We start from the raw sequence: 49,737 nt of genomic DNA, 5'->3' as shown, positions 1-49,737 counted from the left end.
AGTAGGCCTCAACGGCTGAAAATTTAAACTGCTCGTCGTACTTCATAAGACCCCTTGAAGTGGAGTCTCACTTCAAGGGGTCACATCACTCCGCGGGAACGACGGTTTTTGGGCCGACGTAAAGCGTCTGCGCCATCAAGGCGCCGGCATCCCCACCAGCTGGATATTCCCCATGAACGGCGCGCCGCCATTGAAGGTGGCGATGAAGGTAATCTCGTCGGCGTCGATCACGCCATTGTCGTCCTCCGCTCGGTAGTAGAGCAGGGCGGCGCTGCCGCTGTGCCCGGCGTGCCTGGCCAGGATCAGGAGGTCGTCGCCGAGCGCCAGCTGGCTGACGTCGAGCGCGCCGTTGAGCGTGCCCAGCGTCTGCTGCAGCAGCGATGGCGCGCTCGAGACCGCCGCCGCGGGGCCGTTCAGCGTCACCTCCACCGCTTCCACGCCGGCGCCGATCATTAGTTGTCCACCGCTGCCGACCATCCAGCTCAGGCCATTGCCGTTGTCGTCGACCGCGTCGCGCAAGTCGCCGGCGAGCCCGATAAAGTCCTTGGCTGGATTGAAATCCAGGATCAGGTCTTCGGCGCCGGCATCGATGCCGGCGTAGACGATCGTTAGCCCCCCACCCTTGCTCAGAACGACGTCGTGGCCGCTTCCCGTGGCGAGGCTTGCCGTGCCGGAGGCGTGGCCGAAAATGGCCCACGGGTCCGCGGCGGTCAGGGTCGTGTTGCCGGACATCGTGCGCATGGCGACGACCGCGAAACCGTCGTTGTCGAAGCCGTTGTTATGGCCGCCTGCAAAAAAGACCTGGCCGGTCGCGAGGTAGCCCGCCGTGGTATCGAAGGTGTCGTTGGTCCAGAACATCGAGTACAGGTTCGAGGCGAGCTGCCCGTTGAGCGAGAGGACATTGTCGCGCAGGCCGAATCCGGGCACGGCAACATGGCCAGGGTCGGTCGGCAGCGGGGCGAATTCCCGGTAGTTCAACAAGGAGAAGCCGTTGGGGTTGGCCAGGCCGGTCTCGCTGCCGGGGGTGTGCGTGACCGGGTCGGGCAAGGATTCGAAGGTCGCGGTGATGACGTCCCCGAGCAGCGATGAATACGAGATCGACTTCACCAGCGACATTGCGGGCGTCGGCGCGGCCAGGGTCAGGGTCCCGGCGGCGCGGTCGATGGTGAAATTGGTCCGGCTGCCGACGTCGCGCAGGATCGTGCTGCCCACCACGCCGTTGGTACTCCACTGCAGCATGAAGTCGTCGTCCGCGGCGCTATCGCCCTGCACGAAGCGCCCGCCGTTCGCCGAGCCGCGCACCAGCGCATATTCATTCTCATCCAGGCCGCTCAGATAGGTGTCGCGCGATACCGGCGCCCCGCCGAACGGGCGGCCGAGGTCGATGACGTCGCCAACGCCGAAATGGTCGACCTTGTCGATGTGGGCGATCGTGTCGCCGTCCTGGAACCGGGGCCGGCCGGCGTCGAACTCGTCGACGCCGTAGACCAGGCGGTCGACGTCGTTGTCCGCGCCCAGGTCGATGGTGTCGCCGCCGCGCCCGCCATACACGACGTCGGCCCCGGCGCCGGCCCGGATCGTGTCGTTGCCGTCGCCGCCGAACAGCCTGTCGGCGCCGGCGGTGCCGTCGATGACGTCGTCGCCGCCATGGCCCCAGACGTACTGGCCGGCCAGGTCCTGGCCGACGCCCGAGCCGATCGCGACCACGATGCCGTTCGGATCGCTGCCGACGTTCCCGCTCGGCGAGCGCACGAGCACGGTGCCCGTCACGCCGCCCTCGGACAGCGGTCCGATCACGGTGTCGACCGGGTCTGCGCCGTTGCCCTCATGGACCAGGAAGGGGATGCCGTCCGCATCCTCGATCAGCACGTCGCCGGGCTTGGTGGCGGTGACGCGCAAGCCATCCACGCCGGCCGAGATCGAGACGGTGGTCTGGACGCCGTCGACGATCACCACGCCGGCCGGATCGATGCCATCGAGGCTGGCGGCGGGCAGGGACAGGCCGTCGGCATCGACGATGCCGCCAACCAGCGCGCCGCTGGCGGCCAGCGCCAGGTCGCCGATGCTCTCGCCCGCCTGCACCACGTAGCGGAAGACGAGGGTATTGCTGCCGTTGCCACCCTGGTAGCTGGCGCTGCCGAAGTTGTTCAGCGCCAGATTGGTGCCGGGGATGGCGCTCACGGTCTTGTCGAACACCAGGTTGAAGGTGATCGCTTCCCCGATGGCCAGGTGGCCGTCGTTCGTGCCGTAGGTGACGGCGGTCAGGGTGGGTGGTTCGGGTTCAGGCTCAGGTTCAGGCTCCGGTTCCGGTTCCGGCTCCGGGGCCGGAGGAAGCGGTGGCTCCGCGGGCGGGAAGGCGAGCCTGACCAGGCTGGCCAGGCCGCCGGTCTTGACCATGTCGATCAGCGCCTGCAGGCCGAAGCCGGGCGGTAGTTCGTCCAGCAATTCGGCCATGCCGCCTTCGCGCAGCAGCTTGAGCATGGCGGCCGGCTCGTCGGCCGCCGCCTGGGCGACGGCGCCCAAGGCTTCGGCCATCAGCGCGGGGTTGGCCGCGCCGCGGCCGCCGTCGAACAGCGCGAGCACGGGATGCTTCGGCGCCAGCGCCTCCATCACCGCCGGATGGTCGCTGACCACGTCGGCGAAGGCCAGCGCCGACGCCACCAGCGCGGCCAGGTCGTCCGCGTCGGCGCCCGGGGTGACGGCGCGCAGCATCACCCGTCCGGCCTCGATCGCGGCGAAACCCTGGTAATCGCTGCCGGTGGCCTCGACCCGCGCCGTGAACAGCGTCGCAGCCTCCAGGCGCAGCGTGGCCAGGGCCAGGTCGCTGCCCTGGGCGCCTTGCAGGATGGCGATCGAGACGTCGGCCAGCGAAGCGTGCCCCTGGCCGACGACGTCGATCCAGTACTGCAGCCATCCGCATCCGGCGCCCGGCTGAACATGGCCTGGTAGATGTCGGCGATGCGCGCGGCGAGCGGCGCCTCGCCGAAGCGGACCAGGGCTTCCTCGGAGCGTGCGAAGGCGGCGGTGACGTCGGCCAGCCGCCCGCCCGCGGCCTCGACCTGCTGCGACCAGAACGCAAGGCCGGCTGGATCGGCGGGGCGGCCATAGAAGGCCAGGTAGAAGGACTGGACGATCGCATCATGCGTGCTGGCGGCGGACGTGTTCATCGTTAGCTCGGGTCGGAAGTGGAGGGGAGTGCTATTCGGCAATATTGGCGCCATGCAATGCGCATTGTCGATAGATTGACCGCGGTCAGGCAAGCAAATTTTTTCAACCTGTTCGCTTGTATCGATTGGTTTCAACGCATTGTGTGAAAAATTGTTTCTCGCGTGCCGTGCGCAGGGTTATCAAGACGATAATAGGTCATCGATCGATTAAAAACGGAGAGAGGTCTATCATGTACAAGTCGAAAGCCATCCTTGCCGTCCTGCTCGCAGCCACTGCGATCGGCGCCGGCGCCCAGACCACCGGCACCACCCAGGGCCAGCCGGCCACCGGCGCGACCTATCGGCCATCGCTCGATGGCCAGCAGACCTCGACCCCGGCGCCGACGATCGACATGCGTCCCATGACCGAGGCTGAGAAATCGACCGGGCGCCAGGAACCGTCGCGCCTGAAGGACATCGATCCAGCCACCCACCCGGCGCCGCAGAACGTGCGTCCGCAGCCGTCGCCGATGCCGCGTCCGCAGGACAGCCAGGCGGTGCCGCCGAGCGCGCGCATCACGCCGACACCGATGCCGACCACTGCGCCGGCCCCGGTCGGCCCGAGCTCGCGTCCGGTCAGCGCCTGCACCGGCGCCACCTGCACCGACGCCAGCGGCGCCACCACGGCCGGCCAGGTCGGCAATGCCAGCGTCAACAGCGAAGGCCGCCTGTGCAACCGCACCGGCAACACGATGCAGTGCTTCTGAAAGCCTGAGCGGCGACATGGTGGTTTCTCATAAAAGTTCGCTACAATGCAGATTGACGTTAACGTAAACGTTAATAAGCAGCACCAGAACTTTTATAAAGGGACATCACCATGCACATCCAGAACAACGTCTTCATCGTCACCGGCGGCGCCTCGGGCCTGGGGGCGGCCACCGCGCACATGCTGGCGGAGGGCGGCGCGAAAGTCGTGATCGCCGACGTCCAGGAAGAGGCCGGCCGCGCGCTGGCGGCTGAACTTGGCGGCCAGTTCGTCCGCTGCGACGTCACCCAGGAAGCGGACGGCAAGGCCGCCGTCGATGCCGCCGTGGCGCTGGGCACCCTGCGCGGCCTGGTCAACTGCGCCGGCGTGGCGCCGGCCGTCAAGACCGTCGGCAAGGACGGCCCGCACCCGCTGGACGTGTTCCAGCGCGCCGTGAACATCAACCTGGTCGGCACCTTCAATATGGCGCGCCTGGCGGCCGAGGCCATGGGCAAGACCGAAGAAGCCGAACACGGCGAGCGCGGCATCATCATCAACACCGCTTCGGTCGCGGCCTACGACGGCCAGATGGGCCAAGCCGCTTATGGGTCATCCAAAGCGGCCGTGGCCGGCCTGACCCTGCCGATGGCGCGCGACCTGGCGCGCAGCGGCATCCGCGTGATGACCATTGCGCCGGGCATCTTCGAGACCCCGATGCTGATGAATATGCCGCAGGAAGTGCGCGATTCGCTGGGCAAGATGGTGCCGTTCCCGCCGCGCTTGGGCATGCCGAAGGAGTATGCCCACCTGGCCAAGGCCATCATCGAGAACGTGATGCTCAATGGCGAGACGATCCGCCTGGACGGCGCGATCCGCATGCAGCCGAAGTAAGAGAAATTCTTGTCCTGAAAGCAAGCCGGCGTGACATGAGGTAGCATGTCCCCGATGTCGGGCGCGTTGCCGCTGTCGTGCGGCGGCGCGCCCGTTTGCTTTTGGGAGAATCGTTTGAAACAACTCAGCACTTTTGCAGCCGCCCTGACTCTGGCCGGAGTCCTTACCCATCCCGTCCTGGCCCAGGATTCACTGCAGGCCGCGCCCGAAGCGGCCAGCGGCTTCCAGGAAAAAACCGGCTGGCCGGCGCAGAAATACATGGTGGCCGCGGCCAATCCGCTGGCGGTGGACGCCGGCTACCAGATCCTGCGCCGCGGCGGCAGCGCGATCGACGCGGCGATCGCCACCCAACTGGTGCTGACCATGGTCGAACCGCAATCGTCGGGCATCGGCGGCGGCGCCTTCATGGTCCACTACGACGGCAAGACTACCCAGGCCTTCGACGGCCGCGAGACCGCGCCGTCCAGGGCCGACGAACACCTGTTCGAACGCCCGGACGGCACGCCGCTGTCGCGCACCGAAGGCGTGGTCGGCGGCCGCTCGGTCGGCGCGCCGGGCGTGCTGCGCATGCTCGAACTGGCGCACCGCCAGCATGGCAAGCTGCCCTGGAAGGCGCTGTTCGAGCCGGCGATCCGGCTGTCGGAGCAGGGCTTCGCGGTCAGCCCGCGTATGCACAAGATGCTGGCCGGCGAGACCCACCTGCGCAAGGATCCGGTGGCAGTCGCCTATTTTTACGACAAGGCGGGGGAGCCCTGGCCGGTCGGTCATGTGCTGAAGAACCCGGCGCTGGCCAGGACGCTGCGCGAGATCGCCGACGGCGGCGCCGACGTGTTCTATACCGGCCGCATCGCGCGCGATATCGCGGAAAAAGTCGCTCGGCACCCGACCAATCCCGGCCTGTTGACGGCGAAGGACATCGCCGACTACCGGCCCAAGGTGCGCACGCCCGTGTGCAGCGACTATCGGCAATACACCGTGTGCGGCATGCCGCCGCCGTCGTCGGGCGGCATCGCCGTGGCCCAGATGCTGGGCATGTTCGAAACGTTTGACATGAAGGCGCTGACGCCGAAGGATGGCGTGCCCGGCTTTGACGCCGTGCACGTGTTCTCCGAAGTGGGACGCCTGGCCTACGCTGACCGCAACCGCTACGCGGCCGACGCCGACTTCGTGCCGTTGCCCGGCCGCGGCATCCCGAGCCTGATCGACAAAGGCTACCTGAAACAGCGCGCCGGCCTGGTCGGCGCCCGCTCGATGGGCGAGGCCAAGGCCGGCACGCCGCCGGGCATGGAAGTGGCCTGGGGCACGGACAATGCGATCGAGACGCCGTCGACCTCGCACCTGTCGGTGGTCGACGCCGAGGGCCGCGGCCTGGCGATGACGACCACCATCGAAGACGCCTTCGGTTCGCGCCAGATGGTCGATGGTTTCATGCTCAACAACCAGCTGACCGATTTTTCGTTCAGCGCGCGTGACGCCGACGGCCCGGTGGCGAACCGGGTCGAGGCCAATAAACGGCCGCGCAGCGCCATGTCGCCGACCATCGTGTTCGAGAAGGATAGCGGCAAGCTGGTGCTCACCGTCGGCTCGCCGGGCGGCCCGGCCATCATCAACTACGTGGCCAAGGTGCTGGTCGGGACCCTGGACTGGGGCCTGAACGTGCAGCAGGCGATCGCGCTGCCCAATTTCGGCAGCCGCAACGGTCCCACCGAGCTGGAACGCGGGCGCTTCCCGCAAGCCACGCAAGACCTGCTGCGCGCGCGCGGCCATGCGATCCGGGTAAGCGACCAGACCTCGGGCCTGCACGGCATCGAGCGGATCCAGGTGCACGGGGTGCCGATGTGGTTCGGCGGCGCCGACCCGCGCCGCGAAGGTATTGCCAAAGGAGACTGAAGTGGGACAGGGAAGCGACAAATCAAGACAATTTGTCGCGATTTCAGTCCCATATTTGCCTCAAGACAATCAGAGTTTGCTACCCTGTCGCCGTGGATAGCAAACAGAAAACCGGATCGCTCCTGACGGGAGCGGGAAGGCGCGTCGCCGATGCGCGCGCCGGGATTCGTACCTCATGACCATGCTGCGCCGGTTCTTCTTCGTCGTCCTGTCGGTATTCTTTTTGCTGCTCATGCTGGCGGCATCGGCGCCGCTGCGCGCGGCCGCGCCCGAGCCGACCCTGCGCTTCGAGCACCTGTCGGTGCAGCAGGGCCTGGCCCAGGAATCGGTCCTGTCGATCGTCCAGGACCGCGATGGCTTCATGTGGTTCGGCACCCAGTCCGGCCTGTCGCGCTATGACGGCAACCGCTTCGTGCACTACCGCAGCGAGGTCGGCAACCCGCGCAGCCTGTCCAGCAACTGGGTGCGGGTGCTGCACCTGGACCGCCACGGCCGCATGTGGCTGGGCACCGACGGCGGCCTGAATCGCTACGATCCGGCCACCCGCAGCTTTACCCTGTACGCGCCGCACGAGCCGACCCGGCGCGGCACCGGCAACCGCCAGATCAAGGCCATGATCGGCGACGGCCAGGACGGGCTGTGGATCGGCACCGCCGACGGCCTGCAGCACTTCGATCTCGACACCGGCAAGTTCACGGTCTGGCACCACGTGCCGAACGATGCGCGCACCCTGCGCGACGACGGCATCCAGGCGCTGGCGCTCGACGCCGACAAGCGGCTGTGGATCGGCACCGCGGCGGGCCTGGACAGCCTGGCCCCCGACCGCCGGACGGTCGAACACCATCCCTCGACGCTGGACGTACCGCATGATCCGAATTCCCGGCCGGTGCACGCGCTGCTGGTCGACGCCGGCCAGCGGCTCTGGATCGGCCGCTACGGCGGGCTGGAGCGGCGCGACCTGCGCGGTCCGGAGGCGGGGAAGCTGCGCCGCTTCGGGCCCGCCGACGGCATCGGAGAATCGTGGATCACCACGCTGTACCAGGATCCCGATGCCACGGTCTGGGCCGGCACCCACGACGACGGCCTGCTGCGCTGGCGCGCCGGGGCCGAGCGCTTCGACGCCTTCCGCAACGTCGTGACCGACCGCCACAGCCTGGTCGACAACTACGTCTCGGCCCTGTACCGCGACCGGGTCGGCACCTTCTGGGCCGGCACCTGGTATGGCGGCGTCTCGCGCGTGGACCTGGGCAGCGGCGGCTTCGCGCGCCTCAATGCGCGGCCCGGCGTGGCCGACTCGTTGGCCGACAACAAGGTGCGCGCGCTGCTGGAAGACGGGCAGCGGCTGTGGGTCGGCTCGGCCACCGCCTTGCACCACTTCGATCCGCGTACCGGCAAGGCCGAGGTATTCCGGCACCGCAAGGACGACCCCAACAGCCTGATCGACGCGCCGGCGGCGGCCATCGTGCGCGACGGCGCCGGCCTGCTGTGGATCGGCAGCCGCTCCGGCATCACCTCCTTCGATCCGGCCACGCGCCGCTTCCAGCGCCAGGTGCTGCCGGGCGACGCCGACGCCAACAACGTGCGCTCGATGCTGCTCGACCGCGCCGGCGCCATCTGGATCACGACCCGCGGCGGCATGCACCGGCTCGACCCGGTCACGCGCGCCGTCACAAGCTACCGCCACGATCCATCGAAGTTCACCAGCCTGTCGGACGACATCGCGCGGCCGATGCTCGAAGACCGGCACGGCCGCTTCTGGGTCGGCACCTTCGCCGGCCTCGACCTGCTCGACCGCGCCAGCGGCAGGTTCCGCCACTTCAGGCACGACCCCTACGACCCCAACAGCATCAGCCACGACGAGGTGCACCACCTGATGGAAGACAGCCGCGGCGACATCTGGATCGGCACCGCGGTAGGCCTGAACCGGATGGTGACGGGACGCGACGGCGCGCTCAGCTTCACCCGCTACACCACGCAAGACGGCCTGGTCGACGATTCGGTGGCGGCGATCGTGGAAGACCAGGATGGCCGCATCTGGGCCAGCACCTCGAGCGGCATCTCGAGCTTCGACCCGGCCAGCGGGCGCTGGCGCAGCTACACGGCGGCCGACGGCATCACCGAGGGCGCCTTCTTCGACGCCTCGGTGCTGCGCACCGCCGATGGGACCCTGTATTTCGGCGGCTTCAACGGCATCACCGCCTTCGACCCGCGCGCGATCCGCGACAACCGCATCGCGCCGCGCCCGGTGATCACCGGCCTGCAGATCTACAACCGGCCCGTCGAGCAGGCCTACCCCGGCCTGTTGCCGGGACCGATCGAGAACGCCAGCGCCGTGACCCTGCCGGCCGACGCCGCCGTGCTGACCCTCGAATTCGCCGCGCTGCACTTCGCCGCGCCCGAGCGCAACAAGTTCGCCTACCGGCTCGACGGCTTCGACAAGGGCTGGGTAAGCGCCGGCGCCGACCAGCGCTTCGCCACCTATACCAACCTCGATCCCGGCACCTATGTGTTCCGGGTGCGCGCGGCCAACAAGGACGACGTCTGGAGCGAGGACGTGGCCGCGTTGGCCCTGACCATCGATCCGCCGCCGTGGGGCACGCCGTGGGCCCGGATCGGCATGATCCTGGCGGTGTGCAGCGCCATCTACGTGGGCCTGCGCGTGCGCCTGTCGAGCCTGCGCCGCCACAAGGAGCGGCTGGAGCACCAGGTGAGCGCGCGCACCGAGCAGGTGGAGCAGCAGAACCGCATGCTCGAGCAGCAGACGCAGGAATTGCGCGAGCAGGAGCGGCGCGGGCGCCACCAGAGCAACGAACTGGCGCGCGCCTACCGCGCGCTGCAGGAGAACGAGGAAGTCCTGCGCCAGGCCAAGGAGCGCGCCGAGGACGCGACGCGCCAGAAGTCCGAGTTCCTGGCCAATATGAGCCACGAGATGCGCACCCCGCTGGCCGGCGTGATCGGCATGCTGGGCTTCGCGCTGCGCGACGCGGCGCTCAGGGACAACACGCGCGAGCAGATCCTGCGCGGCCAGGCCAATGCCGAGGCGCTGCTGGCGATCATCAACGACCTGCTCGATTTCTCGAAGATCGAGGCCGGCAAGCTGACCGTCGAGCGCATCGACTTCGACCTGCACGAGAAGATGCGCAACGTGGCCAGCCTGTTCCAGGAGCAGGCCGCGGGCCACAGCCTGGATTTCTCGGTCCAGGTCGACGACGACGTGCCGCGCTTTTTGGTGGGCGACCCGACCCGCGTGCGCCAGGTGCTGGTGAACCTGATCGGGAACGCCTTCAAGTTCACCCGGTCGGGCAGCGTGACGGTGCAGGTGGAGTGCCGGCCGGACGACCAGGACCGCCCGCCGGGCATGCACATGATCCGCTTCACGGTGCGCGACACCGGCATCGGCATCCCGGCCGATGCGCTGCCGCGCCTGTTCCAGAAGTTCGAGCAGGCCGACACCACCACCACGCGCCGCTACGGCGGCACCGGCCTGGGTCTGGCGATCTGCCGCCAGCTGGTGGAGCTGATGGGGGGCACGATCGGCGTCAACAGCCAGGAAGGCAAGGGCAGCGTGTTCAGCGTGCTGCTGCCGCTGCCGGACGGCGTCGAGCCGGCCCGCGTGGAACTCGCGCCGCGCGCGCCGCACAGCCATCGCCTGCGGATACTGTGCGCCGAGGACTTCCCCACCAACCAGATCATCGCGCGCCTGATGGTCGAGGAGATGGGCCACGAGATCGACATCGTCGACAATGGCCTGGAGGCGGTGACTGCCTGCGCCCGCCGGCGCTACGACCTGGTGCTGATGGATGGCCGCATGCCCGAGATGGACGGCGCCAGCGCCACCCGCCTGATCCGCACCGGCGGCCCGCAGGACGCGCCGGTGATCGATCCGCATGTGATGATCGTGGCGCTCACCGCCAACGCCACCGACGAGGACCGCACGCGCTACCTGGCCTGCGGCATGGACGCCTTCCTGACCAAGCCAATCGACGAGGCGGCGCTGCACGCCCAGCTGGCGCGCGCGATCGAGCGCCAGCTGCAGCGCGGCGTGGCGCTCGACCCGATGCCGGCGCAGGGCGCGCTCGACAGCCGTGCGCAGGCGATGGCGGCGCTGGACGCGATGTTCGAGGTGACCTTCGACGAACCGGCGGCCGCGCGCAAGGTAGAAGCGGCGGCGCCTGCGGGACAGGCAACGTCTGCACATGGCGAGGCGCTGGCGGTGCGCCTGCGCGCCGCCTTCTGCGCCGACCTGCCGCGCCGCCGCCGCGAGCTGGCGGCCGCGGTCGCGGCGGACGACCTGGACGCGGCCGGGCGCATCCTGCACGGCCTGCGCGGCAGCGCCGGCCACCTGGCGGAGCCAGGCCTGGAGATGCTGTGCGGCGAACTGGAAGCGGCGGCCGATGCCGGCGACCATGCGCGCCTGCGCGCCGGCCTGCCGCAGCTGCATGCGCTGCTCGATGCCTTCGCGCCGCGTTGATACCTATAATGCATGTCTTGACCGATCAGGCGGAGAGCGAATGAAGGTGCTGGTAGTGGACGACGACATCGTGGCGCGCATGATGCTGATGCATCTGGTCGACAGCTGCGGCAACCATGCGATCCTGGAAGCGGAAGACGGCGCCGACGCCTGGCGCCAGCTGGAGGCCGGCCTGCGGCCCGACATCGTGTTCTGCGACCTGCGCATGCCGCACCTGTCCGGCCTCGAGCTGCTGCAGCGGCTGCGCGCGGATGCCGCGACGGCCGCGCTGCCCTTCGTGCTGGTCTCGGCCGCGTCCGACGGCGCGACGCTCGACGAAGCGGCGGCCCTGGGCGCCAGCGGCTACATCGTCAAGCCGTTCCGCCAGGAAGACGTGCGCGGCCAGTTCGAACGCCTGTTTCCTGCAAAGGGCGAAGAAGTACCCCCTGACGAAGCGCCGCACGAGGTCGCGCGCCGGCTCGGCATCGATGGGGCGCGCCTGCGCCTGTATCTCGACGGACTGGCGCGCCAGTTGCAGGCGGCCATGCACGAGCCGCCACCCGGCGACGAGGGCATGGGGGCGCGCCTGAACCGCCTGCGCGAAGGATGCAAGACGCTGGGCCTGTACGGCGCCGCCGCGGCGCTGGCGAAAGCGGCCGCAGCCCCGCAGTCAGCACCGCAGGAAGTGGCGCTGGCGCTGGCCAGCGCCAGCGCCGCGGTGGCGCGCCAGGCCGAGCGCGCGGCGCGTGGCTGAGCGGGTAGGTGCATACCTTGCGAGCGGGCGCAAGCCGGCCTCACGAATCCGCTTGCCGATGGATTGCTTTAGATTTAAAGTATTCCTGGATTGTTGCTTGAGCGCTTATTCTCGTCGCCTTGTTTCACGCAGCCGGGACTCTTCATGAACGACGCCACCTTCGCAACCCTGTCCCCGTCCGGCCACACGGATGGCTTTGCCCGCGCCAGCCTGCCGCCGCCGCACGCTTGGCCCGAATTCCGCTTCGACCTGCCCGAACTGCATTACCCGCAGCGCCTGAACTGCGTCGCCGAACTGCTCGACGGCGCCGTCAGGCGCGGCTGGGGCGGGCGCACGGCGCTGATCGGCGCGCGCGAGCGGTTGAGTTATGCCGAGCTCCTGGCGCGGGTCGACCGCATCGCCCACGTGCTGCGCCACGACCTGGGCCTGGCCACCGGCAACCGGGTGCTGGTGCGCGGCGCCAACTGCCCGACGATGGCAGCCTGCATCCTGGGCGTGATCAAGGCCGGCTGCATCGCGGTGCCGACCATGCCGCTGCTGCGCGCGCGCGAACTGGGCGCCATCGCCGACAAGGCGCGCATCAACGCGGTGCTGTGCGCGGGCGGCCTGGTGGGCGAGGTCGAGGCGCTGGGCCTGGCTGTGCCGGTGCTGGTATTCGACGCCCCGGTCGCCGATTGTCTCGAACAACGCATGGCGCGCCACGACGCGCCGTTCGCGGCGGCCGACACGGCGGCCGACGACGTCTGCCTGATCAGCTTCACCTCCGGCACCACCGGCGTGCCGAAAGGGACCATGCACTTCCAGCGCGACGTGCTGGCGATCTGCGACTGCTTCCCGCGCCACGTCCTGCACGCGCAGGCCGACGACGTCTTCATCGGCACGCCGCCGCTGGCCTTCACCTTCGGCCTGGGCGGGCTGCTGCTGTTCCCGCTGCGGGTGGGGGCGGCCGGGGTGCTGATCGAGAAGCTCACGCCCGAAGCCCTGCTGGGCGCGATCGCGGAACACCGCGCCACGGTGTGCTTCACGGCGCCTACCTTCTACCGGCAGATGGCGGCCCAGGCAGGACGGTTCAGGCTCGATAGCCTGCGCGCCAGCGTGTCGGCCGGCGAGGCGCTGCCGGTGGCGACGCGCGAGGCCTGGCAGGCGGCGACCGGGCTGGTCATGATCGACGGCATCGGCGCGACCGAGCTGCTGCACATCTTCATCTCGAGCGCGGGCGGCGACGTCCGGCCAGGCGCCACCGGCAAGCCGGTACCGGGCTACCAGGCCTGCATCCTCGATGCTCAGGGCCGGCGCGTGGGGCCGGGCGTGATCGGCCGGCTGGCGGTGAAGGGGCCAACCGGCTGCCGCTACCTGGCCGACGAGCGCCAGCACGACTATGTCCAGGATGGCTGGAACCTGACTGGCGACGCCTACGAGATGGACGACGACGGCTATTTCTATTACCGCTCGCGCACCGACGACATGATCATCTCGGCCGGCTACAACATCGCCGGCGCCGAGGTGGAAGAAGCGCTGCTGCACCATCCGGCGGTGGCCGAATGCGCGGTGGTGGGACGCAGTGATCCCGAACGCGGGCAGGTGGTCGAGGCCCACGTCGTGTTGCGTAGCAGCCACGTGGGCACCGAGGAATTGGCACACGAGCTGCAGGAATTCGTGAAGGGCCAGATCGCTCCGTATAAATACCCGCGCGCAATTCTATTCAAGGAACAACTGCCGCGCACCGAAACCGGTAAACTGCAGCGGTTTAAATTACGCACTGAAGCGGTTTGAGGAGTTGCATGGATGACGACAGGCGCAAAGAGGTTGCCGACGATGGTACGGCCGACCTGGACCTGGAAAGCCGCCTGACGGACGAACATCACCAGTCGCTGCGGCTGTGGCTGCGCATGCTGTCGTGCACGACGCGGATCGAGAACGAGATCCGCAGCCGCCTGCGCACCACCTTCGGGATCACCTTGCCGCGCTTTGATTTGATGGCGCAGCTGGAGCGCCATCCGGACGGCCTGCGCATGGGCGAGCTGTCCCGGCGCATGATGGTCACCGGTGGCAATATCACCGGGATTACCGACCAGCTGGAGCGCGAGGAGCTGGTGATGCGGGTGCAGGATGCGAAGGACAGGCGGGCGTCGGCGGTCAAGCTGACGGAGGCGGGACGAAAGGCCTTTGCCGAGATGGCGGCGGTGCATGAGCGCTGGATCGAGGAGATGCTGGCGGATATGCCGGGAGAGGACAAGGCTCAGATGATTGCCTTGTTGTCGACCATGAAGCGCAAGCTGCGGGTGGAGGACAGCGACTAGCGCTCTTGCATTACGGAACTGACAGGCCGTCCCGGCGCTGGTACAATTCGCGTCGCGTGTCGCCATCGTACAATGGATAGTACAAGCCCCTCCTAAGGGTTAGATGCAGGTTCGATTCCTGCTGGCGATACCATCCTTCCTTCCAGCAGTTTCCCCAGAATATGTGAGAATTGACGTCGGGCGCGCGTCCAGTCGGTACAATGTGCGCCTTATTCAATCAACTCATGCTTTTGCCCGGCAGCGGGCCGCATACCGATCATGGCAGTCATCTCCCTATCTTCCGCACAACTGGCCTTCGGCCATGTCCCGCTGCTCGACCACGCAGACTTTTCGCTGGAATCCGGCGAACGCGTCGGTCTCATCGGCCGTAACGGCACCGGCAAATCCTCGCTACTGAAGATCATCTCGGGCCGCTCGAAACTCGACGACGGCCTCCTGGTCATGCAACAGGGCGTGAGCATCGCCTATGTGGAACAGGAACCGGTATTCGACCCGCAGATGACCGTGTTCGACGTGGTCGCGCTCGGCATGGGCGACCAGCAGGCGATGCTGACCGAATATGAAGAACTCACCGGCAAATTTGGCCAGGGCGACGACGATGCGCTGATGGAGCGCATGCACGTGCTGCAGACCAAACTGGACGCCACCGACGGCTGGAACCTGGCGAACAAGGTCGAGACCACGCTGGGTCGCCTGAACCTGTCCGGCGACGCGAAGATGGGCACCCTGTCCGGCGGTATGCAAAAGCGCGTGGCGCTGGCTGTGGCCCTGGTGTCGGCGCCGGACGTGCTGCTGCTCGATGAACCGACCAACCACCTGGACTTTACCTCGATCAAGTGGCTGGAGAGCTTGCTGCGCGAATTCCGCGGCTCGATCCTGTTCATCACCCACGACCGTAGCTTCCTGGACAACGTCGCCACCCGTATCATCGAACTCGACCGCGGCAAGCTGCTCTCGTTCCCGGGCAATTTCACGACGTACCAGGAACGCAAGCGCGAGCTGCTGGCCAACGAGGAAGTCGAGAACGCCAAGTTCGATAAATTCCTGGCGCAAGAAGAAGTGTGGATCCGCAAGGGCGTGCAGGCACGCCGCACCCGCGACGAAGGCCGCGTGCGGCGCCTGGAAGCGCTGCGCCTGCAGCGCTCCGCGCGCCGCGACCAGCAGGGCCAGATCAAGCTCGACGTCGCCACCGGCGAACGCTCGGGCAAGATCGTCGCCGACCTGGAAGGCGTGTCGAAGCGCTACGGCGACAAGGTCATCGTCGACGGGTTTACCGGCACCCTCATGCGCGGCGACAAGGTCGGCCTGATCGGGCCGAACGGCGCCGGCAAGACGACCCTGCTCAAGATCATCCTGGGTGAGGAATCGGCCGACAGCGGCAGCGTGCGTCTGGGCACCAAGCTGAACGTCGCCTATTTCGACCAGATGCGCACCCAGCTCAACGAAGAGGCGAGCCTGGCCGACACCATCGCGCCCGGCAGCGACTGGGTCGAGATCAATGGCCAGCGCAAGCACGTGATGACCTACCTGAACGACTTCCTGTTCTCGCCGGAGCGCGCGCGTTCGCCGGTCAAGTCGCTCTCGGGCGGCGAGCGCAACCGTCTGCTGCTGGCTCGTCTGTTCGCCAAGCCGGCCAACTGCCTGGTGCTCGATGAACCGACCAACGACCTCGACATCGACACCCTCGAACTGCTGGAGGAATTGCTGGAGGAATACACCGGCACCGTCTTCCTCGTCAGCCACGACCGTACCTTCCTGGACAATGTCGTGACCCAGGTCATCGTGGCCGAGGGAGGCGGCAAGTGGCGCGAATTCGTCGGCGGCTATACTGACTGGGAGCGCGTCAAGGCAGCGGCCCCGGCGTTCCAGGCGCCGGCGCCGGGCGTGGCCAAGGCCAGCGCCGCCAAGGTGGAAGAAGCGCCGGCCCCGGGCGCGGCCAAGAAGGTCAAGCTCAGCTACAAGGAACAGCGCGAGCTCGAAGAATTGCCGCAGCTGATCGCTTCGCTCGAAGACGAACAGTCCGCGATCACCCAGCAATTGAACGCGCCGGACTTCTACAAGACGAATCCGGCTGACGCCAAGCGCATCAATGCGCGCTTTGCCGAAATCGAAGACCTGCTGCTCGACGCGCTCGACCGTTGGGAACGTATCGAGGCGCGCGCCAGGGGCGAGTAAGCGGGGCTCAAGAACGAAGGGACGGCATCGATGAGCGAACACGACGATTCACATGCCGCCCCTCCACCGGCTGCGCTCGCGGCCGGCGAGCCCTTCCTCAACCGCGCCGCCTGGGTGCGGATCCTGCCTTTCGGCACCTATATTTTCTTCATCGTCCTTGGCGACGTGCTCGAGCGCTTCGGATACAGCCGCGCCGAGCTGCGCTGGCTGTATCCGGTCCAGGTCGGCGCCGTGCTGGCGCTCCTGGCCGCCTTCTGGCGCGCTTATGACGAGCTGCACCGCTTCGCGCTGTCGCCCAGGCAGGTGCTGGTCGCCAGCGCCGCCGGCATCGTGGTGCTGGTCTTGTGGGTCAATCTCGATGCTCCCTGGATGACGATCGGCAGCGCGCCCGGCTACGACCCGCGCACGCATGGCCAGATCGACTGGCTGCTGGTGGCGATCCGCATCGCCGGCGCCGCCCTGATCGTCCCCGTGATGGAAGAACTGTTCTGGCGCTCTTTCTTGATGCGATGGGTCGAGCAGTCCGATTTCATGTCGCTTGATCCCGCGCGTATCGGCTTCAGGGCTTTCGTGATTCCATGCCTGTTGTTCGGATTCGAACACCATCTTTGGCTGGCGGGCATCATGGCCGGCGTCGCCTATGGAATGTTGTATATGCGGCACCGCAAGCTGTGGTCGCCGATACTGGCTCACGCTATCACCAATGGATTGCTGGGAGTCTGGGTGGTGCATACCGGAGGCTGGCAGTTCTGGTAATTCCTTCGGCGCAGCATCTACCGGGAAGCTTAGGACATGCCTTTCAACCCTGCATCGCATCGGCTTCGAACCGTGGCGGCCCTGGCGACGGTGTTATGTTCTTTCCCCGCAGTGTCCGCGCCGAACGACGGGCGGCAAGAAGACGGCTTGCGGCTGCTTGGCGGCATCGGCTGGGCCTATGACGACAATATTCTGCGTGTCGCCGACGACGAGCAGCCGTTCGACGGCCAACGCAGCGATTCCTATCGCACGCTCGATGCCGGCATCGTGCTCGACAAGACCATCAGCCGCCAGCGCATCGCCGCCACTGCCAAGGTGTCGAAGGTCAAGTTCGACCATTTCGACCAGCTCGACTACGACGGCCGCGACCTGCAGGCGAGCTGGTTCTGGCAGGCCGGCAAGGGGTATGAGGGCCGTGTCGAAGCGCTGTACATCAAGACGCTGGCGCCATACACCGACTTCGACAGCGATGAGCGCAATCTGCGCGAACAGCGGCGCCAGTTGCTCGATGCCGGCTGGAAGCTGCATCCGAGCTGGAAGCTGCGCGTCGGCGCCGCGCGCGACAAGTACACCTACGCGCTGGAGGCCCAGCGCTACAACGACCGCACCGAAAAGACCTATGAGGCCGAGCTCCAGTACCGGCCGAAAAGCGGCAGCACGGTGGGCCTGGTCGCGCGCCGTGTGAAGGGCACGTATCCCTACCGGCGACCCTACAACAGCAGTGTGCTTACCGACGATTTCACCCAGGACGAGCTCAAGGCGCGAGTCGACTGGCTCGCCAGCGGATCGACGACGCTGCAGGCCCTGGTCGGCTATGCGCGGCGCGACCAGCCTTCGTACGGCGAAGGGCGCACCAGCGGCGTCAATGGCCGTGTCACCTGGCTGTACAAGCCGCAAGGCAAGATCAGCTACGGCGCCTCGCTGTGGCGCGAGTTCGCGCCGATCGAAAGCGTGCGCGTCAGCACGACCCTGAACAAGGGGGCGAGCCTGCAAGCCACCTGGCTGGCGACCGACCGCGTCCGGGTGGACGCCCGCGCGTCCTACGAAAAGCGCGACTACATGGCGCGCGAAGAATTTGCGGGCCTGGATGACCTGAACGACGCGATCCGCAGCGCCAGCCTGCGGGCGCTGTGGCAGGTCCGGCCCAAGGTGCAAGTGACTGCCGGCTATGCCTACGAGTCGCGCTCGGGGTCGCAGGCACTCGGCACCGGCAAGTTCGACGCCAATATGGTGCAGCTCAGTGCCAATGTGCTGTTCTGATCACGGATGTGGCGGCGCATGACGGTCAACGACATTCCCATCATTTCGTTCTTCCAGCGCGTGCTCGATCCGCTGATCGTGATGGGCAGCCTGTACCTGGCGACATTGGCCTTTGGCGAGCCGTTCTCCGGCTATTGCCTGGTGCTGATGATCCTGGCCTTCTTCATTTCTTCGGCCGTCTACCAGCAAATCGATCCCTACCGTACCTGGCGCAGCGGCCGCATGCTGGCCTATGCGCGCGACACGGTGTTCGGCTGGTGCCTGACGCTGGCCGTGCTGTACTTCGTCGGTTCGGCCAGCGGCATGAAATACTATTACGACGAGCGGGTGTTGCTGGCCTGGGCGGTGGCGACGCCGCTGACGATCCTGGCCAGCCATATCGCGGTGCGCTTCGCCACCGGGGGCCGCAAGCACCACGCGCGTGAACTGCGCTCGATCGTGGTGGTCGGCGCCAACGAGGCCGGCATCAAGTTCGCCGGTGTGTGCGAGCGCCATCCGAACCTGTTCATGCAGGTGCAGGGCTACTTCGACGACCGTGCCGATGGGCGCCAGCCGCCCGGCCTGCGCCATCCGATGCTGGGCAGGATGGCCGAGGTTGCTGCTTATGTGCGGCGCAAGAACATCAAGATGATCTTCATCAGCCAGCCGGTCTCGGCCCAGCCGCGCATCCGCCAGCTGGTCGACGAACTGAAGGACACCACCGCCTCGGTCTATTTCTTGCCCGACGTCTATGTGTTCGACCTGATGCAGGCGCGTTTCGATACCGTGGGCGGCATGCCGGTGATCGCGATCAGCGAGACGCCCTTCATGGGCTTTAACAGTGTGCTCAAGCGCGGCACCGACGTCGCGGTCAGCGCGCTGGCGCTGCTGCTGCTGGCGCCGCTGATGCTGCTGATCGCCCTTGCCGTCAAGCTCGGTTCACCCGGCCCGGTGCTGTTCAAGCAGCGCCGCTACGGGCTGTATGGCGAAGAGATCTATATCTATAAATTCCGCTCGATGACGGTGTTGGACGACGGGCCGACCATCGTCCAGGCCAGGGCCGACGATCGCCGCATCACGCGCATCGGCCACTTCCTGCGCCGCACGTCGCTTGACGAATTGCCGCAGTTTATCAATGCGCTGCAAGGACGCATGAGCGTGGTCGGGCCGCGTCCGCATGCGGTCGCGCACAACGAGGAATACCGCAAGCTCATCAAGGGTTACATGCTGCGCCACAAGGTCAAGCCGGGCATCACCGGCTGGGCCCAGGTGAACGGCTTGCGCGGCGAGACGGCCACCCTCGACAAGATGGAAGCGCGCATCCGCTACGACCTCGATTACCTGCGCAACTGGTCGCTGTGGCTCGATTTGTGGATCATCCTCAAGACCGTCAAGGTCGTCCTCACGCGCGAGAACGCGCACTGAATCTGTCCGTTCGCCGCGCGCGAAAAATGAACCGTCGGGCTTCGCGGGCATCGAATGGCAGGGTGGCAGGTATTCCAGCCGCGCCTTCAAGCCAATCAATTTTGTCTTAGAAACGGATGAGCGCTAATCGACGCGCTCTTTGATCTGGACGATTGCCGACACGCTTGCGCGGCCATCCGGGCTGGGTAGAATCGTTAACTGGAATGCAAGAGCAATGGCCGATTTCTTCGCTGCAATAGGGGCATCGGCATTGATCACGGGAGGCACTGTGCACGACAAGCCACGCATCTACGTTGCCGGCCACCGCGGCCTGGTCGGCTCGGCCATCGTGCGCACCCTGCGCGCCGCAGACCAGGCCGAGATCGTCACCCGCGGCCACGATGAGCTCGAGCTCACCGACCAGGTGCGGGTACGCGAATTCTTCCGCAGCGAAAGCATCGACCAGGTCTACCTGGCCGCGGCCAGGGTCGGCGGCATCCACGCCAACAACAGCTATCCGGCCGAGTTCATCTACGACAACCTGATGGTGCAGGCGAATGTCGTGCACGAGGCCTGGCGCGCGGGCGTGCGCAAGCTGCTGTTCCTGGGCTCGTCCTGCATCTATCCGCGCCTGGCGGCGCAGCCGATCCGCGAAGAATACCTGATGAACGGCATGCTCGAGCCGACCAATGAACCCTATGCCATGGCAAAAATTGCAGGCATCAAGCTGTGCGAAAGCTATAACCGCCAGTACGGCACCGACTATCGCAGTGTGATGCCTACCAATCTGTACGGTCCCGGCGACAACTACCACCCTGAGAACAGCCACGTCATTCCCGCCCTGCTGCGCCGCTTCCATGAGGCAAAGACGAGCGCCGCCCCCGAGGTCGTGATCTGGGGCAGCGGCAAGCCGATGCGCGAATTCCTCTACGTCGACGACATGGCGGCCGCCAGCGTCCACGTGATGGAACTGGCGCCCGGGGCGTATGCGGCCGCTACCGACCCCATGCATTCGCACATCAACGTCGGCACCGGCCAGGACGTGACTATCGCCGAGCTGGCGCGCCTGGTGGGCCAGACCGTGGGCTACGGGGGCGATATCGTCTTCGACGCCAGCAAGCCCGACGGCACGCCGCGCAAGCTGCTCGACGTTTCCAAGCTGGCGGCGCTGGGCTGGCGCGCCAGTACGCCGCTGGCCGAAGGCTTGCAGCGCGCCTATCTCGCCTATCTCGATCAGCTCTCCTGCGAAGCCGGGCTGGACGCCCGATGTGAAATGCACAACAGAACAGATGGCGCAAGCGGTCCAGAATGGCAGATTTCAACCCGGACCGCGCATGCCTGAGGGGCAATGCCGTCCACGCCGGAGAACACCATGCAGAGCTCGTACCGGAACGCCACAGAATTGCCACCTCCATTCGCATCGCGCTCGAGCCCAATGCGGGCCGTGTGTGCGGCCCTGGTCCTGGCCAGCGTCGCACTGGCGGGTTGCAACCGGGACAAGCCGGTGCCCGAGACCAAGCCTGGCCAGGCCCTGGCCAGCGTGAATGGCGAAGAGATCACGGTATTGCAGCTCAATGAAGAATTGCAGCGTGCCGGCGTCCCGGCTGCCCAGCAGCAAACCGCCAGCAAGCAGTTGCTGCAAGCGCTGATCGACCGCGAACTGCTCGAAACCGAAGCGGCCAAGGAAAAGATCGACCGCGATCCCAAGGTGATGCAGGCGATCGAGCGCGCGCGCTCGCTGATCGTCGCCCAGGCCTATATGCAAAAGCGCGTCGGCGATGTCGGCCGTCCGACCGAGGCCGAGATCGAGGACTATTTCAACAAGCATCCCCAGTTCTTCGCCAACCGCCGCCAGTTCGCCATGAACCAGCTCGTGTTTCCGGCGGCCAGCGTGACGCCCGAGCTGCGCGCCGCCGCCGACAAGGCCCGCTCGCTCGAGGACGTGGCGGCCTATCTCGACACCAGGAAGGTCGCCTATGGCCGCGCCCAGGTCACGCGCAGTACCGCCGACCTCAAGCCCGAGCTGGCCGCGAAGCTGCTGTCGATGCCGAAGGGCCAGCTGTTCATGGTGCAGGAAGGGCAGCGCGCGCTCCTGACCTCGATCGACGAAGTGCGCGACGCGCCGGTGTCGCTGGCGATCGCCGCGCCGCAGATCGCGCAATACCTGGCCAGCCGCAAGAACAAGGAACTGGCCCAGGCCGAGATCCAGCGCCTGCGCGCCACCGCCAGGATCGACTACCTGAACAAGGACCTGGCGCCCGACGCCGCCACGCCCGGCGCGCTCCCGGCCGCGGCGCCGGCCTCGCTGGCGGGTGCCGGACTGGAAACGGGATCGACCGCGGGCGACGGCAATGGCGACAACGGCATCGGCCCGGTGGCCGACACCGTGGACCAAGATGCGCGCGCCGACAAGGCGGCGCTCGATCGCGGGGTGGCCGGCCTCAAGTAGCGCATCTTCAAGGATTTTCCAACGACATGCCTGGAGACTGACGATGAAACGCTGGATCAAGTGGATGACGGGGGCCGCCTTCGTGCTGGGCATGGGCGTGGCCGGTGCGGCCGAGGTGTTGCTGGGCGCCGGCGACGTGGTCAAGCTGTCCGTGTACGGCAGCCCCGACCTGTCAATCGAGACCCGTGTCAGCGAGAGCGGCCACATCACGTTCCCGCTGCTGGGCCAGGTGGAGGTCGGCGGCCTGTCGGTGGCCGCGGCCGAGAAGAAGATCGCCGGCCAGCTCGAGAAGGGCGGCTACATCAAGCGGGCCCAGGTGAACATGCTGGTGACCACGCTGGCCAGCCAGCAGGTGTCGGTGCTGGGCCAGGTGAACCGGCCGGGCCGCTATCCTGTCGAAGGCAGGCGCAAGGTGCTCGACATGCTGGCGCTGGCCGGCGGCATCCATGGCGATGGCGGCGACATGATCAGCCTGGTGCGCACGCGCGACGGCGAGACGACGCGCGAGACCATCGATGTGGTCGACATGGTGCGCAAGGGCGAGCTCGACAGGGACTACGAGGTCGCCGGCGGCGACATCATCTTCGTGGAGCGGGCGCCGCGCGCCTACGTCACCGGCGAGGTCAGCCGTCCGGGGCCGTTCCGCCTGGAGCGCGGCATGACGGTCCAGCAGGCGATTTCAGCTGGTGGTGGCCTGAGCCCGCGCGGCAGCGACAACGGCATCAAGGTCACGCGCCGCGACCCTAGCGGCAAGCCGGTCACGCTGGACGCCCAGGCCGGCGATGCAGTCCAGGTCGACGACGTGATCGTGGTGCGCGAGAGCTGGTTTTAACGGCGCGTAAGGCAAGCGCCGGTCCCGCATGCAAAGGTGAGCCATGAGCGTGCATCAATTTCTGCTGATCTTGCTGGCCCGTAAGAAGATCGTGCTGGGAACGCTCCTGGTCACGGTGCTGCTCGCCCTCGGCTGGAGCCTGGTGCAACAAAAGACCTACGAAGCCACGGCATCGGTGCTGCTCAACTACAAGGGCGTCGATCCGCTCACCGGCCTGACCATGCCGGGGCAATTGATGCCGGGGTATATGGCAACGCAGATGGACATCATCGGCAGCAAGAACGTGGCGCTGCGCGTCGTCGACACGCTGCGGCTGGCGTCCAGCCCGGCCGTCGTTCAGCAATTCCAGCAAGCGAACGAGGGAAAGGGGACGGTGCGCGACTGGCTGGCCGACCTGCTGCTCCAGAAGCTCGAGATCATGCCCTCGCGCGAATCGAGCGTGGTCGAGATCAGCTTCAGCGGCGCCGACCCCGTGTTCGCGGCTGCGGTCGCGAACGCCTTCGCCGAGGAGTACCGGCGGGCCGGCGTGCAGCTCAAGACCGAGCCGGCCAAGAACGCCTCGCTGTACTTCAACGAGCAGACCAGGCAGTTGCGCGACAACCTCGAGGCGGCCCAGGCCCGCCTGTCAAAGTACCAGCAAGAAAAAGGCATCGTCAGCCTCGACAACAACCGGGTCGATGTCGAGCTGTCGCGGCTAAACGACCTGGCCGCCCAGCTGGTCGTGGCCCAGGCCGCGGCCATGGAAGCGGGCTCGCGCGAAACGGCGGCCGGGACGGGCGGCGCGGCCGTCGATTCGCCTGACGTCGCCAACAATGCGCTGATCCAGAACCTGCGCATGAACCTGGCCAGCGCCGAGGCCAGGCTGGCCGAGGCCGGTGCGCGTTTCGGGCGCAACCATCCGCAGTTCCAGGCTGCGGCTGCCGAAGCCGGCAAACTGCGTGCCGAGCTCGGTAGTGCGCTGGGCACCGTCACCCGCAGCGTCGGCGCCAACGCCGAGGTCTACCGCCAGCGCGAAGCCCAGCTGCGCAGCGAGCTGGCGGCGCAGAAGGAACGCGTGCTGGAGCTGAACCGCACCCGCGACGAGCTCGGTCCCTTGCTGAAAGACCTCGAAGGCGCGCAGCGCGCCTTCGATGCGGCCAGCCAGCGCTATTCGCAGACGCGGATCGAGGCCCTGTCCGAGCAATCGGACGTCTCCGTGCTCAACCCGGCCGTGGCTCCCACGACCCCGAGCGGCCCGCGCATCCTGCTCAATACGCTGGCTGCGATCGTGCTCGGCACCGTCCTGGGCGTCGGTCTGGCGCTGCTGCTCGAACTGCTGGCGCGGCCGGTACGGTCCAGCAGCGACCTGCACGATATGCTGGGCATTCCGGTGCTCGGCACCATCGCCTGGCGGGCGCCGCCCGCGAGGGCGGGCCGCATCCGCAGGCTGATGGCCCCAGGCGGGCAGCCGCGCCTGAGTTGAACTGACTTGAACTGAACTGAGCTGAGCTGCGCCGAGGACTCGCCATGAACTCATCCGTGCTATCCGCCCTGCACAGCGACCCTGGCCGCGACGCCAGCATGGGAGCGTTGCTGGTCGATGCGGGCAAGCTCAGCGTCGATGACGCCGAGCGCGTGCTGCGCACCCATCAAGACCTGGGCATCCGCTTCGGTGAAGCGGCGCTGCGCCTCGGCCTGGTGAGCGAGGACGACATACAGCAGGCCTTGGCGCGGCAGTTCGCCTATCCCTATGTGCAGAAAGGGCAGGCCAGGCTCTCGCCCAGGCTGGTCGCCGCCTACGAACCGTTCTCGCCCCAGGTCGAAGCCCTGCGCGCGATCCGCAGCCAGCTGGTGCTGCGCTGGTTCGCGCGCGGTCGGCGCGCGCTGGCGATCGCTGGCGCCAACCAGGACGATGGCGCCAGCCTGTTTGCGGCCAATCTGGCGCTGGTGTTTTCCCAGCTCGGCGAGCAGACCCTGCTGGTGGACGCCAACCTGCGCGCGCCGCGCCAGCATGAACTGTTCGGGCTCAGGCCGCGCCAGGGCCTGTCCGACCTGCTGGCGGGGCGGGCCGACCTGGACGCCATATTGCGCGTGCCGTCCTTTGCCGACCTGTCGGTGTTGCCGGCCGGGACCTTGCCGCCGAATCCGCAAGAACTGCTGGCGCGGCCCGCTTTCCGTACGCTGTCGGCGCAACTGGAAAGCCGTCACGACGTCGTGTTGGTCGACTTGCCGCCCTTTACCGCCGGCGCCGATGCCCTGGCGGTGGCGGGCCGTACCGGCGGCGTGCTGCTGGTGGCCTGCAAGCACCGCACCCGCATCGCCGACGTGGCGCGCATGGCCGGGCAGATGGCCGATGCGGGCGCCGAAGTGGTCGGTTCGGTGGTGATGGAGTTCTAGCATGGCGACCGGGCGCGAGATGGACTTGCAACACGGCCTGCGCCAGGCCTTGCCCGAATGGTGGCCGGTCATGCTGGGCCTGGCCCTGTTGTTCGGACCGACCTTCCACGACCTGTTCACCGGCGCCTGGATCGGCGAAGAGCAGGGCCATGGACCGATCATCTTCTTACTGTCCCTGTGGCTGGTCTGGCGCAAGTGGCCCGAGGTGATGGCTGCGAGCACGCCAGCGCGGCCGCACCCGACCGGCTGGGCGGTGCTGGTTTTCGGCCTGGGCATCCACCTGCTGGGCCGTTCGCAAAACATATTGATGTTCGAGGTCGCCTCGATCCTGGCGGTGCTGGCGGCAACCGTCCTGCTCAAGCTGGGCGCGCGCGCCCAGCGCCTGCTGTGGTTTCCGTTCTTCTTCATGCTGTTCATGGTGCCCCTGCCGAGCGAGCTGGTGGCGGCGCTGACGATGCCGATGAAGATGGCGGTCTCCTGGGCCACCGAACACCTGCTGTTCGCGGCCGGCTATCCGATCTCGCGTTCCGGCGTGGTGCTGCAGATCGGCCAGTACCAGCTGCTGGTGGCCGATGCCTGCGCCGGCCTGCAGACCCTCCTGACGCTCGAGGCGCTGGGCCTGTTCTACCTGAACCTGATGCGCCATCCTTCAGCCTTTCGCAATATGGCGCTGGCGATCCTGATCGTGCCGGTCTCGTTCGCGGCGAACGTGATCCGGGTGATCGCGCTGACCCTGGTCACCTATTATTTCGGCGACGCGGCCGGGCAGGGCTTCCTGCACGGCTTTGCCGGCATGGTGCTGTTCGTGACGGCGCTCCTGATGATCCTGGCGCTCGACTCGGCTCTGCAATGGTTCATCAAGCGCCGGGAGCAGCAGCGCAATTCCGGCGGCGGCCGGCCGGGTTCGCCGGGCCCGCCGCACTCGCCGGGCCCGCCGAATACCATGCGCGGGGCGGTCCGATGAACCCGGCGCGCCGCCGCCTGGCCGTCAGCATCGTGCTGGGCCTGGCCATGGCCGCTACGTCGGCCCTGACCGGCGCCCTGACGCCGGCGCCGCGCGCGCCGCTTCCGCACGAGCGCTTCAGCCTGGAGCAGATGATTCCGCAACGCTTCGGCGCCTGGTCGGTCGACCCGAGCGTCGTGCCCCTGCAGCCCGACCCGGAGCAGCAGGGTGTGCTGGCGAAGATCTACGACCAGACCCTGTCGCGCACCTATATCGACGCCCACGGCCAGCGGGTGATGCTGTCGATCGCCTATGGCGGCGACCAGAGCAGGGCATTGCAGTTGCACCTGCCCGAGGTCTGCTACGTCGCCCAGGGCTTCGAGCTGGTCGAGGATAGCGAAGACCTGCTGCCCATCCGCCATGGCCGCCTGCCGGTCAAGCGCCTGGTGGCGCGCCTGAGCGAGCGTAACGAGCCGATCACCTATTGGATCACCATCGGCGACAAGGCGACCAAGGCCGGCATCCAGCAAAAACTGCGCCGCCTGGCCTACGGCCTGTCGGGCGAGATTCCGGACGGCATGCTGGTGCGGGTATCGACCATCGGCTCCGACGAGCACGCCGCCTGGCGGGTGCAGGACCGCTTCGTGGTCGACCTGCTCGCGGCGCTGCCGCCACGAGACCGCGCCCACCTGATCGGCGCCGACACCGCGCCCGCCACCGCAGCCACGGCAGCCACGGCAGCCACGCCGGCCACAGCGGCCACGTCCGCCACAGCGGCCACGGCGCTCCGCACCGCCGACAGCGCGCACCACTGACCCGGCGACAGCGCGGCGATGAACGACATCCTGCCCTATATCTATTATTCGCTGCCGTGGCTGTTCGTCATCGGCCTGTCGGTCTCGGCCGTGCTGGGGATTGGCGTCGGGCTGGCATGGCCGCGCTTCCTGGTCTATCCCTATCTGCTGCTGTTTTTCTGGGTCAATTCCACCAGCTATGGCAACCTGGCCGTGTTCGCCTCGCGCAGTATCTACAGCCGTGGCTCGGGCATGCTGTTCTTCGGCGTGGTGCTGTGGTACGTCCTCGGCGCCTGGCTGTGCGCCCGCATCGCCGCCAGCTTCACGGACAATCTCGCGAACAACTTCGCGCCCGGCCCGCAGCGCCAGCGCGCACCGGCCTGCAATCTGCGGCCCTGGTTCCTGGCCTGGGCCGTCCTGCTGGCCGCCCACGTCGGCGTCGGGCTGGCCACCGGGGTGCCGCTGGCCGCGTCGCTGGCGCCGTCGGGCTTTTCGAACATCGTCTGGATGGCGCCGCTCATCTCGCTGATGCTGCTGGCCTTCCGCACCCGCGAGCAGGCACTCGCACTGGCGCGCTTCATCATGCTGGCCGGTCTGGCGCGCGCGCTGTTCGGCCTCGGCCGATGGGCGGCCGCGGGCGGCGATCCGAACAATGTGTATGCCAATATGAATGCGATCCAGATCCGCCTGACCTTTTTCGACATCAACGACAGCCTGCTGTGCATGCTGGCGTTCGCGATCGCCGCCGTCGCGCTGTTCCAGGCGCCGTCCGGAGCGCCGTTGCCGGCGCCAGGCCGAACGTGGCGCGCGCTGGCATGGGCCACCCTCGTCGCCACGACGCTGTGTGTGGTGCTGTCCTATCGCCGCACCGCCTGGATCGGCTTCCTGCTGGCGTTCGCGGTCGTGTTGTGGCGCTTTCCACCCGCGCGCCGCCTGCAGCTGGGCCTGGCCGCCATGCCGCTGGCCGGCGCCGCCATGGCCTTCGTGGCGGCGCGGCGCCTGGCGCAGACCCGGGCCGAAGGGGGAGGCAGTGCGGCGGGCGGCCTGTTGCACGACATGCAATCGCGCCGTTTTGGTCCCGAAAGCGAACGGGTGCTGGAACTCAAGCTGGCCTTCGCCGACTTTCTGGCGCATCCGCTGGCCGGCATCGGCTCCTGGGGACGCTACCATGGCTACCAGGCCATTTCGTGGCAAGGCAATCCGGACGGCGGCCTGTTCCTGCACAGCGGGGTGCTGCACATTGCGCTCAAGAGCGGCCTGATCGGCACGGTGCTGCTGGCCGGCACGGTCGTCGCCTTCGTCGTCGGTGCGCGGCGGGCGCTGCGCAGCCTGCCGCCCGAGCTGCTGGGCCTGGGCGCGGCCGGGGCGGCGGGGCTGGCGTTCATGATTCCCGATCTGCTGATCGGCACGCCGTTCCCGCAGGTGCGCACCACGCAGATGCTGGCTCTATGCCTGAGCCTGCCTTACCTGGCGCTGGCGGCCGCGCAAGGGGCGGCAGCGCCGCAGCGGCCGGCCTGGCAGCGCGCGCCGCAACGCCACCTGGTGCCGGCCTGATGAAGCTGCACCTGGCCCGCAACGCGTGGTCGAACCTGCTCGGGGCGGCGGTGCCCGCGCTGGTGATGCTGGGCACGGTGCCGCTGGTGGTGCGTGGCCTGGGCCAGGCCGGCTATGGCGTTTACTCGCTGGTGACGGCCATCGTCGGCTATTTCGCGGTGATGGACATCAACCTCACGGCCGGTTCCGTCAAATACATCGCCCAGCACCGGGCCAAAGGTGACGCGCGCCAGGTCGCCGAGACCTTGTCCTTTGGCCTGGCCACCTATGCCGCCATCGGCCTCTTCGGCGCGCTGGGCATCTATCTGAGCGCGGCCTGGCTGATCGAGGCCGTGTTCGTCGTGCCGGCGGCCTTGCGTCTCGAGGCGGGCGCGACCCTGCAACTGGCCGCGCTGGCTTTCTTGTTCAGCCAGTTGCAGATCTACCTGAACAGCGTGCCGCAGTCGCTGATGCGCTACGATATTTCAGGCCGGCTCGAGATGGCGTTCGGCGCGCTGCTGCCGCTGGCGACGGTGGGCGTGCTGGCGCTGGGCTTCGGCCTGTTCGAGGTGATCCTGCTGCGCGTGGTCGCCAGCGGCATCCATGCGCTGCTGCTGTGGCGGGCGATCCGGCGCCTGCTGCCCGGCTGGCGCTGGCGCTGGCCGGCGGCCGGCGTGCGTGCGGACCTGCTGCGCTTCTCGGGCTGGACCTTCCTGTCGCGCTTCGCCGCGCTGTCCTACGCCCACGCCGACAAGCTGGTGATCGGGGCCCTGGTCGGCGTTGCCGGCCTGGCGTATTACACGGTCGCCGCCACCCTGGCCAATCGCGTGCTGGGGCTGAGCTTTCGCCTGTCGGCCGTGTTCTTCCCGGCCGCCAGCGCGCTCGCGGCCAGGGGCGAGCTGGCGCGCCTGGATGCGGTCTACCTCAAGGCGACGCGCTACGTGGTGTATTTGAACGCGGCGATCCTGGTGCTGCTGGCGGTGTTCGCCCATCAGATACTGGGCTACTGGATGGACGCCGCCTTCGCGCGCCACGGCGCCGCGATCCTGGCGCTGATGGCCTTGTCGCAATTCGTCGACTCGTTGACCAGCCTGCCGTCGCTGGTCAACGACGGCATGGGCCACCCGCGCGTCACTGGCCTGTTCGCCATGGTGCGCGCGCTGGCCGGACTGGGCCTCGTCTACGCCGGCGTGGCCGGCTGGGGCATCGATGGGGCCGCCTGGGGCCACCTGGCCACCTCGCTGCTGTTCGCCACGGCCTTCCTGGTCTACGTCCATGGCCGCACGGTCCCGACCCCGCTGCGGCGCCTGCTGGTCCATGGCTATGTGCCGGGGCTGGCCGGGATCGCCCTGGTCGCCATGGCCGCCAGCGCGGCCGAGGCCCTGCTCGACGACAGCCTGGGCGCCTTCCTCGCGATCCTGGCCGCGACCGTGCTGCTGCTGGCCCTGCACGGGGCGCTGTTCGTGCTCGAACGCGAGGACCGCGAGCTTGCCTGGGCCCGCCTCAAGACGCGTTGCCAGCCGGCGCGCGCCCGCGCCGGTTGAGGACCGCAGGGGACAGCCAAGGACAAACAAGACATGCGCATTCTAATGGTGTCCGAGGACTTGCCCGGCGAACAAGTGGGCGGCCTGGGCAAACACGTGGTGACGCTGGCCAATCGCCTGCTGCAAGAAGGCCATGCCGTCGAGATCCTCGGCCGCGCCGACCGACCCTCGACCGACCCCGCGCACCAGATCGGCTTTGCCGGACGCTTCCGGCCCGGTTTCGCCATCGCGCGGCCGGGCTGGAAAGAAGAGCAGCTGGGCCTATTCAATCCGCTCAAGCGGCCCTGGTTTGCGCGCCGCATCGCGCGCGCCATCGATGCCCATGCCGCCGGCTTCGACGTGGTCCACTACCACGGCCACCTGCCGATGACGGCCCTGTACGTCCGGGATGGCCTCAACTTCGTGCAGACCCGCCACGACCAGGGCAGCGAATGCCTGACCCACCTGCGTTTCATCGACGGCGCCGTATGCGAGCGGCTGACGCCGGGCGCGTGCACGGCGTGCAGCGCGCGCCGCGCCGGCCCGGGTCCAGGACCGAGCCCCGGGCCGGTGCGCACGGCGCTGACGGCGCTCGCCGTCAACAGCTACCGCAGCCAGGCCGCGCGCGCCTTCGCCCGCCACAAGACGGTGTTCGTGTCCGACTTCCTGCGCCGCCGCTTCTTGCGCGCGGTGCCCGATGCCGACCTGTCGCGCAGCCGCGTGATCCACAACCTGGTCGACTATCCCGCGCTGCGCGCGCTGGCCCTGGCCGCGCCCATGCCGCAAGCGGGGGAGGTGGTGCTGGCCGGGCGTATCGACACCGGCAAGGGCTTTGCGGAATTCCTCGACGCCGCCGCCGGCCGCCTGCCGGCCCATGCCCGCCTGACGGTGGTCGGCGACGGTCCGCTGCGTGCCGCGCTGGAGCGGCGCCACGCCGGCCCGCAGGTGCGCTTCCTCGGCTGGCAAGACCATGCGGCCTCCCTGGCCCTGGCCGCGCGCGCCCACTTGTGCGTGGTGCCCTCGGTGTGCGAGGAAGCCTGCAGCACCACGGTGCTCGAAGCGCTGGCGCTGGGCCGCGGCTGCCTGGCGCTGGCGCGCGGCGGCACGCCCGAGTTGACCCAATACGTCCAGTATCCCGGCCAGCTGGCGCTGGCCCCCGCCATGCCGAAGCTGGTGGCGCGGCTCGCGCGCCTGCTCGCGGCGCCGCCATCGCCGCGCATTGCGCCGCCGGCCGACTTCGGCGCCGACGCCGCCCGCCTGTTGCCCATCTTGCTGGAGCTGTATGCCGAACCCGCCGACCTTCTCGATCGTCACCTGCACCTGGAACAGCGCGGCCACGCTGGCTGACACGCTGGCCTCGGTCCAGGCCCAGACCTGCCGCGACCTCGAGCACATCTTCGTCGATGGCGGCTCGAACGACGCCACCCTGGACACGCTCGCCGCCTATCCCGGCAACAAGCGCGTGCTGCGCGACGTGCGGGGCGGCATCGGCCACGCGATGAACCGGGGCATCGCCGCGGCGGGCGGCCGCTATGTCGCCCATCTGCACTCGGACGACTACTATGCCGGCCCGGCGGCGCTGGCCACGGTAAGGCGGCGCATCGAACAGGCGGGCAAGGGCGGCGGTCCGCCGGCCTGGGTGGTTGGCAATATTCAGGTGCTCAGGGAGGGCCGTTTGCTGCCGCCGAACCCGATGCCGCCATTCTCTTACCGCTCGTTCGCCGCCGGCCGCGCCTGGGTGCCGCACCCGGCCGTGTTCGTGCGGCGCGACGCGTTCGCCCTGGTCGGCGGCTTCGACGAGGGCCTGCGCTATGCGATGGACATCGACCTGTGGCTGCGGCTGGGGATGGTCAGCCCGCCCGCGCTGGTGGACGCGGTGCTGGCTGTGTTTCGCGACCATGCCGGTAGCGTCTCGTCGCGCAACCGGATCGCGGCGCGGCGCGAGGAATTCGCCGTACGCCGGCGCCATGCGGGCAAGGCGCCGCTCTCGTTCGGGATTTATTGCTTGCGCTACCTGAAGCGCATGCGGGCCTTGCACGCTCAAGATGGCCAGGCGCAAGCCTAGTTATCGCACAGTCTTTTCATATCGAGCACGACAGTTACAGGACAGAACATCCTGTTCACCAAATGTTAAATCCGCCGTGTTGGATTCATGCGAATGACGGGCGCAAAGACAAATAAACCTTTAATTTCCATAGGGAAGTTGATTTTGTTCAAAAAAACCTGCGGTAACATTGTTCCCATCAAGCAAGCATCGTCCGATGCCTGCAGCAGGTATCGATCCAGCGCCCGAACGCGGCGCGGTCTCCTGAACAATCCTCGTTCTCACGGAGCTTCAGCATGAATTTTCACCGGAAAGGTCTGGTCCACGCGCTAGCGCTGGCGTCGCTCTTGGTATGTGCGGACGCGCGCGCCGACTGGGCCCAGTCCCCCGATCCCCTGGTCGTCCAACCCGGCCCGGCCTTGGGCCAGGTCCAGGCGCAGAACCCGCCCGGATTCACCTGGGCCCGCCACGCCAACGGTCCCGCCGCCTACGAGCTCGAGATCACGCCAAACGGTGGTGCGCCGGGCAAGATCGTCACCGAGCGCAACTGGTACCTGCCGCCGAAAGCCCTGGCCCTGGGCCAGTACACCTGGCGCGTGCGTCCGGTCGGCAGCGACGACTGGTCGACGCCGCGCGCGTTTTCGATCACCAGCAGGTCGAACCTGTTCGAGGTGCCGGACAATGCCACGTTGCGCGCGCGCATCACGGCCAAGGCGCGGCCGCGCGCGCTACCGCCCTCGTTCACGCCGTACGCCGGCTGGAACAGTGCCAAGCGCGCCGAGCTCGACCCCTACGTCAGCCGCATGAGCAACGAGATCAAGCTGCAGATCAATGCGGTGCCGGCGCTGAGCGATGGGCGCTGGCCGATCGTGATCAGCTCGCCGCTGACGGCCGCCATGGCCAGCCAGCAGACCGACATCCGCCAGCGCATCAACGAAGCCAGCCGCCAGCTCGAGGCCGCGGCCGTGATGTGGCGCATGAAGGGCGAGCGCCTGTTCCTCGACGAGGCGCTGCGCCGCGGCGACCAGATCGCGGCCCTCGATCCGCGCGGGCCCACCAGCTACGCCAACCAGGACCAGGCCACGCGCCAGATCTCGGTCTCGCTGATCAAGGCGGTCGACATCCTGGCCGGCGACCTGGACGCGCCGCGCCGCGCGCGCTGGCTGAACACGGTCAAGATCCGCACCGAAGAGATCTATGGCAACCTGGCCGGCGACAACGGCCGCCTCGACCAGTATCCCTTCGATTCGCACGGCAATACGAGCCTGATCTTTCTGTCGCTGATCTCGGCCCTGGCCCTGGGCGACATTCCGGAGGCGCAGAAGTGGTTCGATTTCTCGTTCCGTGCCTATGCCAATTCGCCGTCGCCCTGGAGCGGCGAGGAGGGCGGCTATGCCAACGGCACCGCGTATGCCGAGTACGCGGCCGGCTACCTGGTCGCGCTGTGGGATCCGATGTCGCAGGCATCCGGTGTGAACTTCTATGCCAAGCCCTGGGCCCAGGGCCTGCTCGACTTCGCCACCCAGTTCACGCCGCCAGGCTCGCGCGTGCACGCCTTCGGCGACGGCTCCGAGACGAAACCCGACACCCGGGTCTGGCACGCCTTCGGCTCGCGCATGGTGTCGCCGCGCGCGGCCTGGTACGTCGCCAGCCTGGGCGGCACCGAAGACACGCTCAGCCTGCTGCAAGCGCCTTACCCGCTGCCGATCAAGGACACCAAGACCAGGACGCCGCCGACCAACTCGGCCTATTATCCGAGCATCGGCTGGGCCTCGATGCATACCGACATCGGCTCGGCCGAGCGTGCCTCGCTGTACTTCAAATCTAGCCCCTACGGCTCGTTCAACCACAGTCATGGCGACCAGAACGGCCTGCTGCTGTCGAGCGCGGGCCAGCCGCTGCTGGTCAAGGCCGGCTGGTATGACTGGTACGGCTCGCCGTACTGGAGCGACTGGTATCACCAGACCCGCTCGCAGAATGCGGTCACCTTCGACGGCGGCAAGGGGCAGCTGGTGACGGGCTACCGCGAACAGCTGCAGCGCAACGGCAAGATTACCGGCTTCGCTGCCCAGCCCGCCTACGATTTCGCCGAGGGCGACGCCACCGCCGCCTATGGCGGCCAGCTGACCATGGCCAGGCGCCAGGTCTGGCAGCTGCGCAATGCCGGCAACGCGATCCTGGTGCGCGACCGCCTGGCCAGCACGATTGCCCGCACCTACGAGTGGAATATCCACACCCCGGTCATCATGACGGTGGAGAACGCGCAGAACGTCAAGGTGTCGGCCGGCGGCCAGTCGCTGTGCCTGCGCTCGCTGAACCCGGACGCCAGTTTCGCCAAGTGGATCGGGCCGGGCGCCAAGGTCAATGTGATCGAGGACCACGGCGCCTTCTATCTCAGGAACGACGGCAAGTCGACCGCCGAGTTCCTGGTGCTGCTCGACGTCGGCTGCAAGAAGCCGCCCGTGAGCATCGCCACCTCGGGCACGGTGCGTACCGTGACCGTCGCCGGCCAGAGCGTGACCCTGAACTAGTCAATAGCCCGGCGCCTAGGTGGCGCGCTCCGTTCCTGCGCGATGCTAGTGTGGCGCGCATGAGCGGAGCGGCGGCCAGCGATGAAACAGGCGTTCCTGATCTGTGCGCACAAGGACATGGACCAGCTCAATGGGCTGGTCCGGCAATTGTGCGATCCCGACTTCTGCGTCTACGTCCACCTCGACCGCAAGAGCGCGCTCGATCCGGCGCGACTGCATCCGGCTGCCTGCCTGGTGCGCGAACGGGTCGCCGTGCGCTGGGGCGACGTGTCCCAGGTCGAATCCGTGCTGGCATCGATGCGCCAGATCCTGCTCGACGTCCCGGATTTCGACAAGCTCATCCTCCTGTCGGCCCAGGACTTCCCGCTGCTGCCGAATCATTTGTTGAAGGCAAAGCTGGCAAGGATGCGCGGATACGAGCTGATCGAGACCGCGCCGATCGCGGCCCATGGCTGGCGCGTGATGCATCGTTACGCGACTTTCCATCGCGACAGCGGCAGACTGGCCGAACGACTGGCCTGCATCGCCGCCAATCGCGCCCTGCGCCTGCTGCGACGCACCCGGCATCTGCCGGACGGATTCGTGCCCTATGGCGGCTCATGCTGGTGGACACTGTCACGCAACTGCGTGCGCGAACTGCTGCGCCTCGCCGACGCGCATCCGCGCCTGCTGCGTTTCTGCCGCAGCGTCCAGTCGCCCGACGAGCTGTTCTTCCAGACGCTGGTGATGCACTCGCGCTTCGCCGATCGTGTGCTACCGGACAATTTTCGCTACATCCAATGGCCGAAGGACGGCGCCTGCCATCCGAAGGTGCTCGACGAAGACGATTTCGAGCGCATCCGGGCCTCGGACGCGCATTTTTGCCGCAAGCTCGACAGCCGCGCCAGCGCCGCCTTGCTGCCACGCCTGCTGGCATGGAAGGAAGGCCGGCTCGCGTGAAGGCTGTTCAAAAAGTGATCTTGATCTCGCGCGCGCTGAAAGTCGCTTCGCCGTGGTACACGGCCTCGATATTGTTGCCGTCGGGATCGATCACGAAGGCGCCGTAATAGCCCGGGTGATAAGGCCGTTCGCCCGGCGCGCCATTGTCCTTGCCGCCGGCGGCCAGCGCCGCGTGATAAAAGGCATTGACCATGGCGCGGTCGCGCGCCTGGAAGGCCAGGTGATGGCGGCCGGTCAAATGGCCCTGGGCCGCCTCGCTGTCCGCCGTCGAGACGAACAGCTCGTCGGCCCAGAAATAATCGTCCCCCGAGCCGGCCAGCGGGATGCCCAGCACCTCGAACACGGCCGTATAGAACTTGCGTGAAGCGGGCAGGTCGCGTACCACCAGCTGGATGTGGTCGATCAGGCGTCCGCGGTAGATTTCCATCGTTTCCATCAGGATCTCCTCAAAGGATAGGCTGGGCAGCCGATTATACGAAAGCCGGCCCGGCATGCGCGCGTCAATACCTTGTGGAATGGCTGAGCGTGGCGACACGCATCTTGCGCGAATGGCATGATTTGCTGGAAAGCGAACCGGACAAGGATAGAGGAATGCAAGCGTGGTGGAGCCAGAGCTGGTTGACGATCCAGCGTGAATTTTCAGACCTGAACAATGCCGAAGACGTGACCATCGTGGTCGTGCGCCTGCTCGTGGCGACTGTGCTGGGCGGCCTGCTGGGCTACGAACGCGAATCGGTCGGGGCCTCGGCCGGCCTGCGCACCCATATGCTGGTCTCGGTCGGCTCGGCGCTGTTCGTGCTGATTCCGTTGCAGGGCGGAATGAAGATCGAGGATCTGTCGCGCGTGCTGCAAGGGGTGACGGCCGGCATCGGCTTCCTCGGCGCCGGCGCCATCCTCAAGCAGAAAGAGAGCAACGACATCAAGGGCCTGACGACAGCGGCCAGCGTCTGGATGACGGCGGCCATCGGCGTGGCGGCCGGGATGGGACTCGAGGCCACGGCGATCCTCAGCGCGCTGTTCGGCCTGGTGATCCTGTCCATCCTGCGCACCCCGGCCAAGAAGGCGGGCGAGTACGGCCGGGCCGATCGCGACGTCGACCGCTAAGTCTGCGATAGTTGAAACGTTTGTGTCCTGCGCCGGTCTAGTATCGTAGGTTCCACCCATCGATACGAGGCGCCATGCGCAAGCCGCTTTTTATCTCCATCGCCTTCATCGTGCGCGACCCCTTGCCGCCGACCCGCGCCGACCTGCTGACCCTGTTCGGCGCCGAGATGCCGCGCCATGGCGTCGGCAGCGAGCTGGTCGGCCAGTCCGGCGGCGCCGGCCCGGTGGAGTGGGGCGGCGGCGGCATGCACGCCGTCGGCAGCCTGGGTAGCCGCTACGCCAGCGTGCTGGCGCCTGCCTGGGATTTATTGGGCCTGGCGCGCGCCTGGCGCCGCCGCCGGCCGGACGGCATCCAGGTGCGCGACAAGATCGCCTCCGGCCTGCTGGGCCGCCTCGCCGCCGCCGCGCTCGGCGTGCCCTTCCTGTACTGGATGTCGTTCCCGATCGTCGAAGGCTTCGAGGTGCGGCGTGACGAGATCGCGCGCCGCGGCCGCGGCCCGCGCTGGCTGGCGCATGCGGCGCGCGCCGCCGCCTCGCGCTGGTTGCTGTATCGCCTGGTGCTGCCGGGCGCGCGCCATGTGTTCGTGCAGAGCGAGGCGATGGCCGACTGGCTGGCAGGCAAGGGATTCGCGCGCGAGCGCATGACGGCGGTGCCGATGGGCATCGATGCCGCGCTGTGCGCGCGCGGGCGCATCGTGCCTAGCCTCGATCCGCGCCTCGACGGACGGCGGGTGGTGCTGTACCTGGGCCGGGTCGCGCAGGCGCGCGGCTCGGGCTTCCTGCTCGACGTCGTCGAGCAGCTCGCCCCCGATGTGCCCGATATCCTGCTGGTGATCGCCGGCGACGCCCCCTCGGGCGACGAGATGGCCTGGATGCGCACCGAGATCGCCCGCCGTCAACTAGCGGAGCGGGTGCTCCTCACCGGCTGGCTGGCGCGGCACGAGGCGCTCGGCTATGCGGTGCGGGCCGAGGTCGGCCTGTCGCCGATCCCGCGCGGCGTCCTGTACGATGTCTCTTCGCCGACCAAGCTGGTCGAGTATCTGGCGCTGGGCATCCCCGGTGTGGCCAACGACATCCCGGACCAGGCCCGGGTACTGGCCGAGAGCGGGGCCGGGCTGTGCGTGCCGATGGAGGCGCCGGCCTTCGCCGCCGCCGTGCGCCGGCTGCTGCACGAGCCCGGCCTGGCCGCCGACTGTCGCGCGCGCGGTCCGGCCTGGGTAACAGCCCATCGCAGCTATGCGATCCTGGGACGGACGGTGGCCGAGGCCTGCGCCGGCATCCTGGGGCGGGGCGCCTGATGGACGCGCGCACGCTCGCTCTCGCGCTCAGGTCGCTCGGCCGCCTCTTGGCGCGCGGCCTGCCGGCGCGGCTGCTGGTGCTGCCGATGCTGATGCGCAACGAGCGCTCGGCGGCCGCCCTGAATGCCTATGTGGCGCGGCGCGCGCGCCGCCTCGGCGTGGCCGTGCCGCCGGACGCGACCCGGCTGCACGCGGTGCCGCCCGGCGCCTTCCTGCTCGCCAAGTCGGCGCTGCGCCAGGACCCGGCGCGCCACCTGCGGCCGCGCCGCTTCGGCTCGCTGCTGCGCAACACGATCCGCACCAGCGGCACCTCGGGGTCACCGCTCACCCTGGTGCAGTCGCTCGGCGCCGTGATCCGCGAAGAAGCCTTCATCCAGCGCCAGCTGCGCTGGATCGGATGGCGGCCGGGGCAGCGCCGGGCCTGGATCCGTGGCGACCTGGTGTGCGACGAGCGCCCGGACGATGGGCGCTACTGGCGCCGCGACCCGGTCGGCAAGCTGCTCGTGATGTCGTCCTATCACTTGTCCAACGCGACCATCGGGGCCTATGTGACGGCGCTGGAAGCCTTCGATCCGGTGGTGATCCACGCCTATCCGTCCTCGATCGGGGCCATCGCCCACTGGCTGGAGGCGGCCGGGCGCCGCTATCGGGGCCGGGCCTTGCGCGGCGTGATGACCTCGTCCGAAACCCTGGAGCCGGGCGTGCGCGCGGCCGTCATGCGCGCCTTCGGCGTCATCGTGTTCGACTGGTATGGGCAGGCCGAGCGGGTCGCGGCCATCGGCACCTGCGAGCACGGCCGCTACCACCTGCTCACCGACTACGGCGGCGTGGAGCTGCTGGGGCTGCCGGACGGCAGCAGCGAACTCGTCGGCACCAGCCTGAACAATGCCGCGATGCCGCTGGCGCGCTACCGCACGGGCGACACGGTGCACGTTGGCGATCCCGCGCCTTGCCCCTGCGGCCGCGTGTTTCCGACGCTCGAGGCGGTGATCGGACGCCAGGAGCGCATCGTGACCTTGCCCGATGGGCGGATTGTCGCGCGGCTGGACCGCGTGTTCCAGGGCAGCGGCCTGCGCCTGCTCGAGGGCCAGGTGCGCTACCACGGCCAGGCCCGCTTCACCCTGCGGGTGGTCGCGGCCGACGGTTTCGGCAGCCGCGACGAGGCCGCCTTGCGCGAACAATTCCTGCAAAGGGTGCCCGACGTGCAGGTCGCCGTGGAGCGGGTCGAGGCGATTCCGCGTGGCGCCAACGGCAAGTTCGAGTTCATCGCCGTCGACGGCTGAATCGTGCGCGAGATTCGACAATGTGCCATGTATGATCGTAAATATTGCTGCTTTTGTAAGCACTCGCAAGGTAAGCCCGGGGATGCCGATATGAGTACGGCGACCCCACGCGTACTGATGGTTGGAACGGCGTTGGGGGGCAGGGGAGGCATCGCAAGCGTGGTCGAGGTGCTGCGCGCCGACGGCCTGTTCGAGCGCGAGGGCATCGACTATGTCGCGACCCACGCCGAAGGGAGCCGCCGGGAAAAGCTCGGCAGCGCGCTGCGCGGCCTGTGGCGCGTTGGGCTGGCCTGCCTCGGTCCTGGGGGGAGGCCGGCCATCGTCCACGTGCACGCCGGCTCGCATGCCAGTTTCCTGCGCAAATCGCTGGTGCTGCTGATGGCGCGCATGGGCGGCGCGCGCACGGTGTTCCACCTGCATGGCGGCGGCTTCCGGCGCTACGCGGCGGTAGAGGCCGGACCGCTGCTGCGGCGCTGGATCCGGCACACCCTGGAGGCGAGCTCGCGCGTGATCGCCTTGTCGCCCGGCTGGGCCGCCTGGGTGCGCGAATGCGCGCCGCGGGCAAGGGTCGAGGTGGTGGCCAATCCGGTACGCCTGGCGTCGCACGCGGCGCGTGAACATGCCGAAGCGGGCCGCATCCTGTTCCTGGGCCGCCTCGATCCGGCCAAGGGCGTGGACGAACTGCTGCAAGCCTGCGCCGGGCTGGCCGCGCGCCACCCGCGGCTGCGCCTGGTGATGGGCGGCAGCGGCGACCTCGACTGGGTGCGCCGGCGCGCGGGCGAACTCGGCATTGCCGGCCGGGTCGAGACGCCGGGCTGGCTGGATGCGGCCGCGCGCGACGCCCAGCTGGCGCGCGCCTGGCTGTTCTGCCTGCCGTCCCATGCCGAAGGCTTGCCGATGTCGGTGCTCGAGGCGATGGCGGCCGGGGTGCCGGTGGTCGCCACGGGCGTCGGCGGCATCCCGGATGCGCTGGCCGACGGCGAGCGCGGCCTGCTGGTGCCGGCGCGCGACGCGGCGGCGCTGGCCGTCGCCATCGGACGTTTGCTGGACGACGGCCAGTTACATGCGCGGCTGGCGTGCGCGGCGCGCGCCGCCGTTGAACGACACTACTCGACCGGCGTGGTGTGCGCCACATTGGCCGCGTTGTACGCGCAATTGCTGGACGCGAGGGCGCCATGAAGAAAACAGTGAGGGAAGTTTGATGAACGCAACAGTACGCATGGCATGGCTGGTCAACCGGCTGCGCTGCATGTCGGTGCCGGAAATGGCTTACCGGGTGCGCCAGGCGGCGACGATCCGCCTGGGACGCCGCTCGATCGGCCGCGCCGCGCCGCCGCCGCTGCCGCGCACCCTGAGCCTGGGCGTGCGCGGCGCGCCGCCTTTGGCGCGGGCCGAGGTCGATGCGCTGCTGCTCGACGCCGAGCGCATCGAGGCCGGCCACGTGGTGCTGTTCGCCGAACGCCGCTTCGACGTCGGCGTGCCGACCGCCTGGAACCGCGATCCCGAGACCGGCGTCGTCGCGCCGTCGGTCTACCGCGGCGACATTGCCATCGGCGACCGCGAACTGGTGGGCGACATCAAGCATCTGTGGGAACTGAACCGCCACCTGCACCTGGTGACCCTGGCCCAGGCCTGGGCCCTCACCGGCGAGCCGCGCTGGCTGCATGCGCTGGAGCACAATCTGCGCAGCTGGTTCGAGGCTTGCCCGCCGCTCACCGGACCCAACTGGACCAGCTCGATGGAGCTGGGCATCCGCCTCGTCAACTGGAGCCTGATCTGGCAGCTGGTGGGCGGCGAGAACAGCGCGCTGTTCGAAGGCGATGGCGGGCAGCGCCTGCGCGCCGACTGGCAGGGCAGCATCCATGCCCACTGCCGCACCATCGCGCGCCACCTGTCGCGCCATTCCTCGGCCAATAACCACCTGATCGGCGAACTGGCCGGCCTGTATGCGGGCGCCGTCACCTGGCCGTGCTGGAAGGAATCGAAGGACTGGGAAGCCCAGGCGCGGCGCGAACTCGAGCACGAGGCCCAGGCCCAGTTCTCGCGCGACGGCGTCAACCGCGAGCAGGCGTTTGCCTACCATATGTTCTCCTGCGAATGCCTGTTCGTGGCCGGGTTGCTGGGCCAGGTCAGCGGCCAGCGCGGCAGTCAAGCCCCTGGCCATTCCCGCAATCCATCGCGCAGTCAGCCCTTCTCGCGCGGCTACTGGGCCGTGCTGCAGCGCGCGCTGCGCTTCCTGCGCTCGGTGCGCGACGTCGACGGCGGCCTGCCGATGGTCGGCGATGCCGACGACGGCTGCGCCTTCCGCCTGCACGCCGGGACCGGGCGGCCGGGCCCGGACCGCGCCGCGCAATTGCTGGCGCTGGGCGACACCGTGTTCGGCGGCCAGCCCGATCACCACCCCGGCGTGCGCTGGCTGCTGCATGCGCTGCCGGGCGGGCGCCCCGACTGCGATCCGCACGAGGTCGAGTCCGGATGGTCCTTCCCCGATGGCGGTTACCTGCTGTTCGGCAACCACTTCGGCGAGGCGGACGAGATCAAGGGCGTGCTCGACTGCGGTCCGCTGGGCTATCTCGGCATCGCCGCCCATGGCCATGCCGATGCGCTGGCCCTGACCCTGTCGGTGGCGGGCGAGCCCTGCCTGGTCGACCCCGGCACCTATTCGTATTGGCAAGACCAGAAATGGCGCGATTATTTCCGCGGCACGTCGAGCCACAACACCGTGCGCGTCGACGGCCTCGACCAGTCGGTGCCGGGCGGGCGCTTCATGTGGCTGCGCAAGGCGCAGGCCAGCATCGAGCGCATGCCTGCCTCGCCTCAAGAATTCGACTTCCGCGGCTCGCATGATGGCTATGCGCGCCTGCCGGACCCGGTGCTGCACCTGCGCAGCGTGCGCTTCGACGGCGCCAGCAACACCCTGACCGTGCGCGACGAGGTGGCGGCCAAGAAGCAGCACAAGGTCGAGGCCTTCTGGCACTTCGCGCCCGGCCTGGACGTACGCCTGACCAGCCACGGCCTGTCGGTGCGCGGCAAGCGCTTCGTGCTGCAGATGCAGGCCAGCGGCGAAGACCTGCACCTCGAACTGGTGCGCGGTGCCGAGAATCCCCCGCTGGGCTGGTATTCGGCCGCCTACGAATCGAAGACGCCGTGCGAAGTGCTGCGCATCACGACCATATCGTCCGCCGTTCCCATCGAATGCAGGTTTACAATCACCTTTATCGATGATAAATAATTAATGGCAAGAAATGTCAGGCGCCGGACCGGAGGCACGCATGAACGAGCGCGTCACGCTGTTTGGTTGTAATATAGATAACGTTTCGATGGAAGAGACGCTGGCACTGGTCGAGGGTTTCGTACGCGCCCGGCGGCCACACCAGCACGTGGTGGTCAATGTCGACAAGCTGGTCAAGGCCAGCCGCGACGAGGACCTGCGCCGCATCATCAATGCCTGCGACCTGGTCAATGTGGATGGCATGCCGGTGGTGTGGGCTTCGCGCCTGCTGGGCAAGCCGCTCAAGGAAAGGGTCGCCGGTATCGACCTGTTCGAGGCGCTCATGGGGCGCGCGGCGGACAAGGGCTGGCGGGTGTTCCTGCTCGGCGCGCGCCCCGACGTGGTGCGCGAGGTGGCCGCGACCTATGCCCGCCGCTATCCTGGCCTGGTGCTGGCCGGCGTGCGTGACGGCTACTGGCAGGGCGAGGCTGCGGAAGCAGGGGTGGTGCGCCAGGTGCGCGACAGCCGCGCCGACCTGCTGTTCGTGGCGATTTCCTCGCCCAGGAAAGAACAGTTTCTCGGGCTCTACCAGGCCGAGATGCGGATACCGTTCGCGATGGGGGTGGGCGGGAGCTTCGACGTGGCGACCGGTCGGGTCAAGCGGGCGCCGGCCTGGATGCAGGCGGCCGGGCTCGAGTGGTTCTTCCGCTTCCTGCAAGAGCCGCGCCGGATGTTCAGGCGTTACTTTATCGACGACATGGCGTTTATCTGGCTCGTGATCAAGGAGGCGGCCAGGACGAATGAGTGAAACGCGATAACAAGAAATAGATCATCAACAAACTATCAACAGAGAGCGAAAGACATGAAGATTCTGGTTACTGGCGGCGTGGGCTATATCGGGTCGCATACCGTCGTCGAACTGCAGGCCGCCGGGCACGACGTGGTCGTGCTCGACAACCTGTCGAATGCCCAGCAGTCGGTCTGCGAGCGCGTCGAACGCATCAGCGGCAAGCCATTCGCTTTCGTCCAGGCCGACATCCGCGACCGCGCGGCCATGGAAGCCGCGTTCGCCGAGCACAAGCCCGAGGCGGTGATCCACTTCGCCGGCCTGAAAGCGGTCGGCGAATCGGTGGCGCAGCCGCTGCGCTACTACGACAACAACGTCAACGGCAGCGTGGTGCTGTTCGAGACCATGGCCAAGTTCGGCTGTAAATCGCTGGTGTTCTCGTCCTCGGCCACCGTCTACGGCGACCCGGCCTCGGTGCCGATCCGCGAGGATTTCCCACTGTCGGCCACCAATCCCTATGGCCGCAGCAAGCTGATGATCGAAGACATCCTGCGCGACCTGGCCAAGGCCGAGCCCGACTGGCGCATCGCGCTGCTGCGCTACTTCAATCCGGTCGGCGCCCATGAAAGCGGCCTGATCGGCGAAGAGCCGAGCGGCATCCCGAACAATCTCGTCCCTTACATCGCCCAGGTCGCCAACGGCCAGCGCGACAAGCTGTCGGTGTTCGGCGGCGACTACGACACCCCGGACGGCACCGGCCTGCGCGACTACATCCACGTGGTGGACCTTGCCATCGGCCACGTCAAGACACTCGATCGCCTGAACAAGGGTCCGGGCATCGTCACCTACAACCTCGGCACGGGCCGGGGCAACAGCGTATTGGAAATGGTGCGCGCCTTCGAAGCGGCCAGCGGGCGACCAGTCGCCTACCAGATCGTCGACCGCCGTCCGGGCGACGTGGCCAAGTGCTACGCCGACCCGGCCCTCGCGCGTGAAGAACTGGGCTGGACTGCCGAACGTGATGTCGCTCAAATGTGCGCTGACGTCTGGCGCTACCAAACCACAGCCAAATAATGCAAAGGATAGTCTAATGAAAGCCATGATTCTCGCCGCAGGCAAAGGCACACGCGTCCGTCCGCTTACTTATGACCTGCCAAAACCCATGATCCCGATTCTGGGCAAACCTGTGATGGCTTACCTGATCGAACACCTCAAGAAAAATGGCGTGTCCGAGATCATGGTCAACGTCAGCTGGCTGCACGAAAAAATCGAAGAGTATTTCGGCGAAGGCGAGCAGTTCGGCGTCCAGATCGGCTACTCCTTCGAGGGCTATACCAAGGACGACGGCGAAGTCGTCCCCGAACCGATCGGCTCGGCCGGCGGCATGAAGAAAATCCAGGAATTCGGCGGCTTCTTCGACGACACCACCGTGGTGCTGTGCGGCGATGCCCTGATCGACCTCGACCTCAAGGCCGCGCTGCTGGAACACCGCCGCAAGGGCGCGATGGCCACCGTCATCACCAAGGAGGTTCCATGGGACAAGGTTTCGTCGTATGGCGTGGTGGTCTCGGACGAGCAGGGCCGCATCCTCGAATTCCAGGAAAAGCCGAGCCAGCAAGAAGCGAAGTCCAACTTCATTTCTACCGGCATCTATATCTTCGAGCCAGAAGTGATCGACCTGATTCCGTCGGGCGTAGCGTTCGACATCGGTTCTGAGCTGTTCCCGCTGCTGGCCGAGCGCGGCCTGCCGTTCTATGCACAGGGCCGCCCGTTCAACTGGCTCGACATCGGCACCATGGGCGACTACTGGGAAGTGCTGCAGTCGGTCATCACCGGCGAAGTCAACAATATGGACGTGCCGGGCATCCAGATCAAGCCGGGCCTCTGGGTCGGCCTGAACACCAGCATCGACTGGGAAGGTACGACCATCGAGGGACCCGTCTACATCGGCTCCGGGGTTAAAGTAGAGGCCGGCGCCCGCATCGTGGGCCCGACCTGGATCGGCCACGGCAGCCACATCTGCGAAGGCGCCGAGATCGTGCGCAGCGTGCTGTTCGAATACACCCGCGTGTTGCATGATGTAACATTGAATGAAATGATTGTCTTTAAGGAATATAGTGTCGACCGAAAAGGCGAAATGAAGCATGCTTCCGAGTATTCGTCGGAGGAATGGCTCAATGCACGCGATCGTCGTCGCTCCCGGCGCAAGGACATCGCGGATCACGACACCAACGAGTTAGAGAAAGAGAAAGTCAGCGCATGAAGATCTATCCAGTCATCCTCTCCGGCGGCGCCGGCACCCGCCTGTGGCCCCTGTCGCGCAAGGTCTTGCCGAAGCAATTGCTGCCGCTGGTGGCCGACAAGACCATGTTGCAGGAAACCGCCTTGCGCGTGGCCGGCTGGCCGGAGATGATGGCGCCGCTCGTGGTGTGCGGCAATGACCATCGCTTTATGGTGGCTGAGCAATTGCGTGAAGTGGGCGTCTCGCCGCTGGGCATCCTGCTCGAGCCGGTCGGCCGCAACACGGCGCCGGCCGTGGCCGCCGCCGCCCACCACCTGCAGGCGATCGATCCCGAGGCCGTCATGCTGGTGCTGCCGGCCGACCACGTGATCGAGAACGGCGAAGCCTTCCGTGAAGCGGTCGACCGCGCCACCCGCCTGGTGGCCAAGGGCGCCCTGGCGACTTTCGGCATCGTGCCCAAGACCCCGGAAACCGGCTACGGCTATATCCGCCGCGGCGAACCGGTGGACGAGTGCGGCGAATGCTACAAGGTGGCGCGCTTCGTCGAGAAGCCCGATGCCGCCACGGCCGAAGGCTTCCTGGCCGAGGGCAGCTACTACTGGAACAGCGGCATGTTCATGTTCGCCGCGGCGCGCTATCTGACCGAGCTGGAGCAGCATGCCCCGGCCATCGCCGGCGCCGCCAGCCAGGCCATGCACGCGGCCTACCGCGACCTCGATTTCTGCCGCCTCGACGAGAGCGCGTTCTCGGCCTGCCCGTCCGATTCGATCGACTACGCGGTGATGGAGCACACCCGCGACGCCGCCGTGGTGCCGGCCGATATCGGTTGGAACGACGTCGGTTCGTGGTCGGCCCTGTGGGAAACCCAGGCCAAGGATGCCAACGGCAACGCCCAGCGCGGCGACGTCTACCTGGACGGCGTCAAGAATTCGCTGGTGCGCGCCGAAAGCCGCATCGTGGCGGTGGTGGGCCTGGAAGACGTGGTCGTGGTCGAAACCCAGGATGCGGTGCTGGTCACCTGCAAGAGCAAAGTGCAGCGCGTCAAGCAGGTGGTTGAACACCTGGCCTCGAAAGAACGCACCGAGCACCTGCATCACACCCGCGTCTACCGTCCATGGGGCCACTACGAGGGCATCGATGCGGGCGACCGTTTCCAGGTCAAGCGCATCACGGTCAAGCCGGGCGAGAAGCTGTCGCTGCAGATGCACCACCACCGCGCCGAGCACTGGGTCGTGGTGTCGGGCACCGCGCGCGTGACCTGCGGCGACACGGTCAGCCTGCTGTCCGAGAACGAATCGACCTATATCCCGATCGGCATGAACCATCGCCTGGAAAACCCGGGCAAGCTGCCGTTGCACATCATCGAAGTGCAGTCGGGCAGTTACCTGGGCGAGGACGACATCGTTCGCTTCGAGGATATCTACAAGCGGGCGTAATAGTGCTTGCCAGCGGCCCCCGGCCGCGCGCCTGGAACTTGTCCTGCAACGGCTAGTCTGACGTTGCATGAACAAGATCCTGGCACGGGGCGGGGTGGCCGCCATCCTTGTTGCAGCGCTTGGCCTGGCGGCAGCGCCGGCGGTGGCGCAAACCGGTACGCCGCTGCTCGATCCCAGCCTGCAGGGCCAGCTCGAACGCTGGCTCGGCGCCGGCCCCCTCTATCTCGAGAACGTCTACACGCGGCAGCCGGGCGACGACGCGCTCGACTTCCATGCCGCTGCGGATGGGCGTGGCAGCAACTTCACCCTGATGCGCATCGCCAACGACGCCGGCGACAGCTGGGTCGTAGGTGGCTACAACCCGCGCAGCTGGTCTTCCACGGCCGGCTGGCACGTTTCCGAGCTGGACTGGCAACGCACCGGCTTCCTGTTCAACTACACCGATCCGGCCGTCTACCGCCAGCTATTGCTCGACAACGTACTGCCCAGCCAGGGCTCGCGCCAGACCTATAACTGGCCCGATCACGGCCCCACCTTCGGCGCCGGCCCCGACCTCTTCGTCGACACCCAGTTGACGACCTCCATTTCCTGGCAACTGAGCTACGGCGACCCCGCCTTCGAAGGCCGCAGCATCATCGACGGCACCTATGGCGGCCAGTTCAGGCGCATCGAAGCGCTCGAGACCTATGCCATCTCGCTCGTGCCCGAGCCATCCGCCTTGGCGCTGCTGGCCGGCGGCCTCGGCGTGATCGGCTGGGCCGCGCTTCGTCGCCAGCGCTGACCCGACCATTCCTTGATTTCCTGCGGCAATCTGAGTCAACCTTGTTGAATTGCCGCTAAGCTAGAAATTACCCGATTGGGCTAATTTCTAGTCATCATGTTGTCAATATCCGCATTTACTATCATTCTGCTAATAGAAATGGCAGGCACATCTTGTGCGATAACTAATGGGGAATCAATGACCACCTTTGCAACTTTCACACCGCGGCGTACGCTGCTGGCGACCCTGGTCGCCAGCCTGGCCGCGAGCGCACCGACGCTTGCCGCCGACGTCGTCATCAACCAGTTGTATGCGCACTCGCACAACACCTCGAGCAACTTCGGCCACGATTTCGTCGAGCTGTTCAACCGCGGTAGTGCGCCTGTCAGCCTGGACGGCATGCGGGTGCAATACCAGTCGGCCAATGGCACCACCTGGAGCAGCAGCGTCGCGCTGCCACCGGTCATGCTCGCGCCGGGCCAGTACTTCCTGGTGCGCGGTGCCAGGGACCAGGGAAGAAACCCGATCGAGGTATTCGACGCCCAAGCGCCGGCCATGAATATGGCAGGCGGATCCGGCAAGGTCGCCATCAGCGACGGCACCCGCCTCCTCGACCTCGTCGGCTACGGCAGCGCCAACCTGTCCGAAGGCGCGTCTGCGCCGTCGCCGACGCTGGAACAGTCGCTCCAGCGCGCCGCAGCCGGCTGCCAGGACAGCGACGACAACCGCGCCGACTTCGTGCTGGCGCCGGTGGCCGGCCCGCGCACCACCACATCGCCGCTGCAGGCCTGTGGCGGCACCGGCCCAACGCCCAAGCCGATCGTGCTGGCCTGCCCGGCAACGGTGCAGGTCGAGCAGGGCCGCGGTGGGTCGGCGCTGCTGTCGGCGATCGATGGCGACGCCATCGTCAACCGCGCCGGCATTGTATCGGGCGCCGTCACCGGTATTACCCTTGGCGGCTTCACCCCGGCCAGTGCGGCCGGCGGCAAGGCCGAGGCGCGCCTCGAGATCGCCAATACCCTGGCTGGCGGCCGCTATCCGGTGCAGGTCGAATTCGGCAACGATGCCGGCGAGACCGAGAGCTGCACCATCAATGTCGCCGTCGCCGGCATCGTCACCATTCCGCAGATACAGGGTTCGGGCGGCACCAGCCCCTATGCCAACACCGTGCAGACCGCACGCGGCGTGATCACGGCCAAGGTCGACGGCGGCTTCTTCATCCAGGATCCGCAGGGCGATGGCGATCCGTCGACCTCGGACGGCATCTATGTGTATGGCACCGATACCGCGCTGGCGGTCGGCACGCTGGTCAGCGTGACCGGCCAGGTGGTCGAATTCCGCCCGAACGGCGCCGACCGCACCTATACCGAATTCAAGGACGTCACCAATATCACCGCGCTGGGCGCCGGCCCGGCCATCGTGCCGGCCAATATCACGCTGCCGGGCACCGACCTGGCCAGCGTGGAAGGCATGCTGGTGCGCTTCACCAATACGCTCACCATCAACGGCAACGGCGACCTGGCCAACCGCGGCGAGCTGACCCTGTCCAACGGCCGCCGCGAGCAGCCGACCAGCCGCTACCCGCAGGGTTCGGCTGAAGCAGAAGCACTGTATCGCGAGCATATGGCCAACCGCATCGTGCTGGACGACGGCCTGTTCCGCGCGCCGGCCGCCATGCCTTACCTGGCCGAGGACGGCACCGTGCGCGCCGGCGACACGATCGACAACCTGACCGGCGTGATCGACTTCGGCTCCACCGGCGCCAGCAGCGGCGCCAGCACCGGCTTCAAGCTGCAGCCGACCGAAGCCCCTGTCATCAATCGCGCCAACGAGCGCCAGGCGGCGCCGGTGCTGCCGCAAGGCGTCAAGGTCGCGGCCGCCAATGTGCTCAACTTCTTCACC

At 67.5% G+C, this 49,737-nt stretch carries 38 protein-coding genes and 1 tRNA gene (1 of these 39 only partly in view); 36 read left to right on the top strand and 3 right to left on the bottom strand.

The window, feature by feature from the left end:
• Positions 1 to 135 precede the first annotated feature (135 nt).
• Positions 136 to 2,712 carry a calcium-binding protein gene (locus FVD38_RS10540; RefSeq protein WP_147934773.1) on the bottom strand — a complete coding sequence of 859 codons (2,577 nt, stop codon included), beginning with the start codon at positions 2,710 to 2,712 and terminating at the stop codon, positions 136 to 138.
• The gene (locus FVD38_RS10535; protein ID WP_187271540.1) at positions 2,712 to 3,167 is read right to left on the bottom strand and encodes a DUF4214 domain-containing protein; all 456 of its coding nucleotides are present in this window, start codon (positions 3,165 to 3,167) and stop codon (positions 2,712 to 2,714) included. The genes FVD38_RS10540 and FVD38_RS10535 overlap by 1 nt, the downstream gene beginning before the upstream one ends.
• A 230-nt stretch (positions 3,168 to 3,397) precedes the next feature.
• On the opposite strand from FVD38_RS10535, the gene FVD38_RS26450 reads away from it, so the two are divergent.
• The 25 genes from FVD38_RS26450 (at position 3,398) to FVD38_RS10405 (ending at position 35,714) form a co-directional block, all read left to right on the top strand.
• Entirely contained in the window at positions 3,398 to 3,913 is a 516-nt protein-coding gene (locus tag FVD38_RS26450) for a hypothetical protein (RefSeq protein WP_187271539.1), read from the top strand.
• A 110-nt stretch (positions 3,914 to 4,023) separates the two neighbouring features.
• Complete coding sequence (locus FVD38_RS10525; RefSeq protein ID WP_147934771.1) at positions 4,024 to 4,782, top strand: 3-hydroxyacyl-CoA dehydrogenase; 759 nt, start codon at positions 4,024 to 4,026, stop codon at positions 4,780 to 4,782.
• A gap of 54 nt (positions 4,783 to 4,836) precedes the next feature.
• Positions 4,837 to 6,672: a gamma-glutamyltransferase gene (gene ggt, locus FVD38_RS10520; RefSeq protein WP_370660635.1), complete on the top strand. Its 1,836-nt coding sequence runs from the start codon at positions 4,837 to 4,839 to the stop codon at positions 6,670 to 6,672.
• A gap of 175 nt (positions 6,673 to 6,847) precedes the next feature.
• Positions 6,848 to 11,143: a hybrid sensor histidine kinase/response regulator gene (locus FVD38_RS27065; protein WP_267874123.1), complete on the top strand. Its 4,296-nt coding sequence runs from the start codon at positions 6,848 to 6,850 to the stop codon at positions 11,141 to 11,143.
• 40 nt (positions 11,144 to 11,183) lie between these two features.
• Positions 11,184 to 11,876: a response regulator gene (locus tag FVD38_RS10510; RefSeq protein ID WP_147934769.1), complete on the top strand. Its 693-nt coding sequence runs from the start codon at positions 11,184 to 11,186 to the stop codon at positions 11,874 to 11,876.
• Between the two features lie 144 nt (positions 11,877 to 12,020).
• Positions 12,021 to 13,649 carry an AMP-binding protein gene (locus FVD38_RS10505; RefSeq protein ID WP_147934768.1) on the top strand — a complete coding sequence of 543 codons (1,629 nt, stop codon included), beginning with the start codon at positions 12,021 to 12,023 and terminating at the stop codon, positions 13,647 to 13,649.
• 8 nt (positions 13,650 to 13,657) lie between these two features.
• Positions 13,658 to 14,176: a MarR family winged helix-turn-helix transcriptional regulator gene (locus tag FVD38_RS10500; protein WP_147934767.1), complete on the top strand. Its 519-nt coding sequence runs from the start codon at positions 13,658 to 13,660 to the stop codon at positions 14,174 to 14,176.
• Between the two features lie 58 nt (positions 14,177 to 14,234).
• Positions 14,235 to 14,309 (top strand) — tRNA-Arg (locus FVD38_RS10495).
• A gap of 125 nt (positions 14,310 to 14,434) precedes the next feature.
• Positions 14,435 to 16,351 (top strand): ATP-binding cassette domain-containing protein, encoded by a 1,917-nt coding sequence (locus tag FVD38_RS10490; RefSeq protein ID WP_147934766.1) that lies wholly within the window; start codon positions 14,435 to 14,437, stop codon positions 16,349 to 16,351.
• A 30-nt stretch (positions 16,352 to 16,381) separates the two neighbouring features.
• Positions 16,382 to 17,107 carry a CAAX prenyl protease-related protein gene (locus FVD38_RS10485; RefSeq protein ID WP_147934765.1) on the top strand — a complete coding sequence of 242 codons (726 nt, stop codon included), beginning with the start codon at positions 16,382 to 16,384 and terminating at the stop codon, positions 17,105 to 17,107.
• 36 nt (positions 17,108 to 17,143) lie between these two features.
• On the top strand, positions 17,144 to 18,367 hold the full coding sequence (epsL, locus tag FVD38_RS10480) for an XrtB/PEP-CTERM-associated polysaccharide biosynthesis outer membrane protein EpsL (protein WP_147934764.1): 1,224 nt from the start codon (positions 17,144 to 17,146) through the stop codon (positions 18,365 to 18,367).
• Positions 18,368 to 18,385: 18 nt separating this feature from the next.
• Positions 18,386 to 19,771, top strand: coding sequence for an undecaprenyl-phosphate glucose phosphotransferase (locus FVD38_RS10475; protein WP_147934763.1), 1,386 nt, complete (start codon positions 18,386 to 18,388; stop codon positions 19,769 to 19,771).
• A 268-nt stretch (positions 19,772 to 20,039) separates the two neighbouring features.
• Positions 20,040 to 21,092, top strand: a complete 1,053-nt coding sequence (fcl, locus tag FVD38_RS10470) for a GDP-L-fucose synthase (protein WP_147934762.1) — start codon at positions 20,040 to 20,042, stop codon at positions 21,090 to 21,092.
• A gap of 93 nt (positions 21,093 to 21,185) precedes the next feature.
• Entirely contained in the window at positions 21,186 to 22,199 is a 1,014-nt protein-coding gene (locus FVD38_RS10465) for an EpsD family peptidyl-prolyl cis-trans isomerase (protein WP_229493572.1), read from the top strand.
• 43 nt (positions 22,200 to 22,242) lie between these two features.
• On the top strand, positions 22,243 to 23,031 hold the full coding sequence (gene epsE, locus FVD38_RS10460) for a polysaccharide export protein EpsE (RefSeq protein WP_147934761.1): 789 nt from the start codon (positions 22,243 to 22,245) through the stop codon (positions 23,029 to 23,031).
• 43 nt (positions 23,032 to 23,074) lie between these two features.
• On the top strand, positions 23,075 to 24,493 hold the full coding sequence (gene epsF / locus FVD38_RS10455) for a chain length determinant protein EpsF (protein ID WP_147934760.1): 1,419 nt from the start codon (positions 23,075 to 23,077) through the stop codon (positions 24,491 to 24,493).
• Between the two features lie 44 nt (positions 24,494 to 24,537).
• Positions 24,538 to 25,407 carry a chain length determinant protein tyrosine kinase EpsG gene (epsG, locus tag FVD38_RS10450; RefSeq protein ID WP_147934759.1) on the top strand — a complete coding sequence of 290 codons (870 nt, stop codon included), beginning with the start codon at positions 24,538 to 24,540 and terminating at the stop codon, positions 25,405 to 25,407.
• A 1-nt stretch (position 25,408) separates the two neighbouring features.
• Positions 25,409 to 26,371, top strand: a complete 963-nt coding sequence (gene xrtB / locus FVD38_RS10445) for an exosortase B (RefSeq protein WP_147934758.1) — start codon at positions 25,409 to 25,411, stop codon at positions 26,369 to 26,371.
• A complete protein-coding gene (gene epsI / locus FVD38_RS10440) occupies positions 26,368 to 27,165 on the top strand; it encodes an exosortase-associated protein EpsI, B-type (protein WP_229493570.1) in 798 nt (265 codons plus the stop codon). Before xrtB ends, epsI begins: the two co-directional genes overlap by 4 nt.
• An 18-nt stretch (positions 27,166 to 27,183) precedes the next feature.
• A complete protein-coding gene (locus tag FVD38_RS10430) occupies positions 27,184 to 28,698 on the top strand; it encodes an O-antigen ligase family protein (RefSeq protein ID WP_147934757.1) in 1,515 nt (504 codons plus the stop codon).
• On the top strand, positions 28,593 to 30,221 hold the full coding sequence (locus FVD38_RS10425) for an oligosaccharide flippase family protein (RefSeq protein ID WP_229493568.1): 1,629 nt from the start codon (positions 28,593 to 28,595) through the stop codon (positions 30,219 to 30,221). The genes FVD38_RS10430 and FVD38_RS10425 overlap by 106 nt, the downstream gene beginning before the upstream one ends.
• A gap of 33 nt (positions 30,222 to 30,254) precedes the next feature.
• On the top strand, positions 30,255 to 31,547 hold the full coding sequence (locus FVD38_RS10420) for a glycosyltransferase family 4 protein (protein ID WP_147934755.1): 1,293 nt from the start codon (positions 30,255 to 30,257) through the stop codon (positions 31,545 to 31,547).
• A complete protein-coding gene (locus tag FVD38_RS10415; protein WP_147934754.1) occupies positions 31,483 to 32,265 on the top strand; it encodes a glycosyltransferase family 2 protein in 783 nt (260 codons plus the stop codon). The genes FVD38_RS10420 and FVD38_RS10415 overlap by 65 nt, the downstream gene beginning before the upstream one ends.
• A gap of 275 nt (positions 32,266 to 32,540) precedes the next feature.
• Positions 32,541 to 34,775: a heparinase II/III domain-containing protein gene (locus tag FVD38_RS10410; RefSeq protein WP_147934753.1), complete on the top strand. Its 2,235-nt coding sequence runs from the start codon at positions 32,541 to 32,543 to the stop codon at positions 34,773 to 34,775.
• Positions 34,776 to 34,856: 81 nt separating this feature from the next.
• Positions 34,857 to 35,714, top strand: coding sequence for a beta-1,6-N-acetylglucosaminyltransferase (locus tag FVD38_RS10405; RefSeq protein WP_147934752.1), 858 nt, complete (start codon positions 34,857 to 34,859; stop codon positions 35,712 to 35,714).
• A 7-nt stretch (positions 35,715 to 35,721) separates the two neighbouring features.
• Here the strand turns inward: FVD38_RS10405 and FVD38_RS10400 are convergent, their stop codons facing one another.
• Positions 35,722 to 36,150, bottom strand: coding sequence for a VOC family protein (locus FVD38_RS10400; protein WP_147934751.1), 429 nt, complete (start codon positions 36,148 to 36,150; stop codon positions 35,722 to 35,724).
• Between the two features lie 155 nt (positions 36,151 to 36,305).
• On the opposite strand from FVD38_RS10400, the gene FVD38_RS10395 reads away from it, so the two are divergent.
• From FVD38_RS10395 to FVD38_RS10345, 11 genes are all read left to right on the top strand, one after another.
• Positions 36,306 to 36,818 (top strand): MgtC/SapB family protein, encoded by a 513-nt coding sequence (locus FVD38_RS10395; RefSeq protein ID WP_147934750.1) that lies wholly within the window; start codon positions 36,306 to 36,308, stop codon positions 36,816 to 36,818.
• 74 nt (positions 36,819 to 36,892) lie between these two features.
• Positions 36,893 to 38,116 (top strand): glycosyltransferase, encoded by a 1,224-nt coding sequence (locus FVD38_RS10390; RefSeq protein ID WP_147934749.1) that lies wholly within the window; start codon positions 36,893 to 36,895, stop codon positions 38,114 to 38,116.
• Positions 38,116 to 39,399, top strand: a complete 1,284-nt coding sequence (locus tag FVD38_RS10385; protein ID WP_147934748.1) for a phenylacetate--CoA ligase family protein — start codon at positions 38,116 to 38,118, stop codon at positions 39,397 to 39,399. Before FVD38_RS10390 ends, FVD38_RS10385 begins: the two co-directional genes overlap by 1 nt.
• 90 nt (positions 39,400 to 39,489) lie before the next feature.
• Positions 39,490 to 40,578: a glycosyltransferase family 4 protein gene (locus FVD38_RS10380; RefSeq protein WP_147934747.1), complete on the top strand. Its 1,089-nt coding sequence runs from the start codon at positions 39,490 to 39,492 to the stop codon at positions 40,576 to 40,578.
• 22 nt (positions 40,579 to 40,600) lie between these two features.
• Complete coding sequence (locus tag FVD38_RS10375) at positions 40,601 to 42,631, top strand: heparinase II/III family protein (RefSeq protein ID WP_147934746.1); 2,031 nt, start codon at positions 40,601 to 40,603, stop codon at positions 42,629 to 42,631.
• Positions 42,632 to 42,671: 40 nt separating this feature from the next.
• Positions 42,672 to 43,418, top strand: a complete 747-nt coding sequence (locus tag FVD38_RS10370) for a WecB/TagA/CpsF family glycosyltransferase (protein ID WP_147934745.1) — start codon at positions 42,672 to 42,674, stop codon at positions 43,416 to 43,418.
• A 54-nt stretch (positions 43,419 to 43,472) separates the two neighbouring features.
• The gene (gene galE, locus FVD38_RS10365; protein WP_147934744.1) at positions 43,473 to 44,471 is read left to right on the top strand and encodes a UDP-glucose 4-epimerase GalE; all 999 of its coding nucleotides are present in this window, start codon (positions 43,473 to 43,475) and stop codon (positions 44,469 to 44,471) included.
• A gap of 16 nt (positions 44,472 to 44,487) precedes the next feature.
• Entirely contained in the window at positions 44,488 to 45,660 is a 1,173-nt protein-coding gene (locus tag FVD38_RS10360; RefSeq protein WP_147934743.1) for a nucleotidyltransferase family protein, read from the top strand.
• Positions 45,657 to 47,075 (top strand): mannose-1-phosphate guanylyltransferase/mannose-6-phosphate isomerase, encoded by a 1,419-nt coding sequence (locus FVD38_RS10355; RefSeq protein WP_147934742.1) that lies wholly within the window; start codon positions 45,657 to 45,659, stop codon positions 47,073 to 47,075. Before FVD38_RS10360 ends, FVD38_RS10355 begins: the two co-directional genes overlap by 4 nt.
• A 67-nt stretch (positions 47,076 to 47,142) precedes the next feature.
• Positions 47,143 to 47,856 carry a PEP_CTERM-anchored TLD domain-containing protein gene (locus tag FVD38_RS10350; protein WP_147934741.1) on the top strand — a complete coding sequence of 238 codons (714 nt, stop codon included), beginning with the start codon at positions 47,143 to 47,145 and terminating at the stop codon, positions 47,854 to 47,856.
• A 177-nt stretch (positions 47,857 to 48,033) separates the two neighbouring features.
• Positions 48,034 to 49,737, top strand: the 5' portion of a protein-coding gene (locus FVD38_RS10345; RefSeq protein ID WP_147934740.1) for an ExeM/NucH family extracellular endonuclease. 1,251 nt of this gene lie beyond the right edge of the window; 1,704 of the gene's 2,955 nt are visible here — the first part of the coding sequence; its start codon is at positions 48,034 to 48,036; its stop codon lies beyond the right edge, outside the window.

Source organism: Massilia arenae, assembly GCF_008014745.1.
In the GTDB taxonomy this organism is placed as follows: domain Bacteria; phylum Pseudomonadota; class Gammaproteobacteria; order Burkholderiales; family Burkholderiaceae_D; genus Telluria; species Telluria arenae.
Note: the sequence above shows the minus strand (reverse complement) of the source record. Positions and strands in the feature narration are given on the sequence as shown.

What these genes read in the sequence shown, in the direction of transcription:
- FVD38_RS10540 (WP_147934773.1), bottom strand. Translation starts at nt 2,712, where the DNA reads ATGCTGCGCGCCGTCACCCCGGGCGCCGACGCGGACGACCTGGCCGCG.
- FVD38_RS10535 (WP_187271540.1), bottom strand. Translation starts at nt 3,167, where the DNA reads ATGAACACGTCCGCCGCCAGCACGCATGATGCGATCGTCCAGTCCTTC.
- FVD38_RS26450 (WP_187271539.1), top strand. Translation starts at nt 3,398, where the DNA reads ATGTACAAGTCGAAAGCCATCCTTGCCGTCCTGCTCGCAGCCACTGCG.
- FVD38_RS10525 (WP_147934771.1), top strand. Translation starts at nt 4,024, where the DNA reads ATGCACATCCAGAACAACGTCTTCATCGTCACCGGCGGCGCCTCGGGC.
- ggt (WP_370660635.1), top strand. Translation starts at nt 4,837, where the DNA reads ATGTCGGGCGCGTTGCCGCTGTCGTGCGGCGGCGCGCCCGTTTGCTTT.
- FVD38_RS27065 (WP_267874123.1), top strand. Translation starts at nt 6,848, where the DNA reads ATGACCATGCTGCGCCGGTTCTTCTTCGTCGTCCTGTCGGTATTCTTT.
- FVD38_RS10510 (WP_147934769.1), top strand. Translation starts at nt 11,184, where the DNA reads ATGAAGGTGCTGGTAGTGGACGACGACATCGTGGCGCGCATGATGCTG.
- FVD38_RS10505 (WP_147934768.1), top strand. Translation starts at nt 12,021, where the DNA reads ATGAACGACGCCACCTTCGCAACCCTGTCCCCGTCCGGCCACACGGAT.
- FVD38_RS10500 (WP_147934767.1), top strand. Translation starts at nt 13,658, where the DNA reads ATGGATGACGACAGGCGCAAAGAGGTTGCCGACGATGGTACGGCCGAC.
- FVD38_RS10490 (WP_147934766.1), top strand. Translation starts at nt 14,435, where the DNA reads ATGGCAGTCATCTCCCTATCTTCCGCACAACTGGCCTTCGGCCATGTC.
- FVD38_RS10485 (WP_147934765.1), top strand. Translation starts at nt 16,382, where the DNA reads ATGAGCGAACACGACGATTCACATGCCGCCCCTCCACCGGCTGCGCTC.
- epsL (WP_147934764.1), top strand. Translation starts at nt 17,144, where the DNA reads ATGCCTTTCAACCCTGCATCGCATCGGCTTCGAACCGTGGCGGCCCTG.
- FVD38_RS10475 (WP_147934763.1), top strand. Translation starts at nt 18,386, where the DNA reads ATGACGGTCAACGACATTCCCATCATTTCGTTCTTCCAGCGCGTGCTC.
- FVD38_RS10465 (WP_229493572.1), top strand. Translation starts at nt 21,186, where the DNA reads ATGCGGGCCGTGTGTGCGGCCCTGGTCCTGGCCAGCGTCGCACTGGCG.
- epsE (WP_147934761.1), top strand. Translation starts at nt 22,243, where the DNA reads ATGAAACGCTGGATCAAGTGGATGACGGGGGCCGCCTTCGTGCTGGGC.
- epsF (WP_147934760.1), top strand. Translation starts at nt 23,075, where the DNA reads ATGAGCGTGCATCAATTTCTGCTGATCTTGCTGGCCCGTAAGAAGATC.
- epsG (WP_147934759.1), top strand. Translation starts at nt 24,538, where the DNA reads ATGAACTCATCCGTGCTATCCGCCCTGCACAGCGACCCTGGCCGCGAC.
- xrtB (WP_147934758.1), top strand. Translation starts at nt 25,409, where the DNA reads ATGGCGACCGGGCGCGAGATGGACTTGCAACACGGCCTGCGCCAGGCC.
- epsI (WP_229493570.1), top strand. Translation starts at nt 26,368, where the DNA reads ATGAACCCGGCGCGCCGCCGCCTGGCCGTCAGCATCGTGCTGGGCCTG.
- FVD38_RS10430 (WP_147934757.1), top strand. Translation starts at nt 27,184, where the DNA reads ATGAACGACATCCTGCCCTATATCTATTATTCGCTGCCGTGGCTGTTC.
- FVD38_RS10425 (WP_229493568.1), top strand. Translation starts at nt 28,593, where the DNA reads ATGCCTGAGCCTGCCTTACCTGGCGCTGGCGGCCGCGCAAGGGGCGGC.
- FVD38_RS10420 (WP_147934755.1), top strand. Translation starts at nt 30,255, where the DNA reads ATGCGCATTCTAATGGTGTCCGAGGACTTGCCCGGCGAACAAGTGGGC.
- FVD38_RS10415 (WP_147934754.1), top strand. Translation starts at nt 31,483, where the DNA reads ATGCCGAACCCGCCGACCTTCTCGATCGTCACCTGCACCTGGAACAGC.
- FVD38_RS10410 (WP_147934753.1), top strand. Translation starts at nt 32,541, where the DNA reads ATGAATTTTCACCGGAAAGGTCTGGTCCACGCGCTAGCGCTGGCGTCG.
- FVD38_RS10405 (WP_147934752.1), top strand. Translation starts at nt 34,857, where the DNA reads ATGAAACAGGCGTTCCTGATCTGTGCGCACAAGGACATGGACCAGCTC.
- FVD38_RS10400 (WP_147934751.1), bottom strand. Translation starts at nt 36,150, where the DNA reads ATGGAAACGATGGAAATCTACCGCGGACGCCTGATCGACCACATCCAG.
- FVD38_RS10395 (WP_147934750.1), top strand. Translation starts at nt 36,306, where the DNA reads ATGCAAGCGTGGTGGAGCCAGAGCTGGTTGACGATCCAGCGTGAATTT.
- FVD38_RS10390 (WP_147934749.1), top strand. Translation starts at nt 36,893, where the DNA reads ATGCGCAAGCCGCTTTTTATCTCCATCGCCTTCATCGTGCGCGACCCC.
- FVD38_RS10385 (WP_147934748.1), top strand. Translation starts at nt 38,116, where the DNA reads ATGGACGCGCGCACGCTCGCTCTCGCGCTCAGGTCGCTCGGCCGCCTC.
- FVD38_RS10380 (WP_147934747.1), top strand. Translation starts at nt 39,490, where the DNA reads ATGAGTACGGCGACCCCACGCGTACTGATGGTTGGAACGGCGTTGGGG.
- FVD38_RS10375 (WP_147934746.1), top strand. Translation starts at nt 40,601, where the DNA reads ATGAACGCAACAGTACGCATGGCATGGCTGGTCAACCGGCTGCGCTGC.
- FVD38_RS10370 (WP_147934745.1), top strand. Translation starts at nt 42,672, where the DNA reads ATGAACGAGCGCGTCACGCTGTTTGGTTGTAATATAGATAACGTTTCG.
- galE (WP_147934744.1), top strand. Translation starts at nt 43,473, where the DNA reads ATGAAGATTCTGGTTACTGGCGGCGTGGGCTATATCGGGTCGCATACC.
- FVD38_RS10360 (WP_147934743.1), top strand. Translation starts at nt 44,488, where the DNA reads ATGAAAGCCATGATTCTCGCCGCAGGCAAAGGCACACGCGTCCGTCCG.
- FVD38_RS10355 (WP_147934742.1), top strand. Translation starts at nt 45,657, where the DNA reads ATGAAGATCTATCCAGTCATCCTCTCCGGCGGCGCCGGCACCCGCCTG.
- FVD38_RS10350 (WP_147934741.1), top strand. Translation starts at nt 47,143, where the DNA reads ATGAACAAGATCCTGGCACGGGGCGGGGTGGCCGCCATCCTTGTTGCA.